The organism is Streptomyces sp. NPDC038707, from assembly GCF_040636485.1.
Lineage (GTDB): Bacteria > Actinomycetota > Actinomycetes > Streptomycetales > Streptomycetaceae > Streptomyces.
In genome coordinates, this window is the sequence record NZ_JBEZUP010000017.1 from 1 (window position 1) to 55,569 (window position 55,569).

At 74.4% G+C, this 55,569-nt stretch carries 52 protein-coding genes and 1 pseudogene; 24 read left to right on the plus strand and 29 right to left on the minus strand.

The genetic code is table 11. From position 1 onward, the window contains the following. Window positions 1-101, plus strand: a pseudogene (locus tag AB0E62_RS22945) (electron transfer flavoprotein subunit alpha/FixB family protein); the annotation flags it as partial. 59 nt (window positions 102-160) lie between these two features. Here AB0E62_RS22945 and AB0E62_RS22950 read toward each other — a convergent pair. After that, window positions 161-1,066, minus strand: coding sequence for an endonuclease/exonuclease/phosphatase family protein (locus AB0E62_RS22950; protein ID WP_362196713.1), 906 nt, complete (start codon window positions 1,064-1,066; stop codon window positions 161-163). Between the two features lie 199 nt (window positions 1,067-1,265). Between AB0E62_RS22950 and AB0E62_RS22955 the strand changes: the two genes are divergently transcribed. Then, a complete protein-coding gene (locus tag AB0E62_RS22955) occupies window positions 1,266-2,564 on the plus strand; it encodes an aldolase (protein ID WP_362196716.1) in 1,299 nt (432 codons plus the stop codon). A 528-nt stretch (window positions 2,565-3,092) separates the two neighbouring features. Here the strand turns inward: AB0E62_RS22955 and AB0E62_RS22960 are convergent. Continuing rightward, window positions 3,093-4,142: a LacI family DNA-binding transcriptional regulator gene (locus tag AB0E62_RS22960; protein ID WP_362196719.1), complete on the minus strand. Its 1,050-nt coding sequence runs from the start codon at window positions 4,140-4,142 to the stop codon at window positions 3,093-3,095. Between the two features lie 242 nt (window positions 4,143-4,384). Here AB0E62_RS22960 and AB0E62_RS22965 point away from each other — a divergent pair, with 242 nt between their 5' ends. Continuing rightward, window positions 4,385-5,338: an ROK family protein gene (locus AB0E62_RS22965; RefSeq protein WP_362196722.1), complete on the plus strand. Its 954-nt coding sequence runs from the start codon at window positions 4,385-4,387 to the stop codon at window positions 5,336-5,338. Window positions 5,339-5,456: 118 nt separating this feature from the next. On the opposite strand, the gene AB0E62_RS22970 is transcribed toward AB0E62_RS22965, so the two are convergent. Further along, on the minus strand, window positions 5,457-7,490 hold the full coding sequence (locus AB0E62_RS22970; protein ID WP_362196725.1) for an NPCBM/NEW2 domain-containing protein: 2,034 nt from the start codon (window positions 7,488-7,490) through the stop codon (window positions 5,457-5,459). A 230-nt stretch (window positions 7,491-7,720) separates the two neighbouring features. Between AB0E62_RS22970 and AB0E62_RS22975 the strand changes: the two genes are divergently transcribed. Both AB0E62_RS22975 and AB0E62_RS22980 read left to right on the plus strand, forming a co-directional pair. Further along, on the plus strand, window positions 7,721-7,903 hold the full coding sequence (locus AB0E62_RS22975; RefSeq protein ID WP_362196728.1) for a hypothetical protein: 183 nt from the start codon (window positions 7,721-7,723) through the stop codon (window positions 7,901-7,903). 151 nt (window positions 7,904-8,054) lie between these two features. Further along, entirely contained in the window at window positions 8,055-9,098 is a 1,044-nt protein-coding gene (locus tag AB0E62_RS22980; RefSeq protein WP_362196731.1) for an NUDIX domain-containing protein, read from the plus strand. On the opposite strand, the gene AB0E62_RS22985 is transcribed toward AB0E62_RS22980, so the two are convergent. Then, a complete protein-coding gene (locus tag AB0E62_RS22985; protein WP_362196734.1) occupies window positions 9,068-9,808 on the minus strand; it encodes an MBL fold metallo-hydrolase in 741 nt (246 codons plus the stop codon). The two genes, AB0E62_RS22980 and AB0E62_RS22985, sit on opposite strands and share 31 nt — an antisense overlap. A 62-nt stretch (window positions 9,809-9,870) precedes the next feature. After that, entirely contained in the window at window positions 9,871-11,226 is a 1,356-nt protein-coding gene (locus AB0E62_RS22990; RefSeq protein ID WP_362196737.1) for a dipeptidase, read from the minus strand. Between the two features lie 131 nt (window positions 11,227-11,357). Between AB0E62_RS22990 and AB0E62_RS22995 the strand changes: the two genes are divergently transcribed. Together AB0E62_RS22995 and AB0E62_RS23000 are read left to right on the plus strand one after the other, a co-directional pair. Then, window positions 11,358-12,611, plus strand: a complete 1,254-nt coding sequence (locus tag AB0E62_RS22995; RefSeq protein WP_362196740.1) for a geranylgeranyl reductase family protein — start codon at window positions 11,358-11,360, stop codon at window positions 12,609-12,611. 542 nt (window positions 12,612-13,153) lie between these two features. After that, complete coding sequence (locus tag AB0E62_RS23000) at window positions 13,154-13,282, plus strand: hypothetical protein (RefSeq protein ID WP_362196743.1); 129 nt, start codon at window positions 13,154-13,156, stop codon at window positions 13,280-13,282. A 596-nt stretch (window positions 13,283-13,878) separates the two neighbouring features. On the opposite strand, the gene AB0E62_RS23005 is transcribed toward AB0E62_RS23000, so the two are convergent. Together AB0E62_RS23005 and AB0E62_RS23010 are read right to left on the minus strand one after the other, a co-directional pair. Continuing rightward, complete coding sequence (locus tag AB0E62_RS23005; RefSeq protein ID WP_362196746.1) at window positions 13,879-14,163, minus strand: DUF6332 family protein; 285 nt, start codon at window positions 14,161-14,163, stop codon at window positions 13,879-13,881. 70 nt (window positions 14,164-14,233) lie between these two features. Then, window positions 14,234-15,724, minus strand: coding sequence for an MFS transporter (locus AB0E62_RS23010; RefSeq protein WP_362196749.1), 1,491 nt, complete (start codon window positions 15,722-15,724; stop codon window positions 14,234-14,236). Between the two features lie 85 nt (window positions 15,725-15,809). Between AB0E62_RS23010 and AB0E62_RS23015 the strand changes: the two genes are divergently transcribed. Further along, window positions 15,810-16,208 (plus strand): MarR family transcriptional regulator, encoded by a 399-nt coding sequence (locus tag AB0E62_RS23015; protein WP_362196752.1) that lies wholly within the window; start codon window positions 15,810-15,812, stop codon window positions 16,206-16,208. Window positions 16,209-16,215: 7 nt separating this feature from the next. Here the strand turns inward: AB0E62_RS23015 and AB0E62_RS23020 are convergent, their stop codons facing one another. The 3 genes from AB0E62_RS23020 to AB0E62_RS23030 all read right to left on the minus strand — a co-directional run bounded on the left by AB0E62_RS23020 (window position 16,216) and on the right by AB0E62_RS23030 (window position 18,562). Continuing rightward, complete coding sequence (locus AB0E62_RS23020; protein ID WP_362197148.1) at window positions 16,216-16,956, minus strand: maleylpyruvate isomerase family mycothiol-dependent enzyme; 741 nt, start codon at window positions 16,954-16,956, stop codon at window positions 16,216-16,218. 19 nt (window positions 16,957-16,975) lie between these two features. Next, window positions 16,976-17,242: a hypothetical protein gene (locus AB0E62_RS23025; protein ID WP_362196755.1), complete on the minus strand. Its 267-nt coding sequence runs from the start codon at window positions 17,240-17,242 to the stop codon at window positions 16,976-16,978. A 435-nt stretch (window positions 17,243-17,677) separates the two neighbouring features. Then, window positions 17,678-18,562: a TIGR03619 family F420-dependent LLM class oxidoreductase gene (locus AB0E62_RS23030; protein ID WP_362196758.1), complete on the minus strand. Its 885-nt coding sequence runs from the start codon at window positions 18,560-18,562 to the stop codon at window positions 17,678-17,680. A 125-nt stretch (window positions 18,563-18,687) separates the two neighbouring features. Here AB0E62_RS23030 and AB0E62_RS23035 point away from each other — a divergent pair, with 125 nt between their 5' ends. Beyond that, window positions 18,688-19,152 (plus strand): hypothetical protein, encoded by a 465-nt coding sequence (locus tag AB0E62_RS23035; RefSeq protein WP_362196761.1) that lies wholly within the window; start codon window positions 18,688-18,690, stop codon window positions 19,150-19,152. Here the strand turns inward: AB0E62_RS23035 and AB0E62_RS23040 are convergent. Further along, window positions 19,115-20,299, minus strand: a complete 1,185-nt coding sequence (locus tag AB0E62_RS23040; RefSeq protein WP_362196764.1) for an MFS transporter — start codon at window positions 20,297-20,299, stop codon at window positions 19,115-19,117. The two genes, AB0E62_RS23035 and AB0E62_RS23040, sit on opposite strands and share 38 nt — an antisense overlap. 434 nt (window positions 20,300-20,733) lie before the next feature. On the opposite strand from AB0E62_RS23040, the gene AB0E62_RS23045 reads away from it, so the two are divergent. Beyond that, window positions 20,734-21,129 (plus strand): luciferase family protein, encoded by a 396-nt coding sequence (locus tag AB0E62_RS23045; RefSeq protein WP_362196767.1) that lies wholly within the window; start codon window positions 20,734-20,736, stop codon window positions 21,127-21,129. Window positions 21,130-21,299: 170 nt separating this feature from the next. Here the strand turns inward: AB0E62_RS23045 and AB0E62_RS23050 are convergent, their stop codons facing one another. Continuing rightward, complete coding sequence (locus AB0E62_RS23050) at window positions 21,300-22,079, minus strand: DeoR/GlpR family DNA-binding transcription regulator (RefSeq protein WP_362196770.1); 780 nt, start codon at window positions 22,077-22,079, stop codon at window positions 21,300-21,302. Window positions 22,080-22,214: 135 nt separating this feature from the next. On the opposite strand from AB0E62_RS23050, the gene AB0E62_RS23055 reads away from it, so the two are divergent. Together AB0E62_RS23055 and AB0E62_RS23060 are read left to right on the plus strand one after the other, a co-directional pair. After that, a complete protein-coding gene (locus AB0E62_RS23055; protein WP_362196773.1) occupies window positions 22,215-23,096 on the plus strand; it encodes a sugar isomerase in 882 nt (293 codons plus the stop codon). Window positions 23,097-23,126: 30 nt separating this feature from the next. Then, the gene (locus AB0E62_RS23060) at window positions 23,127-23,987 is read left to right on the plus strand and encodes a class II fructose-bisphosphate aldolase (protein ID WP_362196776.1); all 861 of its coding nucleotides are present in this window, start codon (window positions 23,127-23,129) and stop codon (window positions 23,985-23,987) included. 61 nt (window positions 23,988-24,048) lie between these two features. On the opposite strand, the gene AB0E62_RS23065 is transcribed toward AB0E62_RS23060, so the two are convergent. Beyond that, a complete protein-coding gene (locus tag AB0E62_RS23065; RefSeq protein WP_362196779.1) occupies window positions 24,049-25,182 on the minus strand; it encodes a methyltransferase in 1,134 nt (377 codons plus the stop codon). Between the two features lie 67 nt (window positions 25,183-25,249). Here AB0E62_RS23065 and AB0E62_RS23070 point away from each other — a divergent pair, with 67 nt between their 5' ends. Both AB0E62_RS23070 and AB0E62_RS23075 read left to right on the plus strand, forming a co-directional pair. Then, entirely contained in the window at window positions 25,250-25,900 is a 651-nt protein-coding gene (locus AB0E62_RS23070; protein ID WP_362196782.1) for an alpha-ketoglutarate-dependent dioxygenase AlkB, read from the plus strand. Between the two features lie 48 nt (window positions 25,901-25,948). Further along, window positions 25,949-27,196 carry an ROK family protein gene (locus tag AB0E62_RS23075; RefSeq protein WP_362196785.1) on the plus strand — a complete coding sequence of 416 codons (1,248 nt, stop codon included), beginning with the start codon at window positions 25,949-25,951 and terminating at the stop codon, window positions 27,194-27,196. Window positions 27,197-27,221: 25 nt separating this feature from the next. Here AB0E62_RS23075 and AB0E62_RS23080 read toward each other — a convergent pair whose 3' ends face one another. The 7 genes from AB0E62_RS23080 to AB0E62_RS23110 form a co-directional block, all read right to left on the minus strand. After that, window positions 27,222-28,268, minus strand: a complete 1,047-nt coding sequence (locus AB0E62_RS23080) for a S66 peptidase family protein (protein ID WP_362196788.1) — start codon at window positions 28,266-28,268, stop codon at window positions 27,222-27,224. Window positions 28,269-28,329: 61 nt separating this feature from the next. Further along, the gene (locus tag AB0E62_RS23085; protein WP_362196791.1) at window positions 28,330-29,241 is read right to left on the minus strand and encodes a phosphotriesterase; all 912 of its coding nucleotides are present in this window, start codon (window positions 29,239-29,241) and stop codon (window positions 28,330-28,332) included. Further along, the gene (locus AB0E62_RS23090) at window positions 29,238-29,822 is read right to left on the minus strand and encodes a DUF4865 family protein (protein WP_362196794.1); all 585 of its coding nucleotides are present in this window, start codon (window positions 29,820-29,822) and stop codon (window positions 29,238-29,240) included. The genes AB0E62_RS23085 and AB0E62_RS23090 overlap by 4 nt, the downstream gene beginning before the upstream one ends. A 17-nt stretch (window positions 29,823-29,839) precedes the next feature. Beyond that, window positions 29,840-30,229, minus strand: coding sequence for a cupin domain-containing protein (locus tag AB0E62_RS23095; protein ID WP_362196797.1), 390 nt, complete (start codon window positions 30,227-30,229; stop codon window positions 29,840-29,842). A 48-nt stretch (window positions 30,230-30,277) separates the two neighbouring features. Further along, window positions 30,278-30,865, minus strand: coding sequence for a TetR/AcrR family transcriptional regulator (locus tag AB0E62_RS23100; protein ID WP_362196800.1), 588 nt, complete (start codon window positions 30,863-30,865; stop codon window positions 30,278-30,280). 106 nt (window positions 30,866-30,971) lie between these two features. Then, on the minus strand, window positions 30,972-31,601 hold the full coding sequence (locus AB0E62_RS23105; RefSeq protein ID WP_362196803.1) for an ATP-binding protein: 630 nt from the start codon (window positions 31,599-31,601) through the stop codon (window positions 30,972-30,974). Window positions 31,602-31,858: 257 nt separating this feature from the next. Continuing rightward, window positions 31,859-32,182 carry a hypothetical protein gene (locus tag AB0E62_RS23110; protein WP_362196806.1) on the minus strand — a complete coding sequence of 108 codons (324 nt, stop codon included), beginning with the start codon at window positions 32,180-32,182 and terminating at the stop codon, window positions 31,859-31,861. Window positions 32,183-32,515: 333 nt separating this feature from the next. On the opposite strand from AB0E62_RS23110, the gene AB0E62_RS23115 reads away from it, so the two are divergent. Beyond that, a complete protein-coding gene (locus tag AB0E62_RS23115) occupies window positions 32,516-33,634 on the plus strand; it encodes a PLP-dependent cysteine synthase family protein (protein WP_362197150.1) in 1,119 nt (372 codons plus the stop codon). A 31-nt stretch (window positions 33,635-33,665) separates the two neighbouring features. Here the strand turns inward: AB0E62_RS23115 and AB0E62_RS23120 are convergent, their stop codons facing one another. Next, window positions 33,666-34,139: an SRPBCC family protein gene (locus tag AB0E62_RS23120; RefSeq protein WP_362196809.1), complete on the minus strand. Its 474-nt coding sequence runs from the start codon at window positions 34,137-34,139 to the stop codon at window positions 33,666-33,668. A gap of 87 nt (window positions 34,140-34,226) precedes the next feature. Beyond that, window positions 34,227-35,057, minus strand: coding sequence for a DeoR/GlpR family DNA-binding transcription regulator (locus tag AB0E62_RS23125; protein ID WP_362196812.1), 831 nt, complete (start codon window positions 35,055-35,057; stop codon window positions 34,227-34,229). A gap of 488 nt (window positions 35,058-35,545) precedes the next feature. Between AB0E62_RS23125 and AB0E62_RS23130 the strand changes: the two genes are divergently transcribed. Then, window positions 35,546-37,966: a hypothetical protein gene (locus AB0E62_RS23130; RefSeq protein ID WP_362197152.1), complete on the plus strand. Its 2,421-nt coding sequence runs from the start codon at window positions 35,546-35,548 to the stop codon at window positions 37,964-37,966. Between the two features lie 93 nt (window positions 37,967-38,059). Next, complete coding sequence (locus tag AB0E62_RS23135; protein WP_362196815.1) at window positions 38,060-38,488, plus strand: nuclear transport factor 2 family protein; 429 nt, start codon at window positions 38,060-38,062, stop codon at window positions 38,486-38,488. Between the two features lie 23 nt (window positions 38,489-38,511). Here the strand turns inward: AB0E62_RS23135 and AB0E62_RS23140 are convergent, their stop codons facing one another. The 4 genes from AB0E62_RS23140 to AB0E62_RS23155 form a co-directional block, all read right to left on the minus strand. Further along, window positions 38,512-40,947, minus strand: a complete 2,436-nt coding sequence (locus AB0E62_RS23140) for a right-handed parallel beta-helix repeat-containing protein (protein WP_362196818.1) — start codon at window positions 40,945-40,947, stop codon at window positions 38,512-38,514. Window positions 40,948-41,172: 225 nt separating this feature from the next. After that, window positions 41,173-41,778, minus strand: coding sequence for a hypothetical protein (locus AB0E62_RS23145; RefSeq protein WP_362196821.1), 606 nt, complete (start codon window positions 41,776-41,778; stop codon window positions 41,173-41,175). 168 nt (window positions 41,779-41,946) lie between these two features. Further along, the gene (locus AB0E62_RS23150) at window positions 41,947-42,777 is read right to left on the minus strand and encodes an MOSC N-terminal beta barrel domain-containing protein (RefSeq protein WP_362196824.1); all 831 of its coding nucleotides are present in this window, start codon (window positions 42,775-42,777) and stop codon (window positions 41,947-41,949) included. Window positions 42,778-42,821: 44 nt separating this feature from the next. After that, complete coding sequence (locus AB0E62_RS23155) at window positions 42,822-43,265, minus strand: DUF6643 family protein (protein ID WP_362196827.1); 444 nt, start codon at window positions 43,263-43,265, stop codon at window positions 42,822-42,824. A gap of 311 nt (window positions 43,266-43,576) precedes the next feature. On the opposite strand from AB0E62_RS23155, the gene AB0E62_RS23160 reads away from it, so the two are divergent. Continuing rightward, the gene (locus AB0E62_RS23160; RefSeq protein WP_362197154.1) at window positions 43,577-44,842 is read left to right on the plus strand and encodes a TerD family protein; all 1,266 of its coding nucleotides are present in this window, start codon (window positions 43,577-43,579) and stop codon (window positions 44,840-44,842) included. Between the two features lie 22 nt (window positions 44,843-44,864). Here the strand turns inward: AB0E62_RS23160 and AB0E62_RS23165 are convergent, their stop codons facing one another. Next, window positions 44,865-46,058: a glycosyltransferase gene (locus AB0E62_RS23165; RefSeq protein WP_362196830.1), complete on the minus strand. Its 1,194-nt coding sequence runs from the start codon at window positions 46,056-46,058 to the stop codon at window positions 44,865-44,867. A 40-nt stretch (window positions 46,059-46,098) separates the two neighbouring features. On the opposite strand from AB0E62_RS23165, the gene AB0E62_RS23170 reads away from it, so the two are divergent. Both AB0E62_RS23170 and AB0E62_RS23175 read left to right on the plus strand, forming a co-directional pair. Beyond that, a complete protein-coding gene (locus AB0E62_RS23170; protein WP_362196833.1) occupies window positions 46,099-46,884 on the plus strand; it encodes an aspartate/glutamate racemase family protein in 786 nt (261 codons plus the stop codon). 92 nt (window positions 46,885-46,976) lie between these two features. Next, a complete protein-coding gene (locus AB0E62_RS23175) occupies window positions 46,977-47,519 on the plus strand; it encodes a hypothetical protein (RefSeq protein ID WP_362196836.1) in 543 nt (180 codons plus the stop codon). Window positions 47,520-47,550: 31 nt separating this feature from the next. Here AB0E62_RS23175 and AB0E62_RS23180 read toward each other — a convergent pair whose 3' ends face one another. Further along, complete coding sequence (locus tag AB0E62_RS23180; protein ID WP_362197156.1) at window positions 47,551-48,498, minus strand: O-antigen polymerase; 948 nt, start codon at window positions 48,496-48,498, stop codon at window positions 47,551-47,553. A gap of 411 nt (window positions 48,499-48,909) precedes the next feature. Between AB0E62_RS23180 and lnt the strand changes: the two genes are divergently transcribed. From lnt to AB0E62_RS23200, 4 genes are all read left to right on the plus strand, one after another. Then, window positions 48,910-50,520, plus strand: a complete 1,611-nt coding sequence (gene lnt / locus AB0E62_RS23185; RefSeq protein ID WP_362196839.1) for an apolipoprotein N-acyltransferase — start codon at window positions 48,910-48,912, stop codon at window positions 50,518-50,520. Window positions 50,521-50,668: 148 nt separating this feature from the next. After that, window positions 50,669-51,148, plus strand: coding sequence for an NUDIX domain-containing protein (locus AB0E62_RS23190; RefSeq protein ID WP_362196842.1), 480 nt, complete (start codon window positions 50,669-50,671; stop codon window positions 51,146-51,148). 54 nt (window positions 51,149-51,202) lie between these two features. Further along, window positions 51,203-52,093, plus strand: a complete 891-nt coding sequence (locus AB0E62_RS23195) for a 3-hydroxybutyrate dehydrogenase (protein ID WP_362196845.1) — start codon at window positions 51,203-51,205, stop codon at window positions 52,091-52,093. A 122-nt stretch (window positions 52,094-52,215) separates the two neighbouring features. Further along, window positions 52,216-54,135 carry a GAF domain-containing protein gene (locus AB0E62_RS23200; protein WP_362196848.1) on the plus strand — a complete coding sequence of 640 codons (1,920 nt, stop codon included), beginning with the start codon at window positions 52,216-52,218 and terminating at the stop codon, window positions 54,133-54,135. Window positions 54,136-54,185: 50 nt separating this feature from the next. Here the strand turns inward: AB0E62_RS23200 and AB0E62_RS23205 are convergent, their stop codons facing one another. Continuing rightward, on the minus strand, window positions 54,186-55,562 hold the full coding sequence (locus AB0E62_RS23205) for an MFS transporter (protein ID WP_362196851.1): 1,377 nt from the start codon (window positions 55,560-55,562) through the stop codon (window positions 54,186-54,188). Between the last annotated feature and the right edge of the window lie 7 nt (window positions 55,563-55,569).

Genomic DNA, 55,569 nt, shown 5'->3' on the forward strand with positions numbered 1-55,569 from the left:
AAGAGGCCCCGATCTTCGAGCTGGTCGACTACGGCGTGGTCGGCGACCTGTTCGACGTCGTGCCGCAGCTGACCGAGGAGATCAAGACCCGCAAGGGCTGATCCCCCCACCCGCTGTACGAGGCCCCCGTGACCGCGCCGACGGTCACGGGGGCCTCGGCTCATCCCAGCGTGAGGGAGACCTGCACCGGCAGGTGGTCGCTCGGGTACTGCCCGTGCGCAGAGAAGGTGCTGATCCGGGCCTCGTGCACCGTGACACCGGGCGTGGCGAGGATCCAGTCGATGCGGTCGCCGCCCGGCGCGGGCGGCCGGTAACCATGGAAGGTCCCGTACAGCTCGCTCCGCCGGGCCGCCGTGTCCCAGGTGTCGGCCAGACCCGCGCCCAGCATCGTGTCGTAGACCGGGTTCCTGTGGGCGGGCACGTTGAAGTCGCCGGTGACGACGAGCGGGTGCGAGCGGCCGAGCCCGGCGGCGCGCCGGACGATCAGAGCGGCGGCCCGCACGCGTGCGTACTGGCTGCGGTTGTCGAGGTGGGTGTTCAGCACGCAGAACTCCCGGCCGCCGCAGAGCAGGTCCCGGAACCGGACCCAGGTCGCCATCCGGACGGAACCGCCGCCCCAGGTGTTGGACCCGATCACGTCCGGCGTGCCGGAGAGCCAGAAGTGGTCGTACTCCAGGGGAGCGAGCCGGCGCGTGTCGTAGAAGACCGCCGCGAACTCGCCGCGGCTGCCGCCCGCGCGCCCGGTGCCGATCCAGTCGTACACGGTCCCGAGGTCGGTCTCGATGTCGCGCAACTGCTGGTAGAGGCCCTCCTGGGTGCCGATGACGTGCGGGCGCTCCCGGTGCAGCAGGGCGCGCGTCACGGGGCGGCGGGCGGACCAGCTGTGCGGCTCGGCGGTGCTCGCGTAGCGGAGGTTGAACGACATCACGCGGAGCGGGACGCGGTGCCCCGCACCCGCCGCGGTGGGGCCCGCGGGTGCTCTACTGGGCAGGGCCAGGGGGACCGCGGCGGCCAGTGCCGCCTTCAGGCCCCGGCGGCGCGGGATTCGGCTGTGGCTCCTCGGCACGGGTGCTCCTCGGGCTGCGGCTTCCGGGCGGCTCGTCGCCGGCGGGCGGTGGCTCCGGCACGGTGCCAGATGGCGGCGACCATGTCGAGATCCTGGTGCCGAGCCCGCACGATGCGGTGTTGACCAGCGGGAAGGTTGCCAGATAGCTTCACTATACGGATTGTTGATTCCATAGAGCGGAAAAGTTGGAGGGTGTGGGATGGGTCAGCAGGAGAAGGTGGCGACGAGCCTCGCGGGCGCGGTCAGCGAGGAGATCAGCGCTTCCCTCGCACCGGTCGACGCGGAGCTGGACCGCCGCTACCCCGGGGACCCGGGCACCCGGCAGCCCGTCCACACCGTGTACGTCCCCGGCGACGCCTTCGCCGCCGACACCATCCGCTCCTGGGGCGACCAGGCGCTCGCGGCGCTCGACGAACACGCCCCGGACGCCGCCTCCTTCGCGGCCGTGCTCGGCCTGTCGGACGAGCTGGCCGAGCCGGTCCACTCCCGCGTCCGGGCCAAGCTGGAGCGCGAGCCCATCGAGGACCTGCGCGTCGACTTCGAGGACGGCTACGGCCCCCGCCCCGACGCGGAGGAGGACGCGACGGCCGCCCGCGCCGCCCGCCTGATCGCCGAGGCGTACCGGGACGGCACGGCCGCGCCCTACATGGGCATCCGCATGAAGTGCATGGAGGCCGCCGTACGGGACCGGGGCATCCGCACCCTCGACGTCTTCCTCACCGGCCTGATGGAGGCCGGCGGTCTGCCCGAGGGCCTGGTCCTCACCCTGCCCAAGGTGACCTACCCCGAGCAGGTCAGCGCCTTCGCCCGGCTGCTGGAGGCCTTCGAGAAGGCGCACGGCCTGGACGCCGGGCGCCTGGGCTTCGAGATCCAGATCGAGACCAGCCAGTCCATCCTGGCCACCGACGGCACCGCCACGGTCGCCCGCATGATCCAGGCCGCCGAGGGCCGCGCCACCGGGCTGCACTACGGCACCTTCGACTACAGCGCCTGCCTCGGCGTCTCCGCCGCCTACCAGGCCAGCGACCACCCGGCCGCCGACCACGCCAAGGCGGTCATGCAGGTCGCGGCGGCCGGCACCGGTGTCCGCGTCTCGGACGGCTCCACGAACGTCCTGCCCGTCGGCCCGACGGCGAAGGTCCACGACGCCTGGCGCCTCCACTACGGCCTGACCCGGCGGGCCCTGGCCCGTGCCTACTACCAGGGCTGGGACATGCACCCCGGGCACATCCCCACCCGCTACGCGGCCGTCTTCGCCTTCTACCGCGAGGGCTTCGAGCAGGCCGCGGCCCGCCTCGCCCGGTACGCCAACCGGGCCGGCGGCGACGTCATGGACGAGCCCGCCACCGCCAAGGCGCTCAGCGGCTACCTGCTGCGCGGCCTGGACTGCGGCGCCCTGGACATCGCCGAGGTGGCCCGCCTCACCGGCCTGACCCGCGCCGGCCTGGAGGCCTTCGCGTCCCCCCGCCGCGGCGACCTGACGGCCGCCGCGCAGTAGTCCCCCCTCGGCCTCCGGCGCCTCCGGGAGGGGGCGCCGGGTACCGGGCGCGCGCGGACCGGCCGGTCGAAGGGTGCCCGGCGCGGTGCGGTGGGGAGGTGGCTGACCCGCGAAGGCACCGCGGAGCGCCTGGGACGCGGCTACGGCCCGGAGATGCGGTCCGCCGGCCCCCGCTGGATCCGCTCGTCGGCCCCCGGTCCGGCGCCGCGCGCCTTGCTCCGCCCGCAGGGCCGCCACGGGACTCCCGCACCCCCCCGCGGCCCCCCGCGGCCCCGCCCTGTCGGCGGTGGCCGCCGTGCCCGCCGTCGGCAAGGGCGACGGCGGGCACGGCCGGCGCTTCCGCCGATGCCCCCGGCCCCTCGTGCGCCTTCAACACCGGCCGGTCAGGGCTCCCGCGGACTCCGCGCCGCGTTCTTCCGCACCGGCCCCGCCGCGGAGTCCGGTCCGGCTCCGCCGTGCGTACGTCTCGCGGCGGACCCACCCGATCGCCGTGCGGTCCGGGAGCCGGCGCCGCCCCGCGCGGCCCGTTCAGTCCGCCGGGGGCAATTCTCCCGAGCCCCGGGTGATGAGGCGGGTCGGGAGTGTGGTGCGTTCCGGGGCGAGGAGGGTGCCGTCCAGCTGGCGGAAAAGGCGTTCGGCGGCAGTGCGGCCGAGGGCCGCCGAGTCCTGGGCCACGACCGTGACCCCCGGCTGGAGCAGATCGGCCAGCTCGAAGTCGTCGAAGCCGACGAGCGCGACCCGGCGGGACCGCTCGGCCAGGACCCGGACGACGGTGACCGTCACCCGGTTGTTGCCGGCGAAGACCGCGGTCACGGGGTCGGGGCCGGCCAGCATCTCCTCCGCCGCCCGGCGCACCCGCTCCGGGTTGGTGGCGCCCAGGGAGATCCAGCGCTCCTCGACGGTTGTCCCGGCGTCCTCCATAGCCGCCCGGTAGCCGCGCAGCCGTTCCGCGGCCGTGTGGATCCGGGGCATGTCGCCGATGAACCCGATCCGCCGGTGGCCGTGCGCGATGAGGTGGGCGACGCCGTCGCGGGCCCCGCCGTAGTTGTCGGACAGGACCACGTCGGCGTCGATCCGGCCGGCCGGCCGGTCCACGAACACGGTCGCCACCCCCGCCCGGATCTCCGGTTCCAGGTACCGGTGGTCGTCCCCGGCCGGGATCACCACCAGTCCGTCCACGCGGCGCGCGCACAGCGCCAGCGCCAGCTCCTGCTCGCGCTCGGGGTCCTCGGCGCTGGAGCCGTTGATCAGCAGCGCGCCGTGGGCGCGGGCCACCTCCTCCACGGCGCGGCTGAGCGGGCCGTAGAACGGGTCCGCGAGATCCTCCAGGACCAGCCCGATGCTCGCGGTCCGCCCCTTGCGCAGGACCCGCGCGCTGTCGTTGCGGCGGAAGCCGAGCGCGTCGATCGCCTCCTGCACCCGCCGCTCGGTGTCCGGGGTGACCCCGGGCTCGCCGTTGACCACGCGGGAGACCGTCTTCAGCCCGACACCGGCCCGGGCCGCCACGTCCTTCATCGTCGGGCGGTTGCCGTACCGGTTCCCGGTGGGGCGGTCTGCGCGGCGGGTGGTCTCGGGCACGGTGCGCTGTCCTGTCTGTCGGCTCTGTCGGCGGTTTCCGTCGGCTGTCTGCCGCCCGTCCGGCCCACGAGAGTGTGACATCCGTGGGCTTGTATGAGGATGTGGCGTCGAGCATAGAGCCTGGACAACGTTGTCAGAAGCGAGAGAGACTGACCACCGCTGTCTCCGGCCCGCGTCCCCACCGCACGACCGGCCCTGCGTCCTTCTGGTTTTCAAGCTTTCGACGGGGAGTTCTGACTCTGATGCACACCGACCTCGTGGCGGCCCTGGACATCGGCGGCACCAAGATCGCCGGCGCGCTGGTGGACGGCGCCGGACGGCTCCTGGTCCGCGCCCAGCGCCCCACGCCCGCCCGGCAGGACGGCGAAACGGTCATGCGGGCCGTGGAGGAGGTGCTCGGCGAACTGACCGGGTCGCCCCTGTGGGAGCGCGCCGGCGCGGTCGGCATCGGCAGCGCCGGTCCGGTGGACGCCTCGGCGGGCACCGTCAGCCCGGTGAACGTGCCGGGCTGGCGGGAGTTCCCGCTGGTCGACCGGGTGCGTGCGGCCACCGGGGGGCTGCCGGTCGAGCTGATCGGCGACGGGGTCGCGATCACGGCGGCGGAGCACTGGCAGGGCGCCGCGCGGGGCCATGACAACGCGCTGTGCATGGTGGTCTCCACCGGCGTCGGCGGCGGCCTGGTCCTCGGCGGGCGGCTGCACCCGGGTCCCACCGGCAACGCCGGGCACATCGGCCATATCAGCGTCGACCTCGACGGCGACCCCTGTCCGTGCGGGGCGCGCGGCTGTGTGGAGCGCATCGCCAGCGGCCCCAACATCGCCCGGCGGGCGCTGGAGCAGGGCTGGCGCCCCGGCCCCGACGGCGACACCTCGGCCGCCGCGGTGGCCGCCGCGGCCCGCGCGGGCGACCCGGTCGCCGTCGCCTCCTTCGAGCGGGCGGCGCAGGCACTGGCCGCCGGGATCGCGGCCACCGCGACCCTGGTCGAGATCGACATCGCGGTGATCGGCGGCGGGGTCGGCAAGGCGGGCGAGATCCTGTTCACCCCGCTGCGCAAGGCCCTCACCGACTACGCGACCCTCTCCTTCGTGCGACGGCTGACCGTCGTGCCCGCCCGGACGGGCACCGACGCCGGTCTGGTCGGCGCCGCCGCGGCGGCCCTGACGCGGGCCCCGGACGCGGCCGCGGCCGGCCGCTGAGGCCCCTCGCGGGGACCGGCCGCCGACGCCGGGACGGCCGGCGGCCCGGCGCGCGGGCCGAGGGCACCGGGCCGCCGGCCATGGACCCGGTCCCGCGCCGGCCGGCCCACCGGGCGGCTCAGCAGCTCAGCCGTGCGTCCGCCCAGTCGGCGTGGTCGGAGTCGGTGCCGTCGCCGCCGTCGGTGACGACGAGCCGGACCACCTGGGCGCCGGTGACGTCGGCGGTGAGCGGCTGGGCGGGCCGCGCGTTGGTGAGGACGCCGGTGGCGGCGGCCCGGGTGTCGTCCGCCAGGATCTCGAAGGCGACGCTGCCCTTGGCGCCCTTCTCGTCGTCCACGCCGACGGACGCGGTGACCTCCTCGCAGGCCCCGCCGGTGTAGAAGGCGAGGTCAGAGGGCGCGTGCACACCGAGCCCCTTGTGGTACACGGTGCCGCCGACGGTCAGCGGGCGGCCGTCGCCCGCGGCGCTCTCCCCGTTGCTGGTGTCGCGCTCCACCGGTCCCCAGCCGTTCGTGGCCGACAACCAGGGCAGATCGCTGAGGTACGAGGTCCCGGACGGCGGCGGCACGACCACGGACGCGGTCAGCGGGACGGTGCTGGTGACCGGTGTGCCGGACGGCGACCGGTAACTGGCCCGCAGCGTCAGGCCGTAGGAGCCCGCGGGGGTGCCGGCCGGGACGGTCAGCCGCCAGCCGGTGCGCAGGGTCCCGCCGGTGGGGAGGGCGGCGGCCGAGGTCGCCGAGGCAGCCCGTACGGTCCAGCCGGCCGGGCCGGTCAGCGCCACGGACACACGGCGCGCGGGTGTGCCCCCGAGATCGGTGACGGTGCTGGTCAGGGTCACCGGGGTGGCCGCCGTCAGCAGCAGGCCGCCGTCCAGGCCCAGGTCGACGGCGGGCGGATGGGCGGCCCAGCGCGGGTCGGCCGCTACGCGCAGCAGGACCGTGCCGTGGGCCGGGACGGTGGCGGCGAGGGTGCCGGCGGTGTTGAACGTGCGGTGCTGCCACAGGTCGCGTACGGCATAGCCGTCCGCCCGCGGCAGGCCGACCGCGCCCGCGCTGGTGGCGATCCGCTGGGCGGTGCCGGACTCGTTGAAGAGGGCCACCGCGCGGCTGCCGTCCGCCATCTCCTTGGCGACGACCCAGCGTCCGCCCGCGGAGGACACCACCGTGCCCTGCCTGCCGAGCGGGTCCTGGTCGACGGCGACGACCTCCTTGTTGCCCAGGATGTCGTAGGTCTCCTGGGTGGTCTTGCGCAGGTCGGTGCCGATGAGCAGCGGGGCGGCCATGACCGACCAGAGCGAGAAGTGCGAGCGGTACTCGGTGTCCGTCATGCCGCCGTTGCCGACCTCCAGCATGTCGGGGTCGTTCCAGTGGCCGGGGCCGGCGTAGGGGGCGAGGGGGAGGTTCTGCTTCAGGATCGACAGCATGGAGGGCCAGTTGTCCCTGATGTCGCCGGTGGTCCGCCACAGGTGGCCGACGTCCGCGGCCCACTCCCAGGGCCTGTTCTCGCCCCATTCGCAGATGCTGTAGACGATGGGCCGGCCGGTCGCCCGGAGCGCGTCGCGCATGGTCCGGTAGCGCTGCCTGGCGTCCACGCCCTGGTTGTTGCAGTTGTCGTACTTCAGGTAGTCCACGCCCCAGTCGGCGAACTGCCGCGCGTCCTCGTACTCGTGGCCCAGGGCGCCCGGAAGGCCCACGCTGTCACAGGTCCTGGTGCCGGCACTGGTGTAGATGCCGAGTTTAAGCCCCTTGGCGTGCACGTAGTCCGCGACCGCCTTGATGCCGTTCGGGAAGCGCGCGGGGTCGGGCACCAGCCGGCCGTTCGCGTCGCGCTGGGGCAGGGCCCAGCAGTCGTCCAGGTTGACGTACTGGTAGCCGGCCTCCTTCAGACCCTTCTCCACGAACAGGTCCGCGATGCCCTTGACCATGCCCTCGTTGAACTCCGCCCGGCAGTAGGTGGAGTTCCAGTTGTTGAAGCCCATGGGCGGGGTGCGGGCGAGGCCGTCGTCCAGGGCGGCGGACGCGGCGCGCGCCGCAGGGGGTGGCGCCGGGGCCGCCGGGGCCGGGGTGGCGAGGCCCGTCGCGCACAGCAGTCCGGCGCTGAGCGCTCCGGCCACTCGGAAACGGGTCGTGCGGCTGTGCGGGTGACGCATCGTCGACGTTCCTCCCCACTCGCGACGGCGAATGACGGCATGTACGCGTCATGAAAGCGCGCTCATGGTAGGACGTGTGGGAGTGTGTCGGAAGATGCGTTCAGGCCGGGCGTGGCATTGTTCGGACGTGTTCGGGCCGCTGCGGATGCCCCGCTCCGGGGCGGCGGTCGACGGAGGAAAAGCCCCGCGGTCCGCGTGACCCGCGGCCCGTCCGCGCAGTTGATCAGCGCATGAAGAAGCGCAGCATGCTCGCCATCGCCACCCTCGCCGCCGGTTTCGTCGTGGCGGCCGTCACCCCCTCCCACGCGGCAGTCGACCGGCCGCTCGACGTCTCGGACACGGTGGACGAGGTCGGTGACCTCGTCGCCGACCACAGCCTGGACCTCGGCGAGAACGTCGTCGACCGCGACTGACCCGCCGCGAAGGGCGTCCGTGCCGGTGTCCCCGCCGCGGGGGACACCGGCACTTCCGTGTGCCCGCGGACAGGCGCCCTCAACGGCGGGGGGTTTCCATGGCAGGGTGGAGCGGGCAATCCTCAGGGGGCCAACAGAAGAGGGGGAGTCCGTGACCGTCGTCTGGATCAACGGCGCGTTCGGTGCGGGGAAGACCACGACCGCACGTGAACTGATCGAACTGATCCCGAACAGCGCGCTCTTCGACCCCGAGATCATCGGCGGGGCACTCACGCACCTGCTGCCACCCAAGCGCCTCGCCGAGGCCGGCGACTTCCAGGACCTGCCGATCTGGCGCCGGCTCGTGGTCGACACGGCCGCCGCGATGCTCGCCGAGCTGGGCGGCACCCTCGTGGTGCCGATGACCCTGCTCCGCCAGGAGTACCGCGACGAGATCTTCGGCGGTCTCGCCGCCCGTCGGATCCCGGTGCACCATCTGCTCCTCGCCCCCACCGAAACGATCCTGCGGGAGCGGATAGCCGGCCGGGAGATCCCGCCCGAGACTCCCGACGGCGAGATACGCATCCGGCAGTGGTGCTACGACCACATCGAGCCCTACCGCGCCGCGCTCGCCTCCTGGCTCACCGCCGACGCCCACCCGCTGGACACCAGCGCCCTCACCCCGTACGAGAGCGCCGTCCGCATCGCCGAGGCCGTCGGCAACGGCGCCGTCCCCGCCTGCGACATCGTGCAGACCCCCGAGCCGACCGCCGAGACGCTCGCCGCCGGGGTACTGCTCTTCGACGAGCACGACCGGGTGCTGCTCGTCGACCCCACCTACAAGCCCGGCTGGGAGTTCCCCGGCGGTGTGGTGGAACGCGGCGAGGCACCGGCCCGCGCCGGGATGCGCGAGGTCGCCGAGGAGACCGGGATACACCTGCGGGAGGTGCCCCGGCTGCTGGTCGTGGACTGGGAACGGCCCGCCCCGCCCGGCTACGGAGGGCTGCGGCTGATCTTCGACGGCGGCCGGCTCGCACCCGGCGAGGCGTCCCGGGTGCTGCTGCCCGGACCCGAGCTGCGCGCCTGGCGGTTCGCCACCGAACAGGAGGCCGCCGCGATGCTGCCCCCGGTCCGCTACGAGCGGCTGCGCTGGGCGCTGCGCGCCCGGGAACGGGGCAGCGCGCTCTACCTGGAGGCGGGGGTGCCGGTCGGCTGACCCCGCCGCGCGCCTCGGCCCAGCGAGCGGAGCACGGCGGAGGCGCCGGACAGCACCGGGTCGCCGTGCCCGAAGCAGGCGACCTCCGCGCCCAGCTCCGCCATCCGCCGTATCGAGGCGAGGAGTTGCCCGCGGTCCAGGTTGAACACCCCGGGGACCGGCGTCCCGTCGTCCGGCGCCGCCGCCACCGTGTCCCCGGTGAACAGCACGCCGTACGCGGGCAGGAACACCGCGATGCTGCCGTCGGTGTGCCCCGGGACGTGCACCACCCGGGCGCCGCCGCCGAAACCGAGCACGTCCCCGTCGGACAGCTCGGTCAGCGAGGCCGGCGGCTCCGGGGGCCCCGGCGGCAACTGCGCGAGCGCCGCCGCGTGCAGGGGCCGCTCCCAGTCCTCCGTCCGCGGCGGCGGCCCCGGCCGCTCCCCGCGGACGAACGGTGCGTCCAGGCGGTGCGCCAGCACCTCGGCCCCGCTCAGCGCGGCGAACTCGGCCGCCCCGCCGACGTGGTCCTCGTGGAAGTGGGTGAGCACGACGCGTCGTACGTCCCCGGGCGAGTGCCCCAGCGAGGTGACCGCGTCGGCGATCGGCCGCCCGGCGCCGATCGGGCCCGCGTCGATCAGGGTCAGCTCCTCGTCGTCGCGCCAGAGGTACGCCTGGCCGACGGGGAAGCGGAACAGGTGCAGCCGGGGCAGCAGTTCGATGACGTCCATGCGCCGACCGTACGGAGGGCCCCCGCCCGCGGGCGAGGGCCCTCTGCCCTGGGCAGAAGGGGTCAGCCCGCCGCGTAATTGCGCAGGAACAGCGCCTCGGCGACGGACAGCCGCTCCAACTCCTCGGGGGACACGCTCTCGTCGACCGCGTGGATCCGCGCCTCCGGCTCGCTCAGCCCGATGAGCAGGATCTCCGCCCGCGGGTACAGCCCGGCGAGGGTGTTGCACAGCGGGATGGAGCCGCCCTGACCGGCGTAGCTCATGGTCCGGCCCGGGTAGGCCACCGCCATCGCCTCGGCCATCGCCTGGTAGGCGGGGCTGGAGGGGTCGGCGCTGAACGGCTGGCCCTGGCCGATCTGCTCGGTGGTGACCCGGGCGCCCCACGGGGTGTGCGCCTCCAGGTGGGCCTGGAGCAGCTTGGTGGCCTCCGCCGCGTCCGTGCCCGGCGGCACCCGCAGGCTGACCAGGGCACCGGCGCCGGCCTGCACCGACGGGGTGGCGCCGGCCACCGGCGGGCAGTCGATGCCGAGCACGGTGACCGCCGGGCGGGCCCAGATGCGGTCGGCGACCGAGCCGTCACCGATCAGCTCCACGCCGTCCAGCACCTTGGCGTCCGCGCGGAACTGCTCCTCGGTGTACTCCAGGCCGTCCCACCGCGCCGTGGCGTCCAGGCCGTCGACGGTGGTGGAGCCGTCCTCGCCGCGCAGCGAGTCCAGCACCCGGATCAGCGCGGCCAGCGCGTCCGGGGCGGCACCCCCGAACTGGCCCGAGTGCAGATTGCCGGCCAGGGTCTCGACGCGCACCCGGACCAGGGTCATCCCGCGCAGGGTGGTGGTCACGGTCGGCAGACCGACGCGGAAGTTGCCCGCGTCGCCGATGACGATCGTGTCCGCCGCCAGCAACTCGGGGTGCTGCTCGGCGTACCGCTCCAGGCCGCCCGTGCCCTGCTCCTCCGAGCCCTCGACGATCACCTTGACGTGCACCGGGACCCCGCCGTTCGCCTTCAGGGCGCGCAGCGCGAGCAGGTGCATGATGAAGCCGCCCTTGCAGTCGGCGGTCCCGCGGCCGTACCAGCGGCCGTCGCGCTCGGTCAGCTCGAACGGCGGGGTGGACCAGCCGGCCTCGTCCAGCGGGGGCTGCACGTCGTAGTGCGCGTACAGCAGGACCGTTTTGGCACCCTCCGGGCCCGGCAGGTAGCCGTACACCGACTGGGTGCCGTCGGGGGTGTCCAGCACGGCCACGTCCGTGAATCCCTCGCCCCGCAGCGCGTCGGCGACCCAGCCCGCGGCGGCCTCGCTCTCGCTCCTCGGGAACTGCGAGAAGTCCGCCACCGACCGGAAGGCGACCAGTTCGGCCAGCTCCGCCTTCGCCCGGGGCAGCAGTGAGGCGACGGTCTCGGCGACCGGATTCGACGGCATGGGGCACGCTCCTCGTGGGTGCGACGTCGTACGGGGTGAGTACATCGATCCTCCCACAGCGGATCGCGCGGACGGCCGCCGTAGGATGCGACAGACACTTGGCAGCGGCTTGAGCGGAGCGGTAGACCATCGTGAGCGGCGAGAACTCTTCAGCGGACGACGTGCAGCAGGTGTGGGACGTCGTCGTGGTGGGCGCGGGCCCGGCGGGCGCGTCGGCCGCCTACGCAGCGGCGGTCGCGGGACGGCGTGTGCTGTTGCTGGAGAAGGCCGAGCTGCCGCGCTACAAGACGTGCGGCGGCGGCATCATCGGCCCCTCGCGCGACGCGCTGCCACCCGGCTTCGAACTGCCCTTCCGGGACCGGGTGCATGCCGTCACGTTCTCCCACAACGGCCGCTTCACCCGCACCCGCCGCTCCAAGCAGATGCTGTTCGGCCTGGTCGACCGCGCCGAGTTCGACCAGCAGCTGGTCGAACACGCCCAGAAGGCGGGCGCCGAGCTGCGTACGGGCGTCACGGTCCAGCGGGTCGAGCAGCACGGCTCGGCGGTGCCGGACCGGCGCACGGTCGCCGTCGTCCTCCAGGGCGGGGAGACGGTGCTGGCCCGCGCCGTCGTCGGCGCCGACGGCAGCGCCAGCCGGATAGGGGCCCACGTCGGCGTGAAGCTCGACCAGGTCGACCTCGGCCTGGAGGCGGAGATCCCCGTGCCCGAGACCGTCGCCGAGGACTGGAAGGGACGCGTCCTCATCGACTGGGGGCCGCTGCCGGGCAGTTACGGCTGGGTGTTCCCGAAGGGCGACACGCTGACCGTCGGCGTGATCTCCGCGCGTGGCGAAGGGGCCGCCACCAAGCGGTACCTGGAGGACTTCATCGGCCGGCTGGGCCTCGCCGGGTTCGAGCCGTCCCTCTCCTCCGGGCACCTGACCCGCTGCCGCGCCGACGACTCGCCGCTGTCCCGGGGCCGGGTGCTGGTCTGCGGCGACGCGGCCGGCCTGCTGGAGCCCTGGACGCGCGAGGGCATCTCCTTCGCGCTGCGCTCGGGCCGGCTGGCGGGGGAGTGGGCGGTCCGCATCGCGGAGGCGCACGACGCCGTGGACACCCGGCGCCAGGCCCTGAACTACGCGTTCGCGGTCAAGGCGGGGCTCGGCGTCGAGATGAGCGTCGGCAAGCGGCTGTCGACCGTCTTCGAGCGGCGCCCGGGCCTGTTCCACGCGGCGCTCACCGGGTTCCGCCCGGCCTGGCGGGCGTTCCGGGACATCACCCAGGGCGCGACCACCCTGGCCGAGATCGTCCGCTCCCGCCCCATCGCCCAGCGCGCCCTGACCGCCCTCGACCGCCGCCCCACGCCGCCGGCGGAGCCGGCCACGGAGGAGCCGGCCGGTTCCTGAGGGGCGTACGGGGCCCGGCAGGTGGTTTCCGGGGACGTGGTGGGGGAGCCGACCGGTTCCTGAGCGATGTACGGGGGCCGGCGGTGGTTCCGGGGTCGCGGCGGGTGAACGGGTACGGCAACCGGCAGTGTCCCGGGGGTATGGCGTGGGCCGGTCGGTTCGTGAGGGGCGTACGGGGCCGGTGGCGAGTGCGGTCCGCCGACGAGGCTGTTGTGACTGAGCGCTTCAGTTGGCCAGTCTGAGCGTCATAGTTGGCAGGCCGACGAGCCGCGCGCGTACCTGCTGACCCGCGGTTCATACCCGTGCGCGTACACGGTTGTGCTGCAGATGCGTCGAGAAGTACCGGTTTCGGCGCGACCCACCTCGCGACGGCCGAGTCTGCTGGTGACCTCAGCGGTTCAGTGGCCCATCCTGAGCAGCGGATTCGTATTCCGTGAAAAGTTCTTACCGCTGCGTGTGACGTTTTCGGGCGCTGGGGCGCAGTGTGGCGTGAGTCGACTGGTCATCGGCCAGAGATGCCCTGACGATGCCGAGGAGGCGCGATGGGAAGGGAATTCTGGCGGACGATCCGGATGGCGATACAGCACGACAACTGGACAGCCCGCCTCGTGGTGATGCTCTGCGGCATCTGGGGTGCCGCGCTCGCCGCGTACATGATCAACGCCAAGTGATGACTGGACCGACGTCCGTGCAGCAACACGCCCAGCAGCCGCCGGGGAAGAACATTTCCCTGCGACGCATCCATCCCGGCATGGACTGCGGAAGTGCGGCTCTCCGGGCCGCAGGCAGAGGTGAGAGCAGTTCGCGTGGCTGAGCGACAGAGAGGCCAACCGAAGCACCCAGTGGCCAACTGAAGCGCTCAGTCACAGCTGTCCGGCCGAGCGCCCTTCGGACGAGTGGACTCTCCGGTCGTGGGCGCGCGCCCTCGGGGCGCGCGGGGTTTTCCGGTCGCGGTCCCCTTTCGGCCGAGCGGTTCTCCGGCCGCGCGGGCTGTCCGGCCGAGCCCCCTCGGGCTGTCGAGCCCCCTCGGGCTGCGGGCGCCCGCCGTGTCCGCAGCCGTCTCCGGGGGCTGGGGCGGGCTGGGTCCCTTGCTGCCGGGGGGCGCGGTGGAGGTGTCTTCGGCCCGTCGGCGTCTCCCTCGGTCTCGCTTGGGAACGGCTCTCTTCGAGGGGGTGCCGTGCGCTCACCGCACGGTGGGCTCGCGCGGTCCGGCACAGCGCTGTCCTGTGCGGACACCGTCCGCCGGGGACCGGGCCGGGCTGCCGGCCTACGAGCCGGGGCTGATCCGATCGGACCGGCCGGGCCGGGCCTGCCACCGGAAGCGCGTCAGCACGCTGACCACCCGGGCCAGGAACACGACCGGCGCGATCACCAGGCCCAGCCGCAGCAGCACCGTGGACAGCGGGCCGGGCAGGTCGAAGAGCAGCGCGGGCCCGGCCACGGCCCCGAACAGCACGGCCGCCGCGAACCCGGCGCTCACCAGCGCGTAGCCGATCTCGACCGTCGCCGCGTCCCGCTCCGCCTGGCTGCGGCGGCCCCCGTGTGCGTCCATGCCGTCAGCCTCGCAGAGGTGCGCCCGGCGGGCAACGAACTCCCGCCGGGCGCACGTGGAGACGGTCCCCCTAGTCGCGGACCGGTACCCGGTCGGCGTCCGTCTCCTTCACGGTGGACCTGGCGATCACGACGGAGTGGGCCGGCCGGGACCGGCGCAGTCCGCTGAGCGAGAGCAGCAGTCCCGCGACGGCGACGATCGTGACCACGACCAGCCCGGGCCGGTAGCTGTCCAGGACGGCCTGCGGGGTGGCCTTCTCGGGGGCGTGCGCCGTCACCACCGCCGTCACCACGGCCAGGAAGATCGCGCCGCCCACCTGCACCGAGGTGTTCAGCAGCCCCGAGACCATGCCCTGCTCGTGCTCGTCGACGCCGTTCGTGGCCTGCACGTTGAGGGACGGGTAGGACAGCGCGAAGCCCGCGCCGACCAGCAGCATGGTCGGCAGGATCACGGACGCGTAGACCGGGTTCAGGTCGATGCGCAGGAACAGCGCGTACCCGGCCGTCATCATCACGAAGCCCAGCACGATCAGCCGTCCCGTGCCGAACCGGTCGATGACGGTGCCGACCTTCGTCGCGGAGAGCGCCACCAGCGCACCCGCCGGCAGGAACGCCAGCGCCGTGTGCATGGCCGACCAGCCCAGTACCTGCTGCATGTAGAGGGTGACCAGGAACTGGAAGCCCGTGTAACTGCCGACGAAGGTCAGCGCGCCGAGCTGGGCCCGCACCTGGGAGCTGGAGCGCAGCACGCCGAGCCGGATCAGCGGGCTGGGGCTGCGCAGCTCGACGAGGACGAACACCACCAGCATGACGGCCACGGCGACGAAGGACAGGATCGTGCGGACCGACGCCCATCCGGCCTCCGGCGCCTGGACGACGGTGAAGACCAGCAGCAGCATCGAGGCGGTGCCGAGGACGGCGCCCGGGACGTCGTAGCCGCCGTGGCCGCGCTCGCGCTCGCTGCGCGGCAGCAGCCTCATGCCCACGAGCAGGGCGAGCAGTGCGACCGGCGCCGGCAGCAGCATCGTGAACCGCCAGCTGGCCTCCGTGAGCAGACCGGAGAAGACGAGGCCCAGGGAGTAACCGGTGGCGGCGCAGGTGGTGTAGATCGACAGGGCCCGGTTGCGCAGCGGGCCCTCCGGGAACGTGGTGGTGATGATCGACAGGCCGGCCGGCGCCGTGAAGGCCGCGCTGAGGCCCTTGATGAAGCGGCTCGCGATCAGCAGCGGGCCCGAGTCCACCAGCCCGCCGAGCAGCGAGGCCAGCGCGAAGACGGCGAGGGCCACCAGGAACACCTGGCGCCGGCCGAGCAGGTCGGCGGTCCGGCCGCCGAGCAGGAGCAGGCCGCCGTAACCCAGGATGTAGCCGCTGACGACCCACTGCAGGGCCGACGTGGACAGGTGGAGGTCCGAGGCGATGGACGGCAGTGCGACGCCGACCATCGACACGTCCAGCGCGTCCAGGAACATCGCGGCACACAGCACCAGGAGGGTGCCCCACAGCCGGGGAGTCCAGCGCACGGCCGGGGACGGGGCCGCGGAGGTGGTGAGCGGAGAGGTCATGGCGAAGAGATTACATGCACACGCATCAGATGCAAGCTCATTTAATTACGGTGCAACAAAAGCGCTTTTCTGCTACCGTGCGGACATGGCGGCGACGAATGCCGAGCAGGGGCTCGTGGAGCAGTGGCGGGAGATTCTGACGCTGCACGCCCGCACCCAGTGCGAGCTGGACCGGGCGCTGCACGGGCACGGCTTGTGCGCGAGCGACTTCGAGGTGCTGGACCTGCTGGCCGAGGGCACCGCCCCGGACGGCGGCTGCGCCTACCGCGTGCAGGAGATCTCCGACCGGGTCCATCTCAGCCAGAGCGCGCTGTCCCGGCTGATCGCCCGGCTGGAGAAGGACGGCCTCGTGGAGCGGGGCATGTGCCCCGAGGACCGGCGGGCGGTGCGGGTGTCGCTCACGGCGAAGGGGCGCGCGCTGCACGGCGAGGTACGGCCCGTGCAGCGCGAGGTGCTGGCCCGGATGCTCATCCCCGTCGACTGACGGAGCCTCAGATCACGGACCGCTCCCGCCACAGGGCCGCGAGCGCCGGATCGCCGGTCACCTTCGGCACGGCCGTCCGGTTCCACAACGCCAGGTACAACTGGTCCGCCGGGCCCGACAGTTCGGTTTCCGCCTCGCCCTCGGCCGCGCGCACGGCCGTCGCCGGCCCGGCCGTGAGCCGTACGGTCCACACGGCGTCCGGGCCCCCGTCCACCGCGCGCACCCGCACCACCCGCGGCTCCTCGCTGCGCAGACGGCTGTGGTCGCGGGTGTGGAAGCCGCGCAGCAGCTCGTCGATGCCGTCCACCGCGAAGTCCCGGGCGACCGGCGAGGGTTCGCCGCCGCGCGCCCGTTCCGCGTCATAACGGTGCACCGCCGTCTCGTGCGCCTGCCGCCGGGCCCAGAACGCCAGCGGCGACGGGTTGGGCGCGGCATGGAAGGTCCAGCACTCCAGATCGGCGGGAGCGGCGGCCAGGGTGTCCACCACCAGGCGGAGGCTGTCCCGGTACCAGGCCACCAGTTCGTCGTCGGCCGGCTCCGGCGGGTCGCCGAACGGCCGGGGCCCGGTGGCCCGGTCGGCGACGAGGGCGGCGGCCCAGCGGTGTACGGCACCGATGTGCCGCACCAGATCGCGCACATGCCACCCCGGGCACGCGGGCACGCCGGCGTCGGGCCCCGCGGCAGCGGCGGCCGCCGCCAGTAACCGGCCCTCGTGATCCAGGGTTTCGACGAAGTCGGCGACCTTCAACGGCTGAGTCGGCCGGTCGTCAGAGAGAACGGGCCGGGACATGGCCGACCACCTCCGCGCGCTTGTTCCGTACGAGGGTCCGGGCGGTCGTACCGGTGCCGCCGGGGTGGCGGACACGCAGGTGCGTGCCCTGGCCGTCCGTGCGCGGCCCGAGGGCCCGGACCAGGTCGGCAGAGGACGTGGCGGAGGCGGTGCTCGCGCTCGCCGGCGGATGGACGAAGGCGCCGGCGAGCAGGGTCGTGCCCACCGCGGCCGGCTTCGGACCGGGTGTCTTTCGCATGGTCATGAGGCGACGATGCTCATGGCGGAGCCGGCTCATCCGGGTGACGGGGCCAAAACACCCGAACGTGGGACGGACGGCCGACGCCCTGCCGGCCGGCGGCGCGTACGCGGGGAGCGCCGACGGCCGCGCCCACCCGCCGGTGGCCTCTCCGCCCCGGCGACCCGTGCGCCCGCCGGCGGCCCCGGCTGCGGTGACCGCCGTTCTCCTGACGCAGGGGCCTCTGTCCTCCGGGCGCGGGGCTCACCGGCACCGGCTGTGCCACCGTTCGCGGCCACCGTAGGGCCGCCCGCCCGTGCGGGCCCCGTACGCCCGGCCGCCCGAGGCGACGGCTGCCGGACCGAGCCGCCGCCTCGGATGGCCGACAGGACCACCGCACCCGGGTACCGGCCGGACGGGCGGTCATCGCACCCGGGGCCGGCCGGACCCGGCGGTGTCCTGTCAGGCCAGGCGGGGGGCCACCTCGGACGCTATCCACTCCATGGCCGGACCGACGTGCCCGGCCGCGAGTGGTAGCCACAGGGTGCACACGGTGAGCCCCGCCTCGGCGAGCCGGGCGAGGTCGTCGGCGACGCTCGCCGCGGTGGCCGCGGCGCCGCCGAGCGGTCGTCCCGGTGACGCTACCGCGGCGGGGAGACCGGGCGGCGTGAGGAACCCGGACGAGGCGAGCGTCAGACGGTCGGCGTGCTCGGCGCCGGCGAGGTCCCGCAGGCGCCGCCGTACGTCGGTGACCTCGGCGGCGTCCGCGCCCGAGCCGTACCAGCCGTCGCCGAACCGCACCACCCGGCGCAGCGCGGCGCCGCTGTGGCCGCCGACCCACACGGGCGGGCCACCGGGCGTGAGCGGCGGCACGCCCAGGTGTGCGGCGCGCAGCCGGGTGAACGGCCCGTCGAAGTCCGCGGGGCGCCGGCTCCACAGGGCCTTCGCGGCGCCGAGGTGGTCGTCGGTGCGCGCACCGCGCTCCCCGGCGGGCACGCCGACGGCCGCGAACTCGTCGGGGTTCCAGCCGGTGCCCACGCCGAGGACCAGCCGGCCGCCGGAGACCACGTCCAGGGTGGCGGCCTGGTTGGCCAGCACCAGCGCGGGAAAGTACGGCGCGACGAGCACGGACGTCAGCAGGCGCAGGCGGGTCGTCGCCCCGGCGACGGCCGACAGCAGCACGAACGGGTCCGTGTCGAGACCGAAACCGCTGTCCAGGAGCCGGTTCCCGACGGCGACGTGATCGAAGCCCAGCTCCTCGGCGCGGCGGGCGGCGCGGAGCACTCCGGCTCCGTCGTCGAGCGGCCAGCGCGGTTGCAGGGAGACGCCGAGGCGCAGCGAGGTCATGGGAAAGCCTTCCGGTGGCACGGTCGTTGGGCCAGGGCGATCACCGGCCGCCCCGTTCTCACCCTCAACTCCCGTACCGCACACGTTCATCCCGGCCCGGCCGGCGCACGTGATCAGCTGGCGGCGTGGCATCCGTCATCGCCAGTGCCACAGCCGTCCTCGGCACCCTGCTCGGGTCGGCACTCACCCTCGCGTTCCAGCGGCACACCACGGACAGGAGCCATCGGTTCACCCGGCACGAGAAACTCCGGCAGGAGCGGCTGGGTGCCTACTCGGCCTACGCGGGCGCGTTGGTCGACTACCGCCGCTGCCTGGTCCACCTGTGGTTCTGCGAGCACGAACAGCCACCGCCCGAGGACCCCGGCACGGTCCGCATCCGCGCCTACGACCTGCGCTCCCAGGCCCAGGAAGCCCTCTTCCGGGCGCAGATGCTGACGGACGACGCGGAACTCGGGCAGGTCGCGGAAGACGTGCTGGCGGAGATCACGAAGCTGTCCAAGGCGGACAGCAGGGCCGCGTCGGACGAGCTGCGGATACGCACCCGGGACCTCATCACCCACTTCGTCGGCCTGGCGAAGCGGTGTCTGTGAAGCCGTGGCGCGTCACGACGCCGAGGACGGTGGCGACCGCGGCCAGCGCGGCCACGCTGGTGAGCGCGGCGGGCAGGGAGAACCAGTCGGCCATGAACCCGATCGCGGGCGGCCCGAGGAGCATGCCGCCGTAGCCCAGCGTGGAGGCGAGGGCGACACCGGAGGAGCCGGCCAGCGCACCCGCCTGGTCCACGGCGACCGGGAAGAGGTTGGCGAGTCCGAGTCCGGTGACCGCGAAGCCCGTGAGCGCGGCCCACACCGACGGCGCGAGCGCACCGAGCAGCATGCCCGCCGCCGCGACCGTACCGCCCGCGATCACGGTCCGGGACCGCCCGAGCCGGGCCAGCAGTGCCGTCCCGGTCAGCCGGCCGATGGTCATGGCGAGCGCGAAACACGCGTACCCCGCCGCCGCGGTGCCGGCGGAGGCCGCGAGGTCCTGCTGGAGATGGAGCGCGCCCCAGTCGGCCATCGCACCCTCCCCGTACGCCGTGCACATCGCGACGAGCCCGAAGACCACCACGAGCCCGCGCCGGGCCTTCCCGTCCGCCGTCGCCGTCCGCGCCGGTGCGCGCTCCGGTGGCGCGGGTGGCTCGCACCGCAGCAGGGTGCGCCCGGCGACGGCCGTGACGAGCAGCCCGATCACGGTGAGGCCCAGGAGATGGCGGGCGGGGGAGAGGTCCTCGGCGGCCAGTCCGCCGAGGCCCGCGCCGGCCATTCCGCCCAGGCTGAAGGCCGCGTGGAAACTCGGCATGATCGGCCTGCCCGACGCGGCGACCAGATCGACGGCGGCACTGTTGAAGGCCACGTTGACACCGCCGTAGCCGGCGCCGAACAGCAGCAGTACGGCCCCCAGCGCGGGCGCCGAGCGGGTGAGCGGGGGCAGCGCCACGCTGAGCGCGAGCACCACCATGCAGACCACGGTCACCGGGTGGCTGCCGAAGCGGCGGCACAGCCGGCCGGTCAGCGTCATGGTGAGCACGGCCCCGGCGGACACGCCGAGCAGGGCGAGCCCGAGGGCGCCGGTGGAGGCGTGCGTCTGGTGCTTGATGTCGGGGATGCGGACGACCCACCCCGCGAAGAGGAAACCGTCCAGCGCGAAGAAGGCGGTGATCGCCACGCGCAGTGCCGTGAGGCCGCGGCCCGGCACGACACTGTGGATCCGGGTTTTGTTTATTATCGGCACAAAGTCCAGCGTACGGATGACCCCGGGAGCGGGCAAGAGAGCCTCGGCCCGGTCCCGGCGCGGTCGGCCGTCAACAGGGCTCCCTCGGTGGCCGTGGTGACGAACCGGCGTCCGGTGATTCGCCCTTTCGGGGTTCCCGGCTTCCGGCCGTCGCGCCTGCCGGGCGGACGGGGGTGGCGTGCGGGCCCGGACCGCACGCCCGGGCCGGCGGCTCCCACGTACCGGCCCACCTGCGCCTTCCTCGCCCTCGCCGACGCGGGGCGACGCAACGCCGAGTGTCCGCAGGTGAGTTCGATGCCTGGATGGGTGTGCGAGTTACCGAACGCGTGGTGGATACGGGTTGGTTAATGCTCGCTCACCGGCTGGTTGCGAAGGAGTGAGCGCGCCATGATGGGCCCATGACGTTGGCCTCGCGCGCGCTCGCGCAACTGGCGACCTGGCCGGATCTGACAGAGACCGTCCCGAGCTGCGGCCTGGGCCAGGCGGTGAGCTCCGCCCAGGGCGAGATCGTCCACTTCCACTCCGAGCGTGACGTCGATCTGCGGCTCACCGACCGGGCCGTCCGGCGGTTCACCAAGGACCTCAAGGGCTCGGGTGCGATCAGGATCGTGCGCGGCTCGCCGTGGGTGACGCTGCGCCTGGACGCCGCCAGCGACGTCGACCTGCTGCTGACGCTCGTGAGCGTGGCGCTCCAGGCCCCGCAGACGTGGCCGGACCCGGCCGACCGGCCGCCGGCGGGCTGCAACGACCAGCGGGGCGCGGGCTTCGTGAAGGCCGACCTCCGCGGCATCTGAGGCGCGGACACCACGGCTGGTCCCCCATCAGGAACCGGCACGCGTAAGGTCGTCGAGACGGGGCACGACAGCAGCGGTACGGCTCCGGCCGGCGAAGCCCCGGCCATGGAAGCCGCAGGACCACGGGCCCCGCCGTGGTGGTGGCGACGGCCCTGCCGATGCCCCGCGTCTCACACCGCCAGCACCCGCACGCCCGCCTCCTCGAACCGCCGTACCGTCTCCTGCCCCGCCGCCGTGTCCGTCACCAGCGTGTCCACCAGCTCGGCCCCGCAGATCCGGGCGAAGGCGCGGCGGCCCAGTTTGCTGGAGTCGGCGGCGACCACCACCCGCTCGGCGCGCTCGCACAGCAGGCGGTTGATGGCGGCCTCCGCCTCGTCGTGCGCGGCCGCCCCGTGCGCGACGTCGAAGCCGACGACACCGAGCACGGCCACGTCCAGGGTGATCTGGCCGAGGACCCCGTCCGCGAGCGGACCGATGAGTTCGTACGACTGGGCGCGCGCCACCCCGCCCGTCACCACGATCTTGAACTGGGGGCGTACGGCCAGCTCGTTGGCGATGTTGAGCGCGTTGGTGACGACGGTCAGCGCCGGCGATCCGGTGGCGAGGTCCCCGCGCACGGCCAGCGCGCGGGCCACCTCCGTGGTGGTCGTGCCGCCGGTCAGCCCCACCGCCTCGCCCGGGGCGAGGAGCCCGGCCACCGCCTGGGCGATGCGCTGCTTCTCCGAGGCGCGCCGGGCCGTCTTGTAGCGCAACGGGAGTTCGTACGAGACCCCGTGCACCACCGCTCCGCCCCGGGTGCGCACCAGCATCTGCTGTTCGGCGAGCCGGTCGAAGTCCCGGCGGATCGTCGCCGCCGACACCGCGAGCTCGGCCGCCGCCTCATCGACCTCCAGCCGGCCGCGCTCGACGAGCAGTTCCAGCAGCGCCTTCCAGCGGGCGTCCCGGGACATCCGCGGCCTCCGTCTTCTTCCTCCGGACGATCTCCCGGCGACCCTAGCGCACTCCGCTTCCCCGCCGAATGCTTGATTGTGCTCGAAAGCTCGCTATACCTTGCAAGAACAATCAGCAAGGGGAGGGTGTGGGCCATGACCCATGTCGAGAACGAGCTGAACAGCCAGCCGGAGTGCTGGGAGCGGGCCGCCGGACAGGCGGCGGGGCACCTGGAGGCGCTGCCGCGGGCGGGCGAGCGGGTCGCCGTCGTCGGGTGCGGCACCTCCTATTTCATGGCGCAGGCGGTGGCCGCGCTGCGCGAGGGCGCGGGGCAGGGCGAGACCGACGCGTTCGCCGCCTCCGAGTTCCCCCACGGACGGTCCTACGACCGGGTGGTCGCCCTCACCCGCTCCGGCACCACCACCGAAGTGCTGGAGCTGCTCGGCGAGTTGGCGGGGCACACCCGTACCACCGCCGTCACCGCCGACCCGGAGACCCCGGTCGTGGCCGCCGCGGACGACCTCGTCGTCCTCGACTTCGCCGACGAACGCTCCGTCGTCCAGACCCGGTTCGCCACCACCGCGTTCACCCTGCTGCGCGCCCACCTCGGCCTGCACACCGACGCCGCGGTGGCCGACGCGCGCGCCGCCCTGGCCGCCCCCCTGCCTGAAGGGCTCGTGGAGTGCCGCCAGTTCACCTTCCTCGGGCGCGGCTGGACCGTCGGATTGGCCAACGAGGCCGCGCTGAAGATGCGCGAGGCGTCCCTGTCCTGGACCGAGGCATATCCGGCGATGGAGTACCGGCACGGCCCGATCAGCGTCACCTGCGAGGGGACCGCCACCTGGATGCTCGGCACGGCACCGGACGGTCTCGCCGCACAGGTCCGCGCCACCGGCGGGACGTGGATCGAGGGCGCGCTGGATCCACTCGCCGAACTCGTGCGCGTCCAGCGGCTCGCGGTGGCCGTGGCCGCCGCCCGGGGGCTCGACCCCGACCGGCCGCGCCACCTCACCCGCTCGGTGATCCTCGCGCCCTGACCCGCCGACACCGCCCTGGAAGGACACTCCGTGCCCCTCGTGCCCACCGGCGAGCTGGTCACCCGGGCCGCGGCGGCCCGCGCCGCCGTCGCCGCGTTCAACGTCATCACCCTGGAACACATCGAGGCGGTCATCGCCGGCGCCGAGTCGGCCGGTTCCCCCGTCGTCCTCCAAGTCAGCGAGAACGCCGTGAAGTTCCGCTACGGACGGCTGTTGCCGCTGGCCCGTGCCGCCGTCACCGCCGCCGAACGGGCGGCCGTGCCCGTCGGGTTGCACCTGGACCACGTACAGAGCGACGACCTGCTCCGCCAGGCGCCCGACGCCGGGTTCGGTTCGGTCATGTACGACGCGGCCCGTCTGCCCTACGCCGAGAACCTCGCCGCGACCCGGGCCGCCGCCGACTGGGCGCATGCCCAAGGGCTCTGGATCGAGGCCGAGCTGGGGCAGATCGGCGGCAAGGACGGCCGGCCGCCGCTGGACGCGCACGCGCCCGGCGCGCGCACCGACCCGGACCGGGCGCGGGACTTCGTCGCCGGCACCGGCGTCGACGCCCTGGCCGTCGCCATCGGCAGCGCGCACGCCATGACCCGCCGCACCGCCGTACTCGACCACGCCCTGCTCGGACGCCTGTCCGCCGCGCTGGGCGTGCCCCTCGTCCTGCACGGCTCCTCCGGGGTGCCGGACGAGTCACTGGTCACGGCGGTCGGCGCGGGCATCGCCAAGGTCAACGTCGGCACCGCGCTCAACATGGCCATGACCGGCGCGATCAGGGACTTCCTCGCCGCCCGCCCCGAGGCCGTCGACTCCCGCGCCTACCTCGGCGTGGGCCGGGAGGCGATGGCCCGCGAAGTCCACCGGATCATCGGGGTGCTGCCCGGCACCGGCGGCTGACCGGCACCGGCCGGGAACCGCGCGATCCGCCAGGGTGGAGGGCACGGTTCCCGGCGAAGGGCTAGCCCCGCTTGACCGCCCGCAGCACCACGAACTTCGGGTCCGACGCCACCGTCCCGCAGTTGCCGAACAACCGCTTCAGCTTCAGGTGGTAGCCGAGGTGCCGGTTGCCGATCACCCACAGCTCGCCGCCCGGCCGCAGCGCGCGCTTGGCCCCGGTGAACATCCGCCAGGCCGTCGTGTCCGTGGTCGCCTGGTGGGAGTGGAACGGCGGATTGTTCAGCACCAGGTCCACGCTGCCGGAGGCGACCCCGGCCAGCCCGTCCCCGACCCGGAACTCGGCATGCCCCGGCACCCCGTTGGCCTTGTACGTCGCCTCCGCCGAGGCCACCGCCTGGAAGGACTCGTCGACGAACAGCACCTCGGCCGTCGGATCGGCCAATGCCACCGCCGTACCCACCACGCCGTTGCCGCAGCCGAGGTCCACCACGCGCCCCGCGCCGGGGCCGGGCAGGTGCCGCAGGAAGAAGCGGGTGCCGATGTCCAGCCGGTCGGCGCAGAAGACGCCCGCGTGGTTGACCACCGTGCGCCCCGACACCGCGCCGACGCCGTCCGGCAGGGCGTAGCTGTACGGCCACGGGTTCGCGGGCCGCTCGAGCGCCGGGTCGGGGGCGCAGAAGATCAGCCGGGCCTTCTGCCGGGCCAGCGAGGTCCGGGTCGGCCCGAGGATCCGCTCGAACAGCCGGAGCGTCGAGGTGTGGATCTCCTTCACCATGCCGGTGCCGATCACGACCGTGCCCGCGTGCACGGCCGGCGCCAGCCGCAGCAGCTGGTCCTCCAGCAGCGCCAGGCTCTTGGGCACCCGCACCAGCAGCACGTCCACCCGCTCCGGCGGCGGGTCCTGCGTGGTGAGCAGCCGCACGGCACCCGGCTCCACACCGGCCCGCGCCAGGTTCGCCCGGGTCGCCTCCTGACCGAGGAAGGAATCGGTGATCTGCGTCGGCCGGTGCGCGGCCAGCGCGGTGACCAGCGCGCCCCAGCGGTCCCCGACCACCACGACCGTGCCGGTGAGCGGCACCCCCTCGTCGGCGAGATGGCGCAGCAGGTACGCGTCGGAGGCGTCCCAGGCACGCAGCCGGTCGCGCGGGTCCTCGGGGAAACGGGTCAGCCCGACCTCGCCCCACGGTGTCGTCATACGGTCGCTCATCGTGCGTCCAGGCTAGCCGAGCCGCAGCTCAGGGCCCGTGGGGCAGGATGGGGGCATGGAGGACGAGCTTTTCGCGAGGGAGCGCGCACAGGTCGCGCCGGGCGCCGTGCACGTCCCGGACTGGCTGGACCCCGCGCGGCAGCGCGCCCTGCTCGCCGCCTGCCGCGACTGGGCCCGGCCCCCCGCCGGGCTGCGCACCGTACGCACCCCCGGCGGCGGCGCGATGACCGCCCGCCAGGTCTGCCTGGGCTGGCACTGGTACCCGTACGCCTACGCCCGCACCGCCGTGGACGGCGACGGCGCCCCCGTCAAGCCCTTCCCGGACTGGCTCGGCGAACTGGGCCGCCGCGCGGTGGCCGACGCGCTCGGCCCGGACGCCGTACCGGCCGCGCCGTACGACATCGCGCTGATCAACTTCTATGGCGCCGATGCCCGCATGGGCATGCACCGCGACGCCGACGAGCGGGCGGACGCGCCGGTGGTCTCCCTCAGCCTCGGCGACACCTGTGTGTTCCGCTTCGGCAACACCGCCACGCGCGGCAAGCCGTACACCGACGTGGAGCTGCGCGGCGGCGACCTGTTCGTCTTCGGCGGCCCCTCCCGGCTCGCCTATCACGGTGTGCCGCGCGTCCGCCCCGGCACGGCCCCCGACTGGCTGGGCCTCGCCGGGCGGCTGAACATCACCCTGCGGGTGAGCGGCCGGTAGCCGGCCGGACGGGGCACCCCGGGTGCGGATCATGGGAGACTCGCCCTCATGAACGGCAAGGCGGAGCCCCGGACAGCGGGGGAGAGGACCACCACGAGGGCGCGGCTGGACCGGGGACGCGGTGCGCTCGGACCCGCGCTGGAGCTGGTGCACACCGGACGGGCGCCGACCCGGGCCGTGCTCACCGCCGAACTCGGCGTCACCCGGGCCACGGCCGGCGCGGTGGCCGCCGAACTGGAGGCGCTCGGCCTGATCCGGGTGGACGCCCGGCCCGGCTCCGCGGCCGGCTCCCAAGGGCGCCCCTCGCACCGGCTGGAGGTCGCCGAGGACGGACCGGTGGTCCTCGCGGCCCAGATCCACGCCGACGGCTTCCGGGCCGCGCTGGTCGGGCTCGGCGGGCGGATCGTGGCGACCGCGTCCGGCTGCGAGACCGTCGACGCCGACCCGGCCAAGGTGCTCTCCAGCGTCGTGGACGCGGGCGCCGAACTGCTGCGCACCAGCGGCCGGCGCTGTGTCGGCGCCGGACTCGCCGTGCCGTCCGCCGTCGCCGAACCCGACGGCCTGGCCCTCAACCCGCTGCACCTGGCCTGGCCCGTCGGCGCGCCCGTCCGGCGGATCTTCGCCGAGCGGGTGCGCGCCGCCGGCATCGACCGGCCCGCCTTCACCGGCAACGACGTCAACCTGATCGCGCTCGCCGAGCACCGGCACGGCGCCGGCCGGGGCGCGCGGGACCTGCTCTGCGTGGCCACCGGGCACCGCGGGGTCGGCGGCGCGCTGGTCCTGGACGGCCGGCTGCACACCGGCAGCTCGGGCCTGGCGCTGGAGGTCGGCCACCTCACCGTCAATCCGGAGGGCCGGCCCTGCCACTGCGGCAGCCACGGCTGCCTGGATGTGGAGGCGGACCCGCTGGCCCTGCTGGTGGAGGCCGGCCTCGCGCCCGGCCCCGAGATGTCCCTGCTCCGGCAGGCCGACGACCTGCTGCGCACCCAGTACGACGACCCGGACGTGCGCCGCGCGGCCGAAGCCCTCATCGACCGTCTCGGCCTCGGCCTGGCCGGCCTGGTCAACATCCTGAACCCGGACCGCATCATCCTCGGCGGCCTGCACCGCACCCTGCTGGAGGCCGACCCCGGCCGGCTGCGCGCGGTGGTCGCGGACCGCAGCCTGTGGGGCCAGAGCGGCGGCGTCCCCATCCTGCCGTGCACCCTGGACCACAACAGCCTGGTCGGCGCGGCGGAGCTGGCCTGGCAGCCGGTCCTGGACGACCCGCTGACGGCACTGGCCCGGAGCACCTAGCCGGCGCCCGGAGCGCGCCGGGCCGTCAGTACGTCACCGTGATCCGGCGTGCCGGGCCGTCCACGCTCACCTGGCCGCCGTACGGGATCACCACCTGCGGATCGGTGTGGCCGAAGTCCACGTCGAAGACGGCCATGGTGTGCGGGGCATATGCCTCCAGTGCGCGCAGTACCGCCTCGCGCTGCTCGGTGGCGTAGCGCCGCTTGGCCTCCGCGTCGTTCGGCCGCTCGAAGGACCAGGCTTTGGCCCGGGCCATCAGCAGGGCCGGGAAGCGCTCCAGCAGGCCGCGTTCCCCCATGTTGCGCAGGATCCGGAAGACCTCGGTGGCACTCGGCAGTTCCTCCGAGGTCTCCAGGAACAGCACGCCGCCGTCGTAGGCCGCCGGATCGCGCGCGATCTCGCGGTCGGCCATCAGCAGCCACGAGAGGATCTCCAGGTTCCCGCCCCAGGCCCGCCCTTCCACGCGCCGCTCGGGCCGGTGCCAGATCCAGCCACCGGCCGGCTCGGAGGCGGGTTCGGTGTCGAATGTGGCGGGGTCGGTCCAGTGGCGGTCGGTGTCGCGGTAGCGCTCGGCCGGGCGCAGCTCGTACGGGCCCGACGCGAACAGGGCCGCGCGCAGCGAGCCGGCGGTCATCGGATGCAGCGCGAACGGGCGGCCCAGCTCGGTCATCACGCACGCGCCGTGGTAGCCGACGATGCCCAGGTTGTGCAGGAACAGCAGCAGGTTGGTGTTGTCGCTGAAGCCGAAGAACGGCTTGGGGTGGGCGCGGATCAGCTCGCGGTCCAGATGGCGCAGCACGGTGATCTGGTCGTCGCCGCCGATGGCGGCCATCACCGCCTTGACCGTCGGATCGGCGAACGCGGCGTGGATGTCGGCGGCGCGGTCCCGCGGGGAGGCGCCCATCGTGCGGGTGGTGGGGTACTCCACCGGTTCCAGCCCGAAGTCCTCCCGCAGCCGTTCGAGCCCCAGCTCGAACGGAAGCGGCAGGAGCCCCGGCAGACCGGCTCCGGGGGAGAGGATCGCTATGCGGTCGCCGGGCACGGGCTTGGGCGGATACGCGGGTGTGATCATGCCGGTCAGGTTAGGGGGCCGGCAGGCGCCCGGGCACCCGCGTTTCCCCGCCGGGGAGGGCTCACGTCCAGTCGGCCCCGAACGCCTGCCCGGGATGCTCCGTGAGGATCCGCTCCACCAGTTGAGCACCCACCGCGGCCGCCAGCCTCCCCCGCACCCGCCGCAGCAGATACGGCATCCCGGGCCCGCCGTCGACCGAGCGGGCCCCGGCGGTCACCGTGTCCCCGCCGAGCAGCAGCCGGTTCCCGAACCCCGCCTCGGCCAGGGCCCGTACCGCCTCCGGCATCCGCCAGTCGGTGCCGTGGTGGGCGCGGGACGGCCCGTCGAAGGCCAGCCAGCAGCCCGCCGCGGCGGCCTCCCGGTGCACCACCGGGTCGGGGAACCGGTTCAGATGGCCCAGGATCACCCGCTCCCCGGGCACTCCCGACTCGCCGCACAGCAGGTCCACCACGTCCAGCGCGCCGGTGCCCAGCTCCAGGTGCACCGCGATGGGCGCGCCGGTGGCGTGGTGTGCCTCGGCCGCCGCCTTCATGGTCCGGCGGGCGTGCGCGTCGAGCCCGTGGAAACCGCCCGCCACCTTGATCAGGCCGGCCCGCACCCCGGTCGTCCCGATGCCCTCGGTCAGCTCCGTCACGAACAGCCGGGCGAGCCGGCCGCCGCTCAGCCCGTCGAGCACCTCCGGGTCGTAGTGCGCCGCCTGGTGCAGTCCCGTGGCGCAGACGATCCGCACCCCGGTCGCCCGGGACAGCGCCGGCAGGTCCGCCGCCCGCCGTCCCATGCCGTACGGCGTCCACTGCGCGACGGCCGCGCCGCCCGCCGCCCGGAACGCCGCCAGTTCGGCCCGCGCGGCGGACACGTCGTCCAGTTCCTGCCCCGACAGCCGCGGGCTGCGCAGGAAGAGGTGGTCGTGCGCGTCGCAGACGCCCAGATCGCCGGGCGGGATGTCGCCGAGGACCGTACGGACGCGCCTCACCACTGCCGCCCGCGCGGGAGCCGGTCCCGGCCGGGGGCGGACAGGTGCAGCACCTCGAAGAGGTCCCCGTCCGCCTCCGGTCCGTCGTGCGCCCAGAGGGAGAAGATCACGACCTCCCAGGCCCGCGTGTCCACGGCCGCCGCCGCGAGCACCGCACCGTCCGCCGCCGCCAGCCGCCCGGTCTCGGCCACCGCGTCGGCCATGAAGGGCGCCAGCTCCGCGCCGTCGGGCACCGGCAGGCGACGGCGGACGGCCCGTGCCGGAGCGGAGGCGGCCGCCGTGCCCTCCTCGAAGGCCAGGCCGGTCCACTGCCGGACGGCCGGCCGGCCGAAGTCGTTCACCGGCCCCTGGAAAACCCCGTCCCACAGGAACCGGTTCATGCCCTCCATGGTGTTCCACAGGTAGAACGGCCCGTACTGGTTCACCGGCGAGCCGCTCACCCCGCGCTCGCGCATCACATAGGCCTTGACGCCCAGGCCCTCCCAGTCGTCCAGCACATGTCCGACACGGGCGACCCGGGCGCGGACGAGCCCCATGTCGTAATCGGCGGGAAGGGTGAACTCGTACTGCATCGCGTGCACTTCGGGGCTCCTCGGGCTCAGGCGGGGTAGTCGGACACGTGGGCGTGCCATTCGGTCGTCGCACCGTCCTCGGCGGCCTCCACGGCCGCGAGATGGGTCATGAAGGTGCGGGGCCCGGCACCGTGCCAGTGCCACTCGCCCGGTTCGATCCACACCGTGTCGCCCGCGCGGATCTCCTCCACCTCGCCGCCCCGACGCCCCACCAGACCCTCGCCCTCCAGGACGTGCAGCACCTGCCCGTGCGGATGCGTGTGCCAGGCCGTGTGCGCGCCCGGGGCGAAGTGGACGTGGAACATGCGCAGCCGGGACGGGGCGGCCGGGGCGGCTGTCTCGTCCAGCCAGACCGTGCCGGTGAAGTTCTCCGCCGGACCCTGCCGGGTGTCGGGCCGCCGTCGGGTGATGTGCACGTGACTCGCTTCTCCTGTCGAGAGTTGGGTTGCGGGCAGTTCAGGGAATCAGGGGGTCGCGGCTGTCCGCGGTGCGAGCAGCGCGAGCAGGCCCCGGACGCCGGCGTCGAAGGCGGCGGGGGAGCCGGAGGCGCGGGCGAGCACATAGCCGCCCTGCACGGTCGCGAGCACGGCGGCGCCGATCTCCGCGCCGTCCAGCTCCGGCGCGAACTGTCCCTGCCGCTTGCCCTCTTCGACGAGTTCGGCGATCCGGTCGCGGATCGCGGCGATCGTCTCGTCCACCGGCGCGCGCAGCTCGTCGCTCGCGATCACGTCCGGATCCATGGTCAGCCGGCCGACCGGGCAGCCCCGCAGCACATCGCGCTCGCGCAGCAGATACGCCTCGATCCGCTCGTACGGCGTGCCCGGCCCGCCGAGCACCGCCTCGGCGGTGGCCCGGAGTTCGGCGGCGGTGCGCCGGATCGCGGCCAGGGCGAGGTCCGGCTTGCCCTTGAAGTGGTGGTACATGCTGCCCTGGCCGGCTCCCGAGCGCTCCAGGATCGCCTTGGGGCTGGTGCCCACGTACCCGCGCTCCCACAGCAGCTCGCGGGTGGACTCGATCAGTCGTTCCGAGGTGCTCATACCCGTACTGTACATACTAGTAGTTACAGTCCGCCAGTCCGTTCCGGACATGGGCGCGTACGAGCGCGCGGGAGTGCCCCGGGCGCTCGGGCCCGGGGCACTCCCCGCCTCCTCTTCCGCCTCAGCCGGGCGCCGCACCGCCGACGGTCACCGCGCTCGCCACCGCGGCGGCCGCGGGGGCCCCGGCCGCCGCCACCTTCACCGGGACGGCGGGAGTGCCCGTCGGTGCCCCGGCCCCCGGCGGAGCCGAGATCCCGCCCGCGATCGCCGCCGCGGAAGGCGCCGGCGCCGGCCGGGACGTGCTCCGCGGTGACCGTGCCGGACGGCTGTGCACCGCCCCCGGGGCCGGCAGCGTGAACCACACGACCTTGCCGTTCTCCCCGTCCGGCCGCGCACCCCAGCTCTCGCTCACCGCGGCCACCATCGCCAGCCCCCGCCCGCAGGTGGCCAGCGGGGTGGTGTCCGCCGGCTCCGCGGTGTCGGCCGGTACCGGAAGGCGCGGATCATGGTCGCGTACCGAGACCGTGAGCCGGTCCGGCAGCAACTCCAGTTCCACGGTGCATGACTTGTCGGGCCTGGCGTGCCGGTGGACGTTGCTCAGCAGCTCCGTCACACCGAGCGCGGCCCGGTCGATCAACGGGTCCAGATGCCAGTAGCGCAACTGCGCAGATACGATTCTGCGGACCTGGCCGATCCGCGACGGCAGGGCTTGGAGCTCCACTGTGCAGTGCCTGCTCGGATGACTGATCACGGCTGCGACTCCCCGATGTGAGGTCCGGAGGAACCGGAGGAACACGGAGAACAACGGATCCAGCAGGGTGCTTGCGTCCAAACGTCCGCCTGCTGTCGTGGCCGGCGGGCTGGTTCGCAGCGTTGTCGCCGGTAAACCCAGAGTGACGTGAGACCAGAGTGACGCAGCGCACCCACTCCCGCAACTCGCCGCGACCACGCGCCGGACAGGGCGCGTGGCCGGGCTCGCCGGGTCTCCGGGCGCCGCGTCCGCTCCGTTCAGCCGCCGCGCCCCGAGGCCCGGCGGACCGCGTCGATGAACCGCCGGGCGGCGGGCGGCCCCGGCCGGCCCGGTGCCGGGTCGCGCTCGCCCAGCGTCAGCAGGTACCGGGTGCCGTTCAGGTCGGCCAGCGCCCGGTCGTCCGGGACGAACCACGGCTTGGAGGCACGCACCGCCTGCACCGGCGCGCTGTCTATCTCGCTGCCGTAGCTGGTGAGCAACTGGAGCCTGCCGTCGCTGATCCGGACCTGTCCGGCCCGGGTGAGCGAACGCAGACCCCTGCCGATCCGCACCCCTGTGGCCCTGAACTCCGGCTCAGCCATGTCGGCCCCCCTCGCGCTCTTTCCCTGGTTGCGTGGTTCCCCGACAGGTCGGTTCCTTGTGCGCCCCCGTCCGGGACGGACCGTCCCGTCGCGTGCAGTCTGCCCCGGCCGGGCGTGGAGCACCAGTGCGCGCGGGGGCGCGTGAGCGAGTCACCCGGAGCACGCGCGGCCCTGCGTCCCCCTTGGGGTCGCACGCCTGTGCCCCAGGCCGTCTTTGGGCCGCCCAAAGATGCGTTTATGCAGGTGGGAAGGGATGTGAAAGGTGCCTATGCTCGAGCCGCCGGCCCGCGCGAGGCGCCGTCGGCGACGAGTGCAAGGAGTCCCGCCGTGAGCATGCCGTCCGACACCAGAACCGGCGCCACCCTCGACGTCGACCGCAGCGATCCCGCCTACCGCGACTGGCTCAAGGAGGCCGTCCGCAAGGTGCAGGCCGACGCCAACCGCTCGGCGGACACCCACCTGCTGCGCTTCCCGCTGCCCGAGCGGTGGGGCATCGACCTCTACCTGAAGGACGAGTCGACCCACCCCACCGGCAGCCTCAAGCACCGGCTGGCCCGCTCGCTGTTCCTCTACGGCCTGTGCAACGGCTGGATCCGCCCGGACCGCCCGGTGATCGAGGCGTCCAGCGGCTCCACGGCGGTCTCCGAGGCCTACTTCGCCAAGCTGATCGGCGTCCCGTTCATCGCCGTCATGCCGCGCACGACCAGTGCCGAGAAGTGCCGGCTCATCGAGTTCCACGGCGGGCGGTGCCACTTCGTGGACGACTCCCGCAAGATGTACGAGGAGTCCGCCCGCCTCGCGGCGGAGACCGGCGGCCACTACATGGACCAGTTCACCTACGCCGAGCGGGCCACGGACTGGCGCGGCAACAACAACATCGCCGAGTCCATCTTCCGCCAGCTGCGCCTGGAGCGGTTCCCGGAGCCGGCCTGGATCGTGGCCACGGCGGGCACCGGCGGCACTTCCGCGACCCTCGCCCGCTATGTCCACTACATGCAGTACGACACCCGGATCTGTGTCGCCGACCCGGACAACTCCTGCTTCTTCGAGGGCTGGACCACCGGCGATCCGGACGTCACCTGCGACTGCGGCTCCCGGATCGAGGGCATCGGCCGGCCCCGCGTGGAGCCCAGCTTCGTACCCGGCGCGATCGACCGGATGATGAAGGTCCCGGACGCGGCGAGCGTCGCCGCCGTACGCGCGCTGGAGGGCGCCATCGGCCGCAAGGCGGGCGGCTCCACGGGCACCGGGCTGTGGAGCGCGCTGAAGATCGTCGCCGAGATGGTGGCCGAGGGCCGTACCGGCAGTGTCGTCACCCTGCTGTGCGATCCGGGGGACCGGTACCTGGACAAGTACTACTCGGACGCGTGGCTCGCGGCCCAGGGCCTGGACATCGCGCCGTACACGGCGGCCATCGGCTCCTTCCTGGCGACGGGGGCGTGGCCGCGCTGACAGCGGCTCCGCCGTCCGGCGCCCCGCCCGCTCAGTGCCTCGCCAACTGCCGGTCCAGGGACCTCACCGCGTTCCGGAAGGCCTGCCCGACGCCCGGCCGGGCCGGCCCGAGGGCGGTCCGGAACGGCGCGGGGCCGTCGGCGGCGACGGTCCACCGCACACGGGTGCCGGTCCCCTGGGGAGCCGGCCGCCACTCCTTGACCAGGGCCCGCACGCCCGGCGCGTCGGTGACGTCGACGCGGTAGGCGTACACCTCGGGCTCCTTCGCCACGAGCACCGTCTCCGCGAACCGTGTCCCGCCCCTGAGCCGGATCTCCCGCCCGGCACCGCCGCCGGTGGCCCGGGCGGACGTCACCGCCGCGAACCACCGCGGCCAGCCGGCCACATCGGCGGCGAGCGCGTGGAAGACCTGTTCCGGGGAGGCGGCGGCCTCCCGGCCGAAGACCAGCCGTACGGGAGCGGTTCCGACGAAGTCGGGACCCACCGGGCGCAGACGACGAGCCATGGACGCGAACCCCCTTGCGCCGCCCCGTGGGACGGTCGGCCGGGCAGGGCCCGCCACGATGGCCGACCGGCCCGCGGAGGGGGACCGTCAGGCCTCCACGGCCTCTTCCCCCGGCTCGCCCGCCACGATCACCCGCAGGTGCTCGGAGATCTCCGCGCGCGCCTCGGCGGGCAGCCCCGCGTCGGTCACCAGCGTGTCCACCTGGTCCAGCGTGGCGAAGGAACTCAGGCCCACGGTGCCCCACTTGGTGTGGTCGGCGACCACCACCACCCGGCGCGCGGAGTGCACCAGACGCCGGTTGGTCTCGGCCTCCGCCAGGTTCGGCGTGGACAGGCCGGCCTCCACCGATATGCCGTGCACACCGAGGAACAGCAGATCGAAGTGGAGCGCGGCGATCGCCTGGTCGGCCACCGGTCCCACCAGCGAGTCCGACGGGGTGCGCACGCCGCCGGTCAGCACCACCGTGGCCGCCCCCTGCCGCTGCCCCGAGGTGCGCTGGGCCACGTGGAAGACGTCGGCGACCCGCACCGAGTTCGTCACCACGGTCAGGTCCGGCACCTCCAGCAGTTGCCGGGCGAGCGCGAACGTCGTCGTACCGCCGGACAGGGCGATCGCCGCCCCCGGGCCGACCAGACGGGCCGCGGCGCGCGCGATGTCCTCCTTGGCGGTCGGCTCCAGCCCCGACTTCGCCTCGAACCCCGGCTCGTGCGTACTGGCCTCGACCACCGGCACCGCGCCGCCGTGCACCTTCTCCAGCACACCCTGGCGGGCGAGCGCGTCCAGGTCGCGGCGCACGGTCATGTCCGAGACGCCGAGCCTGCGGGTCAGCTCGTTGACCCGGACCCCGCCCCGGCGCCGGACCTCGTCCAGGATCAGGGCGCGGCGCTGCTCGGCGAGGAGGTTCTGATTCTCGCTCACGTACGCTCCGGTCCTTCCTCCGCACGCCAACCGTCCGACACGCCCGGCGCACCGGCTGCGACCTGGACTTCCGCCCGTTCGGGCGGTGCGCGGGCGTTCCATCCTTTCACGGGGCGGCGCCGGTCGCGCCACCACCTCCCGGGGCACCCGCCCTGACCCGGATCGGGGAGATTCCGTGACGAGAGGTGTGCGGGGCGGCCGGACCGGTCATCCTGGAGCCCGCACGACACAGACGTCAGGCGTCACGGGGGATGTGCGAGACGATGGAACGCGCGCGGGACCGGGCCGTGGAGCAGGCCGCAGAGCCGTACGAGAGCCCGTCACCGGATCGGCACGACGACCGGGCCCCAGGGGGTCCGTCCTCGGCGAGTCCGCCTTCGTCCCGTCCGGCCCCGTCCGGCCGGCCCGTGGACCATCCCCCCTCGGGGGACCGCGAGGACCGTGCGGCCGGGTGGCCGGCGCGACGGCCGGCGGAGCCGGAGGCCGCCCTGGAACTGCTGGTGCACGGGGTCGGCGGCACCACACCCGAGAAGATGCTCGGCGATCCGCGCACGGTCCGGGTCTCCGGCGACGACACGGCCGCCGTCTTCCGGCGCACCGAGGACGCCGAGGACGCCGAGGACGCCGGGGAGGCCGGGGAGGCCCCGGCCGGGCGGGGGCCGCGCGGCGGGCCGGTCCGCGAGGCGTACGTCTGGTGCAACCTCACCTCCGGTGACGGCAGCCGCGCCCTGTGGCTGTTGCTGCTGCCGTTCATGGTCGTCAACCTCGCCCACTGGATGCGCCCCGCCGCACCGGGCCGGCCGCGCACCGTCCGGCTCTACGGCCTCCTCGTACGGCTGACCGCCCTCACCCTCACCGTGCTGCTGGTCGCCGGGGTCTGCGAGGTCGCCCTGGACCTGGTGGCCTGGCAGTGTGCGAGCGTCCCGGCGTGCACGCGCCGCCACTCCTGGCTGGGCTTCCTGGCCCCCGCGGCCCCCGGGGCGCCCGCCGGGGCCGGCGGATGGTGGAGCACGCCCGGCCGCAGGCTGGTCCTGGCCGCCGTAGTCCCGACCGCGCTGACCGGCCTGCTCTGGTACCTCTCGCACCGCACGTGGAACGCCTACGAGTCCCATCGGCCGCTGTCCCCGGACACCGAGGACCCGGACACCGAGGGCCCGGACACCGAGGACCGGGACGCCGGCGCCGACGACGCTGCCGCTCGGCGGGGCGCGGATGCCCGGGAGGAGGACGCCGGGGCCCGGCCGGATCCGCGCGGCAGCGCGCTGGCCCGGCCCGGCTTCTGGTACGGACGCCGTCTGGTCTCCCGGCTGCGCGCGGCACACACCGCGGCCGGTCTGCTCACGGTGGCCGCGGCCGTCACCCTCCCGGCCGCCCGCTTCGACCGCCGGCCCGGCGGTCCCGCGGCCCTGGGCGCCCTCGGCTGGGCGCTGCCCGCCGCCCTGCTCGCCGGGGCGGTCGCGGTGACCTGGGTGGTCTGCAGCCGGGGCCGCAGCGAGCGCCGCCTCGACCAGCGTCTGGACCGGCACCTGGTCCGCTGCCTGAAGCTCGGCGCGCTCGGCCTGCTCCTGCTCGCCCTGCTGTACGCCGGCTGGTCCCGGCCCGGCTGGCAGTCCACCGGCCGGCTGCCCGGCGTCCCGGTCTTCGGGGTCCTCATGCTGGCGCAGAGCCTCCTCGTCGTCGTCCTCGCGGTCGTGGCCCGGCTCCTGTACCGGCGCCGCCCCGACCCGCGCACCGGGATGCGGGGCCTCGGCGGGCCCGCCGTCGCGCTGCTCGCCTGCGCGCTGGGCGGGGTGATCTCCGGCGGGGTGGCCCAGCGCGTCGCCGACTGGCTGGACGGCACCCGTGGCCTGCTCGCCGGTCCGCCCGCCCTGCTGACCTGGCAGGCCTCCGTCATCCCGCCGCTCCTCGCGGTGCTGCTGCTCCTGGCCGCCGCCCTCGCGGTGCGCACCGCCCGGCTCGCCCGCGCCGAACGCGCCCGCGTGCGCCGCGACTACCCCGGCGACCCCGAGGACCCGTCCCGCACCCGCGCCGTCGCGCACGCCCGCGCCATGGCCACCCTGACCGACCGGGTCCCCCTCCTCGTCGCCGTCCTCACCGGCGCCACGCTGCTGCTGGGCGCGGTGGCGCTGGCCGGTGCCGCGGTCACCGGGAAGACCCCCGACGGGGCGGCCCACCGCACCCCGCACCTGGTCCAGGCCGTGGCCGAGACCAGCCAGGCGCTGGGCTCCTGGCTGGTGGGAGTCGGTTTCGTGCTCTTCGTGACCTGGGGCAGGCGGGCCTACAAGGACGCCTCGGCCCGGCGCACCATCGGCATCCTCTGGGACGTCGGCACGTTCTGGCCGCGCGCCGCCCACCCCTTCGCCCCGCCCTGCTACGCCGAGCGCGCCGTGCCGGACCTGACCTGGCGCATGGTCACCTGGACCCGGCGCACCGGCGGCCGGCTGGTGCTGTCCGGGCACTCCCAGGGCAGCGTCCTGGCCGCCGCCGCGGCCTGGCAGCTCCCGCCGTCCGTCCGCGCCCGGGTCGCCCTGCTCACCTACGGCTCCCCGCTGGAGCGCCTGTACGGCCGCTGGTTCCCGGCCCACTTCGGTCCGCCGGCGCTCGCCGCCCTGCACCGCGACATCGCCTGCTGGCGCAACCTGTACCGCCGCACCGACCCCATCGGCGGCCCGGTCCGGATCCCGGGCGACACCGCCCCCGAGGTCGACCACGAGCCGCTGCCGGACCCTCTCGCCTACGGCCGCACCCCCGAGCACCCGCTCCCGGCCCCGATCCTCGGTCACTCCGACTACCCGTCGGATCCCGCCTTCGCCCGCGAACGCGCGACCCTCCTGACCCGCCTCCTCCCCGGCCTCCCGGCCCAACGCCCCCACCCGGCCCGGCCGGACCGCTCCGACTCCTCCCGCTAATCAAGTTTGATCACTGACGGGAAGCGGTGTAAGCTCCCGACTCGACTAGTCAAACTTGACTAGTCGTTTCACGCCGCCGCCGAAGGAGACCGCATGACCCTCCTGCCCGACACCGGTTACACCCCGACCGCCGAGGACCGCGCGAGCCTGGACGCCTGGTTCGCCGAGTACGACGCGGCGAGCGGCCGACGCGATGTCCGGCGCATGGCGGACATGGCGGTGTTCCCGCTCAACCTCGTCAGCGACGACTCCGCGGGCGACGGCCGGTCGGCCCAGTGGGACCGCGACCGGTTCGTCGCCACCATGACCCATGTGATGGGCGACGGAGAGCAGGGCATCACCTTCGAGTCCGTCCGGACCCCGGTGTTCCTGTCCGCCTCGATGGCGGTCGTCTTCACCGACTCGACCATGACCGCCGACGGCCGCTCCCAGCAGCTCAGGTACGCCGACATCCTGCTCAAGCGGGACGGGAAGTGGGCCTTCCAGACCATGATCCAGTCCGGCTGGGGCGACAACCTGTAACCCTCCGGGGGAGGGCGACCTGCTCAGGGCAGCTCCGGCAGGTCCTCCGCGTAGAGCAGGGTCAGGTCGTCGGTGCTCGGGTCGGGGAGCTGCGCCACGCGGCTCGCGTGCCGCTCCACCATCGCCTCGAACGTCTGCCGGGCCGTACGGCCGTTGCCGAACGCCGGGCCCTTCGGGATCGCCGCGAAGTACGTCAGCAGCGCCTCCGCGGCGCCCGGCGTCACCCGGTACTCGTGCTCGTCGGCCTGCTGCCGCACGATCCGCAGCAGTTCCTCGGGGCCGTAGTCGCCGAAGGTGATGGTGCGGGAGAAGCGGGAAGCCACTCCCGGGTTGACGGAGAGGAAGCGCTCCATCTCCGCGGTGTACCCGGCGACGATCACCACCACCTCGTCCCGGTGGTCTTCCATCAGCTTCACCAGGGTGTCGATGGCCTCCTTGCCGAAGTCCCGCCCGGCGTCCTGCGGGGACAGCGCGTACGCCTCGTCGATGAACAGCACGCCGCCGCGCGCCCGTTCGAAGGCCTCCTGGGTGCGGATGGCCGTGGACCCTATGTGCTCGCCGACCAGGTCGACCCGGGACACCTCCACCAGGTGGCCCTTCTCCAGCACGTCCAGCGAGGCGAGGATCTCGCCGTACAGCCGGGCGACGGTGGTCTTCCCGGTGCCGGGGGAGCCGGTGAAGACCAGGTGCCGCTTGACCGAGGCCGCCTTCAGGCCCGCCCGCTGCCGGCGCCGGCCCACCTCGATCATGTCGGTCAGCGCCCGCACCTCGCGCTTGACGCTCTCCAGCCCCACCAGCGCGTCGAGTTCGCCGAGCACGTCCTTCGGCGACCGGTGCGGTCCGCCCGGTGCCGCCCCGGGGGCGGGCGGTTCCGGCTCCGCCGCCCGCCGGCCGGGCAGGGTGCCCAGCAGGCCCGGGGACTGCGTCACCGGCTGCACGGCCGGCTCCGGCACCGCCGGCGTCCGGGCGGCGCTCTCGTCGCTGGTGCAGTCCTCCACGACCGGCCCCGTCCCCGGGGCCGCGTCCGGACCGCCGTCGGCGAACTCGTACCCACCGCGCGCGCAGCGTTCCGTACGGCACCTGCGCAGGGTCGTGCGGCAGCCGTCGATCACATGGAAGCCGTAGCCCCCGCTGCCGGTGACCCGGCAGTTCAGGAAGCTGCCCCGGCCGCCCGCGGAGACGTAGAAACCGGCTTCGGCGGGGGAGCCGACCGCGCAGCGCTCGATGACCGGGTCGGCGCCCTTGGTGACGATCACTCCCGTCTGGGTGTCCTCCACGGTGCAGTTGTTCAGCGTGCCGCCGCTGCCGTGGTCACGGAACCAGGCGCCGGTGGCCGCCTCCCGGATCCGGCAGTCGTCCAGTTGGGCGGTCGCCCCGTCGCTCACCGACACGGCCGTGTTGCGCACCTGAGACAGGTCGCTGTCGACGACGTCCGCGCGGGAGCCGCGGTCCAGGACGAACAGCGCGTCCGGCACGTCGTGCACCCGGCAGGAGTCGAGCACCGCGGTGGCGCCGTCGCTCACCCACACCGCCGGGTAGTCGCCGGTGCTGTCGGAGATCTCGCACTGATGGGCGTCCACCCGGGTTCCCGGGTCCCACACCGACAGGCCGTTGCGCCCGAACCGGCGCACCGTCGTCCGGGTCAGCGTGAGCACCGAACGGGAGCGCAGGTCGACCGCGTTCTCCGGGACGTCGTGCAGCCGGCAGTCGGCGAGCGTGAGCACCGCGTCGGTGTCCAGCGTGATGCCGTCGGCGGCGGTGCGGTGCACCTCGCAGTCGGTCAGCTGCGCGGTGGCCCGCTGGCCGACCTGCACCCCGGCGCCGCGCACCTCGTACACCTCGCAGCCCACCGCCTCCAGCGCGGTGTTCTCCCCGGTCACCGTGAGTCCGGTGCCGAAGGCGTGGTGCACCCGGCAGCGCTCCAGCCGCGGCCGGGCCCCGCCGCGGACCGCCACGCCCGCCTGTCCGGCCGCGACGACCTCGCAGTCCTCGAACACCCCGCCGCCGGCGTCGAGTACGGCGATGCCGACGCCGGCCGGGTTGTCGACGGTGCACCGGCGCACGGTCGGGCGGGCACCGCCGCGCACCTCGATGCCGACGGCGGACCGGGTGACGATCCGCACGTCCGTCAGCTCGGGAGTGCCCTCCTCGACCAGCAGCGCGGGCGCCGCCGCGTCCTGGCCCTCCACGTGCACGTCCCGTACCACCGCCGAGGCCCGCACGGTGAGCGGGACCCCGTCCACGGGCGCGATCCGCACCGAACCGGCCGAGCCCTCCGAGCCGCGCAGCGTCACCGACCGGTGTATGACGAGGTTCTCCCGGTAGGTGCCGGGGGCGATGGTGAGGACGTCGCCGTCGGCGGCGGCCTCCAGGGCGGCGGCGAGCGACGCGTACTCACCCGTGCGGCGCCGCCACCGCGATGTACCGGTGTGCGTCACCTGGACCGTGCCCTGTGCCATGGCGTTGCTGTGCCCCCACCTCTTCGTCCTGATGGCCCGCCGCCCGTCGGGGCGCTGTCGCCGGTGCCGGACCGCGGTCGCGCCCGGCCCGCCGGCGCGCGTGCGCGCTCCCGGGAACCGACCCGCCCCGGAGGACCACGCACCCACGCGGCGTCGCCGACGGCGCTCCGGCCGGTCCACCGTAGCGCGTACGGGTGCGCCCGGTTGACCGGAGCCTCGGCGCCGTCAGCTGTTGGTGCCCGCCCTGCCCCAGTCCGGGCCGGCCCGGTCCCACGCCTCGTCCCAGCGTGCGTACCGCCGCCGGACCAGACGCCATACGGTCACCCGCCGGCCGGTCTCGGCCAGGGCCGCGGTCAGCAGGGCCGCCCCGAGCCCCGCGAGCGCGGCGTGCGCCGTCGCCGTGGCCGAGTCCAGCGGGCGGGCGGTCAGCCGGCCCCGCCGGTCGGTCCACAGCCTGAAGTGGTCCCCGCGGTGCGGTGACCTCAGGTCCGCGAGGACCGGGCCCTGCCGCCGGGTGCCGTCCGGTGCCCTCCAGTACGCCAGGACCCGGCTGCGGCTCTCGCGCGCGGAGACCGACTCGGCACCGGTCCCGGGCAGGGCGCCGCCCAGCTCCCGCACCACCGTGGCCCGCACCAGATGGCGCGCGTGCTGCTGGCGCCGCGCGGATTGCTGAAGCGCGTCCTGGGCGGTCCTGCCGACCAGCCAGCCCGTCAGGGGCGCGGCCACGGCGATCAGCAGCAGCGCGACGAGGGCCACCCACGCCTCGGCCAGATCGGTCGCGCGACGCAGCGGGTTGTTCCGCCAGCGCCACAGTCCGCTGAGTGCCCGCATGTCCCCCCTTCCGGTCCGTCACCACCCACGGCGGCGGTGCCCGCCCCGGCCCGGACCGGGCGAGTGCGGCGTCACCGGCGCCGTGACCTGCGACGTACGCGGTCTCTCACGACATCCTCACGCACCCTCAACGACCGGACCGCGGCCCCCTGTTCCCGGTCCGCCGGATCAACGCCGGGCGAGCACACGAACCGGGTCGCCGACGCGCACGGTGCCGGGGGCGAGGGGCACGAGGTTCTGCCCGAACAGCACCTTCCCGCCGTCCTTGCGGTGGCGTGCCAGGGTGAACAGGGGTTCCCGGCCACGGGCGGCGGTGTCCTGGTCGGTGGTGGTCACCACGCACCGCGCGCTCGGCCGGGCGACCCGGAGGACCACGTCACCGACGGAGATCCGGGTCCAGTCGTCCTCGGCCCAGGGCTCGGTGCCGGCGATGACGAGGTTGGGCCGGAACCGGTTCATGGGAAGCGGGCCCTCCTGGGCGTGCGGCCCCCCGGCTATCAGGGAGTTCAGCGCGTCCAGCGAGGCCACCGTGGTGACCAGCACCGGGAAGCCGTCGGCGAAGTTCACCGTCTCGCCGGGCAGGGCGTACTCGGGAACGACCGGGCGGCGGACGGCCGGATCGTCCATGTGGACCAGGCGGACCTCGGTGCCCAGGTAGGCGCTGCACCAGGCGTGCGCCGCCGCGGCGGCCGGGACCGCCTCGACCTTCGTGCGGAACACGTCCACCGGGATGGTCTCGGCGGGCTCCGGCACCTCGACCGTCAGCGGCTGTCGGCCGGGTGCGGACAGACGGACGCCGCCGCCGGCCAGAGGCTCGGCGGCGGCCAGTGCCAGGCGCGGCGACTCGCGCTGTGTGACGACCTTTCCCCCGTCGTCGATCAACGTCCAGCGGCGGTCACCGGCCAGGCCCCAGGGCTCCACCACGGCCGTCCGGGGCGAGACACCCCGGAACGCCTTGACCGGATGGACGTGGATCGACTGCACTACGGCGTTTCCCATGCCGTCCATCGTGCCAGGCGGCACCGACAGCCGGGAGCCCGCCGTCAGTAGCCGCGGTACTGCTGCTGGTTGTTGTACGGATCCTGGTAGGGAGCCTGCGCGGGACGCGGCGCGGCCGGGCGCATCGCCTCGTAGCCGTTGCCTCCCGCCATCGGCCGCTGCTGCTGCGGGGCCTGCGGGCCGGGATAGCCGCGGGGGGCGCTCGCCTGCTGCGGGATGTACGCCGTGGGCGCCTGCTGCAGCGGTGCGGGCTGCGGCGCCTGCGGATAGCCGTAGGCCGGGGGCTGCTGCGCGGACGGGGCCGCCGGGAGGGCGGGCAGGGCCGACGGCAGGGCGGGCAGGCTGCTGCCCGTGTCGTAAGCGGCGGGGACCCTGATCGGGGCGATCTGCGGAGTGCCACGCTCGGCGACGAGCGAGTCGTAGATCGGGGTCTCCTTGAAGGAGGCGGAGTAGTAGCCGCCACCATAAGTGGAGCGGGGGGAGGTCATGGCACATAAGTTAAGCCCACGATGTGCTGGTTGGGGAGACCGATAAGAGGGTTGTTTTCCGTGTCGTCAGGAACCTTGGATCCCCAATCCGAGCGAACGTGGCAAAAAGGGGCGCCAGTCGACGTTTGGATCGTGTAAAGGCCGTGTTCCTCCGGTGTTACCGGCGGTTGACCGGCGATCTTCCTGTGCCGTTCCTGCACACGCGCCGGGACCCGGAATAGGTTGTGCGGAAGGGATCGCACGGGCCGGGAAGATCCGGACCGAAGGACGAAACCCGCCGAGCCGAACACGCGATGGGGGCGGACATGTCAATGCCGAAAGGGTCCAACACACAGGTGCCGGCCACGGCACTGCGCGTCGAACTGGGCTGGCGCTCCGGTCCCGGGGTGCCCGACGCCGACGCCTCGGCGCTGCTGCTCGCCTCCGGAAGAGTCCGCTCTGACGCGGATTTCGTCTTCTACAACCAGCCCGCCCACCCCTCCGGCGCCGTACGCCACGAGGGCAAGCGGACGGCCGGCGGCCGGGTCATCGACACCCTGCTGGCCGATCTCGCGCGCGTGGAGGGCGACATCGAGCGGATCGTCCTCGCCGCCTCCACCGACGGCGGCGCGTTCGGGCGGGTACCGGACCTCTACATCGAGGTGACCGACGCCGCCTCGGGGCAGGTGGTCGCCCGCTTCGACAGCACCGGCGCGACGGTGGAGACGGCCTTCGTGCTCGGCGAGTTCTACCGCCGCCAGGGCGGCTGGAAGTTCCGGGCGGTCGGCCAGGGCTACGACAGCGGACTCGAAGGACTGGCGACGGACTTCGGCATCACCGTCGACGAACCCCAGCACGCCGCGCCCCCCGCGGCGGCGGCCCCCCGTACCCCGCCGCCCCCTCCCGCGGCGGTCCCGGCCACGCCGTCCCGGCCCGCCGCGGTCCCGCCCCCGCCGCCCGCGGCCCAGCCGGTCCGGCTGTCCAAGGTCACGCTCACCAAGGCGGCCCCGTCCGTCTCGCTGGCCAAACAGGGCGGCACCTCCGGCGCCCTGCGGGTGAACCTCAACTGGCAGCTGACCAAGCAGCCCACCGGCTGGCTCGGCCGGCTGAGCGGCCAGGGCGGCATCGACCTCGACCTGTGCGCGCTGTACGAACTCGCCGACGGCCACAAGGGAGTCGTCCAGGCCCTCGGCAACGCCTTCGGCTCGCTGCACCGCCCGCCGTACATCCATCTCGACGGCGACGACCGCACCGGAGCCGCGGCCCGCGGCGAGAACCTCACCGTCAACCTCGACCACACGCGCGACTTCCGGCGCATCCTCGTCTTCGTCACCATCTACGAAGGCGCCCGTTCCTTCGCCGACCTGCACGCCACCGTCACCCTCCAGCCCCAGCACGGCGCCCCCATCGAGTTCTCGCTGGACGAGTGCACCGTCGCCTCCCCGGTGTGCGCGCTCGCCCTGATCACCAACACCGGCGGCGACCTGCTCGTCCAGCGCGAGGCGCGGTACCTGGTGCCCGAGCGCGGAACGAGCCCCCAGCGGACCGTGGACCGCGCCTACGACTGGGGCATGAACTGGACACCCGGCCGCAAGTGACCCGCGGGCGGGCGAGAGGGCTTCAGCCCTCGTCGGGCACGGCGTCCGGGCGGGCGTAGGTACGGCCCTTCCAGGCCGCCCCGCGCCCGCGGTAGTGCTGCACGGCGGAGTCGACCGTCATCAGCAGGTACAGGAACGCGGTGAACGGCAACAGCGGCGCGAGCCACAGCGGCTGCCCGTAGTAGCGCAGCATCGGCAGATACGTGCCCGCCATCACCGCCCAGGCCGCCGCCCCGGCCAGTGCGGTCGCCGCGTCGCCGCCGGCCGCGCCCACGGCCACGGCGGCCGGCGGCACCAGGTACACCAGCGCCAGCCCGGCGACCGTACCCAGGAGCAGCAGGGGGTTGTGCCGCAGCTGGGCGTAGGCGCTGCGCGAGACCATCCGCCACAGGTCGCCCAGGCGGGGATAGGGACGCACGCTGTCCACCCGGTCGGCCAGTCCCAGCCAGACACGGCCGCCCGCGCCCTTCACCGCGCGCGCCAGCGCCACGTCGTCGATCACGGCGTGCCGGATGGCGTCCGGGACGCGCGCCTTCCTGGCCATGCCCGCCCGCAGCAGCACACAGCCGCCCGCCGCCGCGGCCGTACGCGAGCCCCTCCGGCCGATCCACCGGAAGGGATACAGCTGCGCGAAGAAGTACACGAACGCCGGCACCACCAGCCGCTCCCACAGGCTCGCCACCCGCAGCCGCGCCATCTGCGACACCACGTCGAAGCCGCCGGCCTCGGCCGCCGCCACCAGCTCGCGCAGGCTGTCCGGCGCGTGCGCGATGTCCGCGTCCGTCAGCAGCAGGTACTCCGGCCCACGCGCGCGGGCCAGCCCGATGCCGTACCGCACCGCCCACAGCTTGCCCGTCCAGCCCGCCGGCGGCTCACCGGGCGAGCCCACCGTCAGCGGCAGCCCGCCGTGCCGCCGGGACAGCTCGCGGGCCAGCTCCCCGGTGCCGTCCGCGCTGCCGTCGTCCACCAGGAAGACCTCGGCCCGCCCCGGATAGTCCTGCGCCAGCAGCGACGGCAGGCTGTCCGGCAGCACGGCGGCCTCGTCCCGGGCCGGTACGACCACGCAGACCGACGGCCACGCCTCCGGTTCCCGGCGCGGCGGCAGCCGGACGTCGGTGCGCCAGAAGAAGCCCTGGCCGAGCAGCAGCCAGACCCAGGCGGCCAGTGATACGACGGTGATCCACAAGTACGCGTTCACGGCGGCAGTCTGCCCCACCGGAGCGGGCCCGCGAGAAGGCATCGTCTATCGTGGCCGGGTGAAGATCGCGCTCATGGACTCCGGAATCGGCCTGCTCCCCGCCGCCGCCGCGGTACGCCGGCTGCGGCCCGACGCGGATCTGGTGCTGTCCTGGGACCCGGACGGCATGCCGTGGGGACCGCGCACCCCCGAAGACATCACCGAGCGGGCCCTCGCCGTCGCCGAGGCCGCCGCCGCGCACGAGCCCGATGTGCTGATCGTCGCGTGCAACACCGCCTCCGTGCACTCCCTGCCTGCGATGCGGGCGCGCTTCGAGCCGCGGCTGCCGGTCATCGGCACCGTTCCGGCGATCAAGCCGGCCGCCGCGGGCGGCGGGCCCGTGGCGATCTGGGCGACCCCTGCCACCACGGGCAGCGCCTACCAGCGCGACCTGATCGAGCGGTTCGCCGACGGGGTGGCCGTCGCCGAGGTGGCCTGCCCCGGCCTCGCGGACGCCGTGCACCACGCCGACGACGCCGCGATCGACGCCGCGATCGCCTCGGCCGCCGCCCGCACCCCGGACGACGTGACCACACTCGTCCTGGGCTGCACCAACTACGAGCTGGTCGCCGAGCGGATCCGCGCGGCCGTCCAGCGGCCCGGCCGCCCGCCGCTCGTGCTGCACGGCAGCGCCGGGGCGGTGGCCGCCCAGGCGCTGCGCCGGATCGGCGTGGAACCGGCTCCGGAGGCCGCCGCCGACACCACCCTCACCGTGCTGCTGAGCGGCCGCGAGGCGACCCTCCCGGACACGGCGCTGTCCTACGACGAAGGCCGCTTCCTGCGCGCCGTCACCCCCGTCCGCTGACCGGCGGGGCGGGCACCCGCCGTGCGCCGCCGGGCCGTTCACCGTGCGCTACATCCTCCCCCGGGCGGTGAAACCCGGGTAACCTCGTGCCTATGAGGGACCACCCCGACGCCGACGGAAAGCTCCCCCCGGTCTGGAAGGGACGCGCCACCAACCGGGTGCAGTGGCTGTTCGCGCTCGTCGGCGCCGCCTGCCTGGCGCTCGGCATCGAGCTGGCCGTGGACTCCGCCTGGACGTCCGGCATCGCCGCGCTGGTGATGTCCGTCGTCGGCTGCATCGCGGCCGGCCTGCTGGTGCTCTTCGGCACGCTCGCCTTCGTCCACGTCGACCTCAAGCTCGACCGCGAGTGCCTGGAAGTGCGCTGCGGCCACATCGGGCTGCCGCGCCGCCGCATCCCGCTCTCCCATGTGGCCGGCGCCGACTTCACCGCCCATGTCACCCCCCGGCACTGGGGCGGCTGGGGCTACCGCTGGCGCCCCGAGAAGGGCACCGCCGTCGTCGTCCGCCGGGGCGAGGGCATCGTGCTGCGCCTGTGGGACGGCCATACGTTCACGATCACCGTGGACAACGCGGAGTCCGCGGTCCGGCTCATCCGGGACCGGCTCACCACGATCAGGCCGGGAACGGCGGGCTAGCGTCCGCCGTTCCCGGGGCGCTCGGGCGTGTTCACGTCGACCACGGCCGGGCCGTGGCCCAGCCCGCCAGGAGACCGGCGCCCGCCGTCACCGGGGTGAAGCTCAGCGCGTTGCTCACCGAGGCCAGAGCGGCCAGCGCCGTCAGGGCCGCGCCCGCGGTGAGCGCGACCGGCGTGGGGCGCGCGGTGCGCCACAGCGCGTACAGGACCCAGCAGAACACCGCGGCCAGCAGGACAACTCCGACCAGCCCTTGCTCGGCCGCCTGCTGCAACGGTGCCGAGTGCGGCTTGCCGTCGGCCGGCAGCGTCCCGCCGACGCCGGGCGGCGCGCCGAACCGGCCGGGACCCACGCCCAGCGCGAGGTGGTGGTCCGCCAGCCGCAGGGCGTCCTGCCACTGCGGCACCCGGTGCGCGGGGAACCAGCCGCCGACCGCCTCCGCGAGCCCGCCGGGCAGCGCGCCCGTGGTGACCGCCCAGAGCCCGGCCGACACCAGGCCCGCCGCTCCCGCCAGCCCCGCCAGCCACCGGCCCCGGCCGTGCGCCGAGCCCGCGGCCAGCGCACACAGCAGGACGGCGCCGCCGGCCACGCAGCCGGCCGCCGACCCCAGCACCAGCCCGGCCGGCACGGTGGCGCAGGCCAGCGCCGCCAGCCCGAGCCGGTGCGCCGGTACGCCCGACGCCCAGGCCGCACAGCACGCGGCCCCGGCAGCCAGGGCCAGCAGCGCGGCCGTGCCGCCGGCGGCCCCGAGCGGGCCGCCGTACCAGGGACCGGGGGAGAGCCCGGGCAGCGCCACCGCCAGCACCAGCCCCGCCGCCGCGCCGGCGCACGGCGCGGCCACCGGCAGCAGCGCACCGGAGACCCGGCCCCCGGCATACCCGGCGGCCAGCGCGAGCACGGCGAGCAGCACGCCCTCCGGCCGCCCGCCCTGGGCCGCCGCGGTGATCAGCGACCACCCCGCACAGGCCCCCAGCAGGAGCATCCCCGTCCCGTCGGAAACGTTTCTTCGCACGCCGTAGGCGTCCGCACCGTACGCACCGGTCACGGACTGCGTCCCCGTCGACCCCACCCGTCGCCCCTCGTACCCGGTCCCCCGACCTTGGCAGCCCCCGGCCGCGGGCCGGTTCCGGCCGGGCCGCCGAGGCTGGGCACACCGTAACGGCTGGGGACCGCTTTGGGGACGGTACGCGGAGAAACGGCATGATTCCGCCGCTCCGTCGCCCGTCCCGGCGGGCCCCGGCGGGCGGGCGGCCGGCTGCCCCGGTGCGGGGAAGCGCGCCCGGGCGGTCGGCACACGGTGCCCGCGAAACGCCGCCCACCAGCGACGATCTCCGGCGGACCGGTGCCGGACCGTGCTGTCCGCGGTGACGCCGGCCGCCGTACACTCACCCGGGTGACCGTCACCGCAACCTCCGTGGACCAGCCGGACCAGCTGGAGCCGCGCCCCGCGTCGTCGGCGCGCCGTGGCCGATTGCTGCGCCTGGTCCCGGCCGCCGCCGCCGTGCTCTGCGGAGTGCTGCTCTACGTCAGCTTCCCGCCGCGCACCCTGTGGTGGCTGGCCCTGCCCGCGTTCGCCGGTCTCGCCTGGGTGCTGCGCGGCCGGAGCTGGAAGGCCGCGCTCGGCCTCGGCTACCTCTTCGGGCTGGGCTTCCTGCTGCCGCTGCTGGTGTGGACCAGCGTGGAGGTCGGTCCGCTGCCCTGGCTGGCCCTGGTCGCCGCGGAGGCGGTCTTCGTCGCACTGGTCGGCGTCGGCGTCGCCGCCGTCACCCGGCTGCCCGCCTGGCCGGTGTGGGCCGCCGCGCTGTGGACGGCGGGCGAGGCGGCACGCGCGCGGGTGCCCTTCGGCGGCTTTCCCTGGGGCAAGATCGCCTTCGGCCAGGCGGACGGCGTCTTCCTGCCGCTCGCCGCGGTGGGCGGCACTCCCGTGCTCGGTTTCGCGGTCGTCCTGTGCGGCTTCGGCCTGTACGAGGCCGGACGGCTGCTCGCCGAGCGGCGGCGGACCCGGACCGTACGGCGCGCCGCCGCGACCGCCGCGCTGCTGAGCGTCGCGGTCCCCGTGGCGGGCGCGGTCGCGGCCCGCGCGCTGGTGAGCGACGAGGCGGAGAACGGCACCGCGACCGTGGCGGTGATCCAGGGCAACGTGCCGCGCGCCGGACTGGAGTTCAACGCCCAGCGGCGTGCCGTGCTCGACTACCACGCGCGCGAGACCCACAAGCTCGCCGCCGACGTCCGGGCCGGCAAGGCCGCCCGGCCCGACTACGTCCTGTGGCCCGAGAACTCCTCCGACATCGACCCCTTCGAGTACCCGGACGCCGCCGCCGTCATCGAGCAGGCGGCCGAGGACATCGGGGTACCCGTCTCCGTCGGCGGCGTGGTGGAGCGGGACGGCAAGCTGCTCAACGAGCAGATCCTCTGGGACCCGGTCAAGGGACCCACGCAGACCTACGACAAGCGGCAGATCCAGCCCTTCGGCGAGTTCCTCCCGCTGCGCTCGCTGGTCGGCACGATCAACAAGAGCTGGACCGAGATGGTCCACCAGGACTTCAGCCGGGGCACCGGGCCGGGTGTGTTCGACATCGCCGGTACGAAGGTGGGCCTGGCCACCTGCTACGAGGCAGCGTTCGACTGGGCCGTGCGCGACACGGTGACGCACGGCGCGGAGATGATCTCCGTGCCGAGCAACAACGCCACCTTCGACCGCAGCGAGATGACCTACCAGCAGCTCGCCATGTCCCGCGTCCGCGCCGTCGAGCACAGCCGCACCGTGACCGTGCCGGTGACCAGCGGAGTCAGCGCCGTCATCCTGCCCGACGGCCGGATCACCCGGAAGACCGGCATGTTCGTGCCCGCCTACCTGGTGCAGAAGGTGCCGCTGCGCACGTCCACGACCCCCGCCACCGAGCTGGGTGTCCTCCCGGAGACGGCGCTGGTGCTGGTCGCCGCGGGCGGGATCGGCTGGGCGATCGGCTCCGGCCTGCGCGCCCGGCGGGCCGGCGAGGCGTAGGCGGCCGGCCCGGCCCGCTGCCGGGCGTCGCCGTACGTCCGCGGTACGGCCCGCTGGACGACCCCGGGCCTGCTGGGCGCCCCGGTACGACGGTCGTACGACCGGGAAGCCGGCCGGGCTGCCGGGTCTCGGCCGTTAGGGTCGGATCATGGCTATCCCCGAATTCCTCCGCACGCTCAGGGCCTCCGCCGGGCAGCAGCTGATCTGGCTGCCCGGGATCACCGCGATCGTCTTCGACGACGACGGCCGGGTGCTGCTCGGCCGGCGGTCGGACACGCGCAAGTGGTCGGTGATCGGCGGCATCCCGGAGCCGGGCGAGCAGCCCGCGGCCTGCGCGGTACGAGAGGTCTTCGAGGAGACGGCCGTGCACTGCGTGGCCGAGCGGGTGGTCCTGGTCCAGGCACTGCCGCCGATCACCTACCTCAACGGCGACACCTGCCAGTACATGGACATCACCCTCCGCTGCCGGGCGGTGGGCGGCGAGGCCCGGGTCAACGACGACGAGTCGCTGGAGGTCGGCTGGTTCGCGGTGGACGCGCTGCCCGAACTGAACGAGTTCGCCCTCTTCCGGATCAAGCAGGCCATGTGCGATGCACCCACATGGTTCGACCCTATGACTTCCGGCTGAAGTATGGGGGGTGACCATATGTGGTGACGGTGGGCCCCCTCGTAGGGTCGGCATATGACCTCGCCCACCCCCCTGCCCGCCGCCTCCCCGGCAGATGCCGCCTCACCCTCCGGTTCCGTGCCGCCCTCCGGTTCCCCCTCCCGGCCCGGCCCCGGGCCCCGGCCGCAGGCCCTCGCCCTCGACCTCGGCGGCCGCAGGGCGCTCGTCACCGGGGCCGCCAGTGGCATCGGCCGCGCCTGCGCCCTGCGGCTGGCCGCCGCCGGGGCCGAGGTGCGCGCCGTCGACCGGGACGCGGCCGGACTGGACGAGCTGGCCCGGGAGGCGGAGCGGACCGGCGACCTCGCGGGCACCGTCGTCCCGATGGTCGTGGACCTCACCGACCTGGACGCCGCCGAACGCGCCGCGGCCGGCACGGACGTGCTGGTCAACAACGCGGGACTGCAACTGGTACGGCCCATCGAGGACTTCCCGCCCGAGGTGTTCCACACGGTGCTGACGGTGATGCTGGAAGCGCCCTTCCGCCTCATCCGCGGCGCCCTCCCGCACATGTACGCACAGGGTTGGGGCCGGATCGTGAACGTGTCCTCCGTCCATGGTCTGCGCGCCTCGGCCTTCAAGGCCGCCTATGTGGCCGCCAAACACGGTCTCGAGGGACTGTCCAAGACGGCCGCCCTGGAGGGCGCCGCCCATGGTGTGACCTCCAACTGTGTGAACCCGGCCTATGTGCGCACCCCACTGGTCGAGAAGCAGATCGCCGACCAGGCGCGGGCGCACGGCATCCCCGAGGAACGGGTGGTCTCCGAGGTGCTGCTGAAGGACAGCGCGCTGCGACGGCTCATCGAGCCCGCCGAGGTCGCCGAGGCCGTGGCCTATCTGTGCAGCCCGCAGGCGTCCTTCGTCACCGGTACCTCACTCGTCCTGGACGGCGGCTGGACGGCCCACTGACCGGTCCGCCGCGCTCGTTCCGGACGGCGGGCAGACGATCCCGCCGACCGGCCCGGTCCCACCCGCTGCGGGAGTTTTCCACAGGCCTGCCGGGCCGGTGGCCGATACGGAATCCTGTGACCATGTCCCTCGATCACCTCCCGCCGGCACCCACCGGCAGCGCCGAGGCGCCGTATCTCGACCTGCTCGCCCGCGACGCCTCCGTCGAGGCCTTCGAGCAGCCCGTCCTGCGCGCCCGGGCCGCCGCCGAGCCGGCCGGCCGGATCGCCGCGCTGGAGGAGGCCAGACTGCTCGCCCTGCGCGTGCGCGCCGAGCTGGAGGGCAGGCGGCGGCGCGAGGCGGAACTCTCGGCGCTCTTCGAGACCGCCCACGACCTCGCCGGACTGCGCGACGTGGACGCCGTCCTCCAGGCGATCGTGCAGCGCGCCCGCTCCCTGCTCGGCACGGACGTCGCCTACCTCAGCCTCAACGACCCGGCCCGCGGCGACACCTACATGCGTGTCACCGAGGGCTCCGTCTCCGCCCGCTTCCAGCAACTGCGGCTCGGCATGGGGGAGGGGCTCGGCGGGCTCGTCGCCCAGACCGCGCGGCCGTACGTCACCGACGACTACTTCGAGGACGGCCGCTTCCAGCACACCCACGCCATCGACGCCGGCGTCCGCGACGAGGGCCTGGTCGCCATCCTCGGCGTGCCCCTGATGCTCGGCCCGCACGTCATCGGCGTCCTGTTCGCGGCCGACCGGCGGGCGCGCGTCTTCGAACGCGGGCAGATCGCCCTGCTCGGCTCCTTCGCCGCACTCGCCGCGGCGGCCATCGACACCGCCAACCTGCTCACCGAGACCCGCTCCGCCCTGGCCGGCCTGGAGCGCGCCAACGAGATCATCCGGGACCGCAGCGCCGTCATCGAGCGGGCGTCGGAGGTCCACGACCGGCTCGCCCAGCTCGTCCTGCGCGGCGGCGGGGTCCACGACGTGGCCGCCGCCGTCTCCCAGGTCCTCGACGGCACCGTGACGTTCACCGAGGCCGCGGCGGCACCGGCCGAGGCGCTGGAGACGTCCCGCGCCGAGGGACACGCCGTACGGCACGGCAAGGACTGGATCGCCGCGGTGGCCGCGGGCGGCGAACTCCTCGGCGCCCTGGTCCTGCGCGGCCACCCCGGTCTGGACCCGGTCGACCAGCGGACCCTGGAGCGGGCGGCGATGGTCACCTCCCTGCTGCTGCTCGCCCGCCGCTCCGCCGCCGAGGCCGAACAGCGGGTGCGCGGCGAACTGCTGGACGACCTGCTCGACGCGCGCGACCGGGACCCGCGGCTGCTGCGCGAACGCGCCGGCCGCCTCCAGGCCGACCTGGACGCCACCCACGTCGTCCTCGCCGCCCGCCTCGACGGCCCGGCGGCCGACGCCGACGAGGAGGCCGCGGCCCGCCGCCGGCTGTGGTCCGCCGCCTCCCATCTGGCCGCGACCCGGCGCGGGCTGGCCGCGGCCCGCGACGGCGGCACCGTCCTGCTGCTGCCGCTCGACGCCGGCGACACCGCCACCGAGGTGGCCCGCCGCACCGCCCGCCACCTGGGCACGGCCGTCCACCAGCCGGTGACGGTCGGTGCCTCGGCACCCGTCACCGACCTCGCCCGGCATCCCGAGACCGTGGCCGCCGCCTACGCCGAGGGCCGCCGCTGCCTGGACGCGCTGCGCCTGCTGGGCCGGGCCGGGGACGGCGCGGCGGCCGAGGACTTCGGTTTCCTCGGCCTGCTCCTCGCGGGCGAACGGGACATCGCCGGCTTCGTCGAGCGGACCATCGGCCCGGTGGTGTCGTACGACGAGCGGCGCGGCACGGAGCTGGTGCGTACCCTCGACGCCTACTTCGAGGGCGGGATGAGCCCGGCGCGCACCAAGGACGCGCTGCACGTCCACGTGAACACGGTGGCCCAGCGACTGGAGCGCGTGGGCCGCCTGCTGGGCGCGGACTGGCAGACCCCGGACCGCGCCCTGGAGATCCAACTTGCGTTGACACTGCACCGGTTGGCGACGCCGGGACGGCACTGACCGGCCCCGTCCACGGGGCCGGCCGGTGGGGGCGTGGGGCCAGACGCCGGTCAGCGGGTCCGGGCCCGGGCGGCCGGACGCCGGCCGGAGGGCTCGCCGTCCTCGTCCGCGATCCGGCCGAGATCCCGGTGCCGCGTCTCGCGCGCGAGCCCCACGGCGACCAGGGTCAGCACGGTGGCGGCGATCACGTACAGCGCGATCGGGGTGGAACTGCCGTAGTCGGAGAGCAGCGCGGTGGCGATGAGCGGGGCGGGCGCGCCGGCCGCCACGGAGGCGAACTGGGCGCCGATCGAGGCACCCGAGTACCGCATCCGGGTCGCGAACATCTCGGCGAAGAACGCGGCCTGCGGCGCGTACATGGCGCCGTGCAGCACCAGCCCCACGGTCACGGCCAGGATCAGATACCCGAACGACCCGGTGTCCACGAGCGCGAAGAACGGGAACATCCACAGCCCGACGCCGGCCGCGCCCAGCAGGTACACCGGCCGCCGCCCGACCCGGTCGGACAGCGCGCCCCAGGCCGGGATGACGGCGAAGTGCACGGCGGAGCCGATGAGTACGGCGTTGAGCGCCGTCTGCTTGGAGACGCCGGCCGAGGTGGTGGCGTAGACGAGGATGAACGCGGTGATGACGTAGTAGCTGATGTTCTCCGCCATCCGGGCGCCCATCGCCACCAGCACGTCCCGCCAGTGGTGGCGCAGCACCGAGACCAGCGGCGGCTGTTCGTCCGCCTGCGCCCGTCGCGCCTCGGCCCGCTCCAGCGCCTCCTTGAAGACGGGCGATTCGTCGACGGACAGCCGGATCCACAGACCGACGAGCACGAGCACCCCGGAGAGCAGGAAGGGGATGCGCCAGCCCCAGGAGCCGAAGGCGTCGTCGGACAGTACGGCGGTGAGCAGCGACAGGACACCGGTCGCGAGCAACTGCCCGGCGGGCGCGCCGGTCTGCGGCCACGAGGCCCAGAAGCCGCGCCGCCGCGCGTCGCCGTGCTCGGACACCAGCAGGACGGCGCCGCCCCACTCACCGCCGAGGGCGAACCCCTGCACCAGCCGCAGCGCGGTCAGCAGCAGGGGCGCGGCGGAACCGACGGTGGCGTGCGTGGGCAGCAGCCCGATGGCGAAGGTCGCCCCGCCCATCAGCACCAGGCTCAGCACCAGCAGCTTCTTGCGCCCCAGCCGGTCACCGTAGTGCCCGAACACCAGCGCCCCCAGCGGACGGGCGGCGAACCCGACGGCATACGTCAGGAACGACAACAGCGTTCCCACGAGCGGGTCGGAGCCCGGGAAGAACAGCTTGTTGAACACCAGCGCGGCAGCGGAGCCGTACAGGAAGAAGTCGTACCACTCGATGGTGGTCCCGATGAGGCTGGCGGCGACGATCCTCGGGAGGCTTGCGGGAGGTGGGGGAGCGGTGTTTCCGGATGCCATGTGCGCC

Coding starts and splice junctions, on each gene's coding strand:
- AB0E62_RS23115 (WP_362197150.1), top strand. CDS start 32,516: ATGCCGTCCGACACCAGAACCGGCGCCACCCTCGACGTCGACCGCAGC.
- AB0E62_RS23000 (WP_362196743.1), top strand. CDS start 13,154: ATGGGAAGGGAATTCTGGCGGACGATCCGGATGGCGATACAGCACGAC.
- AB0E62_RS23160 (WP_362197154.1), top strand. CDS start 43,577: ATGCCGAAAGGGTCCAACACACAGGTGCCGGCCACGGCACTGCGCGTC.
- AB0E62_RS23050 (WP_362196770.1), bottom strand. CDS start 22,079: ATGTCCCGGGACGCCCGCTGGAAGGCGCTGCTGGAACTGCTCGTCGAG.
- AB0E62_RS23135 (WP_362196815.1), top strand. CDS start 38,060: ATGACCCTCCTGCCCGACACCGGTTACACCCCGACCGCCGAGGACCGC.
- AB0E62_RS23075 (WP_362196785.1), top strand. CDS start 25,949: ATGAACGGCAAGGCGGAGCCCCGGACAGCGGGGGAGAGGACCACCACG.
- AB0E62_RS23065 (WP_362196779.1), bottom strand. CDS start 25,182: ATGACGACACCGTGGGGCGAGGTCGGGCTGACCCGTTTCCCCGAGGAC.
- AB0E62_RS22965 (WP_362196722.1), top strand. CDS start 4,385: ATGCACACCGACCTCGTGGCGGCCCTGGACATCGGCGGCACCAAGATC.
- AB0E62_RS23175 (WP_362196836.1), top strand. CDS start 46,977: ATGAGGGACCACCCCGACGCCGACGGAAAGCTCCCCCCGGTCTGGAAG.
- AB0E62_RS23205 (WP_362196851.1), bottom strand. CDS start 55,562: ATGGCATCCGGAAACACCGCTCCCCCACCTCCCGCAAGCCTCCCGAGG.
- AB0E62_RS23150 (WP_362196824.1), bottom strand. CDS start 42,777: ATGGGAAACGCCGTAGTGCAGTCGATCCACGTCCATCCGGTCAAGGCG.
- AB0E62_RS22985 (WP_362196734.1), bottom strand. CDS start 9,808: ATGGACGTCATCGAACTGCTGCCCCGGCTGCACCTGTTCCGCTTCCCC.
- AB0E62_RS23080 (WP_362196788.1), bottom strand. CDS start 28,268: ATGATCACACCCGCGTATCCGCCCAAGCCCGTGCCCGGCGACCGCATA.
- AB0E62_RS22990 (WP_362196737.1), bottom strand. CDS start 11,226: ATGCCGTCGAATCCGGTCGCCGAGACCGTCGCCTCACTGCTGCCCCGG.
- AB0E62_RS23190 (WP_362196842.1), top strand. CDS start 50,669: ATGGCTATCCCCGAATTCCTCCGCACGCTCAGGGCCTCCGCCGGGCAG.
- AB0E62_RS23195 (WP_362196845.1), top strand. CDS start 51,203: ATGACCTCGCCCACCCCCCTGCCCGCCGCCTCCCCGGCAGATGCCGCC.
- AB0E62_RS23030 (WP_362196758.1), bottom strand. CDS start 18,562: ATGACCTCGCTGCGCCTCGGCGTCTCCCTGCAACCGCGCTGGCCGCTC.
- AB0E62_RS23140 (WP_362196818.1), bottom strand. CDS start 40,947: ATGGCACAGGGCACGGTCCAGGTGACGCACACCGGTACATCGCGGTGG.
- AB0E62_RS23025 (WP_362196755.1), bottom strand. CDS start 17,242: ATGACCATGCGAAAGACACCCGGTCCGAAGCCGGCCGCGGTGGGCACG.
- AB0E62_RS23145 (WP_362196821.1), bottom strand. CDS start 41,778: ATGCGGGCACTCAGCGGACTGTGGCGCTGGCGGAACAACCCGCTGCGT.
- AB0E62_RS23005 (WP_362196746.1), bottom strand. CDS start 14,163: ATGGACGCACACGGGGGCCGCCGCAGCCAGGCGGAGCGGGACGCGGCG.
- AB0E62_RS23180 (WP_362197156.1), bottom strand. CDS start 48,498: ATGCTCCTGCTGGGGGCCTGTGCGGGGTGGTCGCTGATCACCGCGGCG.
- AB0E62_RS23120 (WP_362196809.1), bottom strand. CDS start 34,139: ATGGCTCGTCGTCTGCGCCCGGTGGGTCCCGACTTCGTCGGAACCGCT.
- AB0E62_RS23015 (WP_362196752.1), top strand. CDS start 15,810: ATGGCGGCGACGAATGCCGAGCAGGGGCTCGTGGAGCAGTGGCGGGAG.
- AB0E62_RS23200 (WP_362196848.1), top strand. CDS start 52,216: ATGTCCCTCGATCACCTCCCGCCGGCACCCACCGGCAGCGCCGAGGCG.
- AB0E62_RS23155 (WP_362196827.1), bottom strand. CDS start 43,265: ATGACCTCCCCCCGCTCCACTTATGGTGGCGGCTACTACTCCGCCTCC.
- AB0E62_RS23010 (WP_362196749.1), bottom strand. CDS start 15,724: ATGACCTCTCCGCTCACCACCTCCGCGGCCCCGTCCCCGGCCGTGCGC.
- AB0E62_RS23100 (WP_362196800.1), bottom strand. CDS start 30,865: ATGTACAGTACGGGTATGAGCACCTCGGAACGACTGATCGAGTCCACC.
- AB0E62_RS23110 (WP_362196806.1), bottom strand. CDS start 32,182: ATGGCTGAGCCGGAGTTCAGGGCCACAGGGGTGCGGATCGGCAGGGGT.
- AB0E62_RS22955 (WP_362196716.1), top strand. CDS start 1,266: ATGGGTCAGCAGGAGAAGGTGGCGACGAGCCTCGCGGGCGCGGTCAGC.
- AB0E62_RS23070 (WP_362196782.1), top strand. CDS start 25,250: ATGGAGGACGAGCTTTTCGCGAGGGAGCGCGCACAGGTCGCGCCGGGC.
- AB0E62_RS22975 (WP_362196728.1), top strand. CDS start 7,721: ATGAAGAAGCGCAGCATGCTCGCCATCGCCACCCTCGCCGCCGGTTTC.
- AB0E62_RS23055 (WP_362196773.1), top strand. CDS start 22,215: ATGACCCATGTCGAGAACGAGCTGAACAGCCAGCCGGAGTGCTGGGAG.
- AB0E62_RS23045 (WP_362196767.1), top strand. CDS start 20,734: ATGACGTTGGCCTCGCGCGCGCTCGCGCAACTGGCGACCTGGCCGGAT.
- AB0E62_RS22970 (WP_362196725.1), bottom strand. CDS start 7,490: ATGCGTCACCCGCACAGCCGCACGACCCGTTTCCGAGTGGCCGGAGCG.